54 protein-coding genes and 1 tRNA gene are annotated in these 55702 nt (G+C 69.5%); 27 read left to right on the plus strand and 28 right to left on the minus strand.

Annotated features, from left to right (window positions below; all coding sequences use genetic code 11):
• Window positions 1-183, plus strand: a 183-nt coding sequence (locus tag AB0I18_RS26985) for a hypothetical protein (protein ID WP_363108163.1), incomplete at its 5' end; no start/stop codon positions are given.
• A gap of 100 nt (window positions 184-283) precedes the next feature.
• On the opposite strand, the gene AB0I18_RS26990 is transcribed toward AB0I18_RS26985, so the two are convergent.
• The gene (locus AB0I18_RS26990; protein WP_363108164.1) at window positions 284-802 is read right to left on the minus strand and encodes a DUF2617 family protein; all 519 of its coding nucleotides are present in this window, start codon (window positions 800-802) and stop codon (window positions 284-286) included.
• A 744-nt stretch (window positions 803-1546) separates the two neighbouring features.
• On the opposite strand from AB0I18_RS26990, the gene AB0I18_RS26995 reads away from it, so the two are divergent.
• From AB0I18_RS26995 to AB0I18_RS27005, 3 genes are all read left to right on the plus strand, one after another.
• Window positions 1547-2764: a pyridoxal phosphate-dependent aminotransferase gene (locus tag AB0I18_RS26995; RefSeq protein ID WP_363108165.1), complete on the plus strand. Its 1218-nt coding sequence runs from the start codon at window positions 1547-1549 to the stop codon at window positions 2762-2764.
• Between the two features lie 129 nt (window positions 2765-2893).
• Entirely contained in the window at window positions 2894-3151 is a 258-nt protein-coding gene (locus tag AB0I18_RS27000) for a hypothetical protein (RefSeq protein ID WP_363108166.1), read from the plus strand.
• A complete protein-coding gene (locus AB0I18_RS27005) occupies window positions 3148-3528 on the plus strand; it encodes a hypothetical protein (RefSeq protein WP_363108167.1) in 381 nt (126 codons plus the stop codon). The genes AB0I18_RS27000 and AB0I18_RS27005 overlap by 4 nt, the downstream gene beginning before the upstream one ends.
• A 2-nt stretch (window positions 3529-3530) precedes the next feature.
• On the opposite strand, the gene AB0I18_RS27010 is transcribed toward AB0I18_RS27005, so the two are convergent.
• A complete protein-coding gene (locus AB0I18_RS27010) occupies window positions 3531-4187 on the minus strand; it encodes a DUF433 domain-containing protein (protein WP_363108168.1) in 657 nt (218 codons plus the stop codon).
• A gap of 11 nt (window positions 4188-4198) precedes the next feature.
• Window positions 4199-5104, minus strand: a complete 906-nt coding sequence (locus AB0I18_RS27015) for a hypothetical protein (protein WP_363108169.1) — start codon at window positions 5102-5104, stop codon at window positions 4199-4201.
• Between the two features lie 315 nt (window positions 5105-5419).
• Between AB0I18_RS27015 and AB0I18_RS27020 the strand changes: the two genes are divergently transcribed.
• Window positions 5420-5572, plus strand: coding sequence for a hypothetical protein (locus AB0I18_RS27020; protein WP_363108170.1), 153 nt, complete (start codon window positions 5420-5422; stop codon window positions 5570-5572).
• Between the two features lie 192 nt (window positions 5573-5764).
• Here AB0I18_RS27020 and AB0I18_RS27025 read toward each other — a convergent pair whose 3' ends face one another.
• Together AB0I18_RS27025 and clpB are read right to left on the minus strand one after the other, a co-directional pair.
• Window positions 5765-6304, minus strand: a complete 540-nt coding sequence (locus tag AB0I18_RS27025) for a YbjN domain-containing protein (protein ID WP_363108171.1) — start codon at window positions 6302-6304, stop codon at window positions 5765-5767.
• A 137-nt stretch (window positions 6305-6441) separates the two neighbouring features.
• Entirely contained in the window at window positions 6442-9039 is a 2598-nt protein-coding gene (clpB, locus tag AB0I18_RS27030) for an ATP-dependent chaperone ClpB (protein ID WP_363108172.1), read from the minus strand.
• Window positions 9040-9229: 190 nt separating this feature from the next.
• Between clpB and AB0I18_RS27035 the strand changes: the two genes are divergently transcribed.
• Window positions 9230-9643, plus strand: coding sequence for a TIGR03618 family F420-dependent PPOX class oxidoreductase (locus tag AB0I18_RS27035; RefSeq protein ID WP_363108173.1), 414 nt, complete (start codon window positions 9230-9232; stop codon window positions 9641-9643).
• Window positions 9644-9835: 192 nt separating this feature from the next.
• Here the strand turns inward: AB0I18_RS27035 and AB0I18_RS27040 are convergent, their stop codons facing one another.
• Window positions 9836-10171: a hypothetical protein gene (locus tag AB0I18_RS27040; protein ID WP_363108174.1), complete on the minus strand. Its 336-nt coding sequence runs from the start codon at window positions 10169-10171 to the stop codon at window positions 9836-9838.
• A 291-nt stretch (window positions 10172-10462) separates the two neighbouring features.
• Here AB0I18_RS27040 and AB0I18_RS27045 point away from each other — a divergent pair, with 291 nt between their 5' ends.
• Together AB0I18_RS27045 and AB0I18_RS27050 are read left to right on the plus strand one after the other, a co-directional pair.
• Window positions 10463-11473 carry a helix-turn-helix transcriptional regulator gene (locus AB0I18_RS27045; protein ID WP_363108175.1) on the plus strand — a complete coding sequence of 337 codons (1011 nt, stop codon included), beginning with the start codon at window positions 10463-10465 and terminating at the stop codon, window positions 11471-11473.
• Window positions 11474-11496: 23 nt separating this feature from the next.
• The gene (locus AB0I18_RS27050) at window positions 11497-12483 is read left to right on the plus strand and encodes a helix-turn-helix transcriptional regulator (RefSeq protein ID WP_363108176.1); all 987 of its coding nucleotides are present in this window, start codon (window positions 11497-11499) and stop codon (window positions 12481-12483) included.
• On the opposite strand, the gene AB0I18_RS27055 is transcribed toward AB0I18_RS27050, so the two are convergent.
• Window positions 12446-13516 (minus strand): helix-turn-helix transcriptional regulator, encoded by a 1071-nt coding sequence (locus AB0I18_RS27055; protein WP_363108177.1) that lies wholly within the window; start codon window positions 13514-13516, stop codon window positions 12446-12448. The genes AB0I18_RS27050 and AB0I18_RS27055 overlap by 38 nt on opposite strands.
• Window positions 13517-13801: 285 nt before the next feature.
• On the opposite strand from AB0I18_RS27055, the gene AB0I18_RS27060 reads away from it, so the two are divergent.
• Window positions 13802-14206: a hypothetical protein gene (locus AB0I18_RS27060; RefSeq protein WP_363108178.1), complete on the plus strand. Its 405-nt coding sequence runs from the start codon at window positions 13802-13804 to the stop codon at window positions 14204-14206.
• Between the two features lie 50 nt (window positions 14207-14256).
• Here AB0I18_RS27060 and AB0I18_RS27065 read toward each other — a convergent pair whose 3' ends face one another.
• Both AB0I18_RS27065 and AB0I18_RS27070 read right to left on the minus strand, forming a co-directional pair.
• Window positions 14257-14916, minus strand: coding sequence for a Uma2 family endonuclease (locus AB0I18_RS27065; protein WP_363108179.1), 660 nt, complete (start codon window positions 14914-14916; stop codon window positions 14257-14259).
• A 57-nt stretch (window positions 14917-14973) separates the two neighbouring features.
• Complete coding sequence (locus AB0I18_RS27070; RefSeq protein WP_363108180.1) at window positions 14974-15435, minus strand: ATP-binding protein; 462 nt, start codon at window positions 15433-15435, stop codon at window positions 14974-14976.
• A 234-nt stretch (window positions 15436-15669) separates the two neighbouring features.
• Between AB0I18_RS27070 and AB0I18_RS27075 the strand changes: the two genes are divergently transcribed.
• A complete protein-coding gene (locus AB0I18_RS27075) occupies window positions 15670-16551 on the plus strand; it encodes a helix-turn-helix transcriptional regulator (protein WP_363108181.1) in 882 nt (293 codons plus the stop codon).
• A gap of 10 nt (window positions 16552-16561) precedes the next feature.
• On the plus strand, window positions 16562-16762 hold the full coding sequence (locus AB0I18_RS27080) for a DUF397 domain-containing protein (RefSeq protein ID WP_363108182.1): 201 nt from the start codon (window positions 16562-16564) through the stop codon (window positions 16760-16762).
• A gap of 13 nt (window positions 16763-16775) precedes the next feature.
• Here the strand turns inward: AB0I18_RS27080 and AB0I18_RS27085 are convergent, their stop codons facing one another.
• Window positions 16776-18233: an ATP-binding protein gene (locus tag AB0I18_RS27085; RefSeq protein WP_363108183.1), complete on the minus strand. Its 1458-nt coding sequence runs from the start codon at window positions 18231-18233 to the stop codon at window positions 16776-16778.
• Between the two features lie 278 nt (window positions 18234-18511).
• On the opposite strand from AB0I18_RS27085, the gene AB0I18_RS27090 reads away from it, so the two are divergent.
• From AB0I18_RS27090 to AB0I18_RS27100, 3 genes are read left to right on the plus strand one after another with little or no spacing between them, the layout of a single operon-like run.
• A complete protein-coding gene (locus AB0I18_RS27090; RefSeq protein WP_363108184.1) occupies window positions 18512-20056 on the plus strand; it encodes a circularly permuted type 2 ATP-grasp protein in 1545 nt (514 codons plus the stop codon).
• Window positions 20053-21069 carry an alpha-E domain-containing protein gene (locus AB0I18_RS27095; protein WP_363108185.1) on the plus strand — a complete coding sequence of 339 codons (1017 nt, stop codon included), beginning with the start codon at window positions 20053-20055 and terminating at the stop codon, window positions 21067-21069. The genes AB0I18_RS27090 and AB0I18_RS27095 overlap by 4 nt, the downstream gene beginning before the upstream one ends.
• Before the next feature lie 7 nt (window positions 21070-21076).
• On the plus strand, window positions 21077-21919 hold the full coding sequence (locus tag AB0I18_RS27100) for a transglutaminase family protein (protein ID WP_363108186.1): 843 nt from the start codon (window positions 21077-21079) through the stop codon (window positions 21917-21919).
• Window positions 21920-22062: 143 nt separating this feature from the next.
• Here the strand turns inward: AB0I18_RS27100 and AB0I18_RS27105 are convergent, their stop codons facing one another.
• Entirely contained in the window at window positions 22063-23166 is a 1104-nt protein-coding gene (locus AB0I18_RS27105) for a substrate-binding domain-containing protein (RefSeq protein WP_363108225.1), read from the minus strand.
• A gap of 411 nt (window positions 23167-23577) precedes the next feature.
• Between AB0I18_RS27105 and AB0I18_RS27110 the strand changes: the two genes are divergently transcribed.
• The gene (locus AB0I18_RS27110) at window positions 23578-23997 is read left to right on the plus strand and encodes a hypothetical protein (protein ID WP_363108187.1); all 420 of its coding nucleotides are present in this window, start codon (window positions 23578-23580) and stop codon (window positions 23995-23997) included.
• Window positions 23998-24555: 558 nt separating this feature from the next.
• Here AB0I18_RS27110 and AB0I18_RS27115 read toward each other — a convergent pair.
• Complete coding sequence (locus AB0I18_RS27115) at window positions 24556-25005, minus strand: helix-turn-helix transcriptional regulator (RefSeq protein ID WP_363108188.1); 450 nt, start codon at window positions 25003-25005, stop codon at window positions 24556-24558.
• 391 nt (window positions 25006-25396) lie between these two features.
• On the opposite strand from AB0I18_RS27115, the gene AB0I18_RS27120 reads away from it, so the two are divergent.
• Both AB0I18_RS27120 and AB0I18_RS27125 read left to right on the plus strand, forming a co-directional pair.
• Window positions 25397-25651 (plus strand): hypothetical protein, encoded by a 255-nt coding sequence (locus AB0I18_RS27120; protein ID WP_363108189.1) that lies wholly within the window; start codon window positions 25397-25399, stop codon window positions 25649-25651.
• Between the two features lie 183 nt (window positions 25652-25834).
• Window positions 25835-26617: a class I SAM-dependent methyltransferase gene (locus AB0I18_RS27125; protein ID WP_363108226.1), complete on the plus strand. Its 783-nt coding sequence runs from the start codon at window positions 25835-25837 to the stop codon at window positions 26615-26617.
• A 72-nt stretch (window positions 26618-26689) separates the two neighbouring features.
• Here AB0I18_RS27125 and AB0I18_RS27130 read toward each other — a convergent pair whose 3' ends face one another.
• From AB0I18_RS27130 to dnaK, 4 genes are all read right to left on the minus strand, one after another.
• Window positions 26690-27157: a helix-turn-helix domain-containing protein gene (locus AB0I18_RS27130; RefSeq protein WP_363108190.1), complete on the minus strand. Its 468-nt coding sequence runs from the start codon at window positions 27155-27157 to the stop codon at window positions 26690-26692.
• A gap of 7 nt (window positions 27158-27164) precedes the next feature.
• The gene (gene dnaJ / locus AB0I18_RS27135) at window positions 27165-28358 is read right to left on the minus strand and encodes a molecular chaperone DnaJ (protein ID WP_363108191.1); all 1194 of its coding nucleotides are present in this window, start codon (window positions 28356-28358) and stop codon (window positions 27165-27167) included.
• Between the two features lie 81 nt (window positions 28359-28439).
• Entirely contained in the window at window positions 28440-29129 is a 690-nt protein-coding gene (grpE, locus tag AB0I18_RS27140; RefSeq protein ID WP_363108192.1) for a nucleotide exchange factor GrpE, read from the minus strand.
• Window positions 29126-30994 (minus strand): molecular chaperone DnaK, encoded by a 1869-nt coding sequence (gene dnaK, locus AB0I18_RS27145; RefSeq protein WP_363108193.1) that lies wholly within the window; start codon window positions 30992-30994, stop codon window positions 29126-29128. The genes grpE and dnaK overlap by 4 nt, the downstream gene beginning before the upstream one ends.
• 449 nt (window positions 30995-31443) lie before the next feature.
• Here dnaK and AB0I18_RS27150 point away from each other — a divergent pair, with 449 nt between their 5' ends.
• Window positions 31444-33735, plus strand: coding sequence for a (Fe-S)-binding protein (locus AB0I18_RS27150; RefSeq protein ID WP_363108194.1), 2292 nt, complete (start codon window positions 31444-31446; stop codon window positions 33733-33735).
• A gap of 67 nt (window positions 33736-33802) precedes the next feature.
• Here the strand turns inward: AB0I18_RS27150 and AB0I18_RS27155 are convergent, their stop codons facing one another.
• Window positions 33803-34093: a hypothetical protein gene (locus tag AB0I18_RS27155; protein WP_363108195.1), complete on the minus strand. Its 291-nt coding sequence runs from the start codon at window positions 34091-34093 to the stop codon at window positions 33803-33805.
• A 100-nt stretch (window positions 34094-34193) separates the two neighbouring features.
• Window positions 34194-34403, minus strand: a complete 210-nt coding sequence (locus tag AB0I18_RS27160; RefSeq protein ID WP_363108197.1) for a hypothetical protein — start codon at window positions 34401-34403, stop codon at window positions 34194-34196.
• 161 nt (window positions 34404-34564) lie between these two features.
• On the opposite strand from AB0I18_RS27160, the gene AB0I18_RS27165 reads away from it, so the two are divergent.
• Complete coding sequence (locus tag AB0I18_RS27165) at window positions 34565-34825, plus strand: winged helix-turn-helix domain-containing protein (protein WP_363108198.1); 261 nt, start codon at window positions 34565-34567, stop codon at window positions 34823-34825.
• A 25-nt stretch (window positions 34826-34850) separates the two neighbouring features.
• Here AB0I18_RS27165 and AB0I18_RS27170 read toward each other — a convergent pair whose 3' ends face one another.
• The 4 genes from AB0I18_RS27170 to AB0I18_RS27185 all read right to left on the minus strand — a co-directional run bounded on the left by AB0I18_RS27170 (window position 34851) and on the right by AB0I18_RS27185 (window position 38680).
• Entirely contained in the window at window positions 34851-35270 is a 420-nt protein-coding gene (locus AB0I18_RS27170; RefSeq protein ID WP_363108199.1) for an SgcJ/EcaC family oxidoreductase, read from the minus strand.
• Between the two features lie 125 nt (window positions 35271-35395).
• Window positions 35396-36097: a hypothetical protein gene (locus tag AB0I18_RS27175; RefSeq protein WP_363108200.1), complete on the minus strand. Its 702-nt coding sequence runs from the start codon at window positions 36095-36097 to the stop codon at window positions 35396-35398.
• Between the two features lie 7 nt (window positions 36098-36104).
• Complete coding sequence (locus AB0I18_RS27180) at window positions 36105-36425, minus strand: hypothetical protein (protein WP_363108201.1); 321 nt, start codon at window positions 36423-36425, stop codon at window positions 36105-36107.
• 56 nt (window positions 36426-36481) lie between these two features.
• Complete coding sequence (locus AB0I18_RS27185; protein ID WP_363108202.1) at window positions 36482-38680, minus strand: glycoside hydrolase domain-containing protein; 2199 nt, start codon at window positions 38678-38680, stop codon at window positions 36482-36484.
• A 589-nt stretch (window positions 38681-39269) separates the two neighbouring features.
• Between AB0I18_RS27185 and AB0I18_RS27190 the strand changes: the two genes are divergently transcribed.
• From AB0I18_RS27190 to AB0I18_RS27215, 6 genes are all read left to right on the plus strand, one after another.
• Window positions 39270-40616, plus strand: coding sequence for a VCBS repeat-containing protein (locus AB0I18_RS27190; RefSeq protein ID WP_363108203.1), 1347 nt, complete (start codon window positions 39270-39272; stop codon window positions 40614-40616).
• 226 nt (window positions 40617-40842) lie between these two features.
• Window positions 40843-42321, plus strand: a complete 1479-nt coding sequence (locus tag AB0I18_RS27195) for a VCBS repeat-containing protein (protein WP_363108204.1) — start codon at window positions 40843-40845, stop codon at window positions 42319-42321.
• Window positions 42322-42535: 214 nt separating this feature from the next.
• On the plus strand, window positions 42536-43981 hold the full coding sequence (locus AB0I18_RS27200; protein ID WP_363108205.1) for an FG-GAP-like repeat-containing protein: 1446 nt from the start codon (window positions 42536-42538) through the stop codon (window positions 43979-43981).
• Between the two features lie 13 nt (window positions 43982-43994).
• Entirely contained in the window at window positions 43995-45356 is a 1362-nt protein-coding gene (locus tag AB0I18_RS27205; RefSeq protein ID WP_363108206.1) for an FG-GAP and VCBS repeat-containing protein, read from the plus strand.
• Window positions 45357-45555: 199 nt separating this feature from the next.
• Window positions 45556-47022: an FG-GAP repeat protein gene (locus tag AB0I18_RS27210; RefSeq protein WP_363108207.1), complete on the plus strand. Its 1467-nt coding sequence runs from the start codon at window positions 45556-45558 to the stop codon at window positions 47020-47022.
• A 37-nt stretch (window positions 47023-47059) separates the two neighbouring features.
• Window positions 47060-48094, plus strand: a complete 1035-nt coding sequence (locus AB0I18_RS27215) for a Yip1 family protein (protein ID WP_363108208.1) — start codon at window positions 47060-47062, stop codon at window positions 48092-48094.
• 14 nt (window positions 48095-48108) lie between these two features.
• On the opposite strand, the gene AB0I18_RS27220 is transcribed toward AB0I18_RS27215, so the two are convergent.
• Window positions 48109-49488, minus strand: coding sequence for an FAD-binding oxidoreductase (locus AB0I18_RS27220; RefSeq protein WP_363108209.1), 1380 nt, complete (start codon window positions 49486-49488; stop codon window positions 48109-48111).
• A gap of 170 nt (window positions 49489-49658) precedes the next feature.
• Between AB0I18_RS27220 and AB0I18_RS27225 the strand changes: the two genes are divergently transcribed.
• Entirely contained in the window at window positions 49659-50843 is a 1185-nt protein-coding gene (locus tag AB0I18_RS27225) for a sulfite oxidase (RefSeq protein ID WP_363108210.1), read from the plus strand.
• Here the strand turns inward: AB0I18_RS27225 and AB0I18_RS27230 are convergent.
• From AB0I18_RS27230 to dcd, 5 genes are all read right to left on the minus strand, one after another.
• Window positions 50837-51583, minus strand: a complete 747-nt coding sequence (locus AB0I18_RS27230; RefSeq protein WP_363108211.1) for a hypothetical protein — start codon at window positions 51581-51583, stop codon at window positions 50837-50839. The genes AB0I18_RS27225 and AB0I18_RS27230 overlap by 7 nt on opposite strands.
• 21 nt (window positions 51584-51604) lie before the next feature.
• A complete protein-coding gene (locus tag AB0I18_RS27235) occupies window positions 51605-52654 on the minus strand; it encodes a hypothetical protein (protein WP_363108212.1) in 1050 nt (349 codons plus the stop codon).
• A 216-nt stretch (window positions 52655-52870) separates the two neighbouring features.
• Complete coding sequence (locus AB0I18_RS27240; protein WP_363108213.1) at window positions 52871-53656, minus strand: calcium-binding protein; 786 nt, start codon at window positions 53654-53656, stop codon at window positions 52871-52873.
• A 141-nt stretch (window positions 53657-53797) separates the two neighbouring features.
• Complete coding sequence (locus tag AB0I18_RS27245) at window positions 53798-54319, minus strand: phosphoribosyltransferase (protein WP_363108214.1); 522 nt, start codon at window positions 54317-54319, stop codon at window positions 53798-53800.
• Window positions 54320-54323: 4 nt separating this feature from the next.
• Window positions 54324-54899: a dCTP deaminase gene (gene dcd / locus AB0I18_RS27250; RefSeq protein WP_363108215.1), complete on the minus strand. Its 576-nt coding sequence runs from the start codon at window positions 54897-54899 to the stop codon at window positions 54324-54326.
• Between the two features lie 521 nt (window positions 54900-55420).
• On the opposite strand from dcd, the gene AB0I18_RS27255 reads away from it, so the two are divergent.
• A tRNA-Gly gene (locus tag AB0I18_RS27255) sits at window positions 55421-55494 on the plus strand.
• Window positions 55495-55702 lie beyond the last annotated feature (208 nt).

Below are 55702 nucleotides of genomic sequence, written 5' to 3' on the forward strand. Positions count from 1 at the left end.
ACCTTTTTGCCCAAGGCCAACGACAACTGGTCGCGCGAGGCCGCACCGTCGGCGGGCGCCCGTCAGGGGCGCGAGGAACTGCGCGCTCAGCCCACGACAACCCGCACGTCACAACCCAACCCGAGCCCCACCTTCCAGGGGCGCGGGGAACTGCGCGACCAGCCCACGACGACCGGCACGTGACAACCCAACGCGAGCCCCCCAGTCTTTTAGGGGCGCGAGGAACTGCGCGACCAGCCCCCACCCACCCGCACATCACACGCACCGGGACCACGAGAGCCGCTCAAGCCGGCGCAGCCACCCGCACACCGACCCGCGTACGGGTAGCGACAAGCTGCCCGTCCTGCGGATAGGCATGCCAGGTGCGCCAGTGCACCTGCCCCTCGTACCGCTGCGCGAGCATCGCCGTGAAGGCGTGCGGGCTGCCGGGGAACACCCCGGCCAAACCGTTCGGATGGTCCGCGACCAGCGCGAGCAACTCCTGGGCGCGCCCGGCGAACTGCCCCCGCGACAGGGTCTCGACGCGCGCCGCGAACTCGTACTCCCAGTCACCCACCCGCTTGGCGACGCCGAGCGGCAGTGGCGTACTGCTGCCCGCGATACAGGCGACGGTCTCCGAACAACTGCCCCCCTCCTCCTCCAGAAGCACCTGGTGGGACGCGCCGAGCAGTCTCAACTGAAGCTTCGATCCGGACAGTTCGAGGTCGAGCGTGGCGAGCGCGGGCAGCGGTTCGCGTCCCAGGGCCCAGGCGAGGTCGGCCGCGCGCGTGTCGGTGTAGGCGGTGTTGAGGGTCGTGAGCATGGGTCGGCTCCGCTGCACGCAAAGGGTGGGATCGGTCCGTCGCACCCCGGCCGGCGCCGGGCGGTGTCGGCCCGGTCGGCCAGGTCAGATGAAGGTTCCGGGGTCTGCGTCGGCGATTACGAGGGAATCATGAACGGCGCGTCCGCCACAGCGTTTTTACCCAACTTCGTAGGGTTTCCATCCCCCCGAGGGCTCCACAGCTCAACTGTTCAAGTAGGAAGTGCGCCCTTAGTTCACACGTGCGCCTTCACGCCCCCCTGCCCTCAACGGCGAAGCGCCCGCCGGAAGATGACTCCCGGCGGGCGCCCGTGGTGCCGGACGGTCCGGACACGGTTCCCCGTCCGGAGCTCAGCTGCCCCGTGTCAGCTGCCTCCGCCGCATCCGCCCCCACCGCCGCCGCCCCCGCAGGACGAGCCGCCGCCGCACGAAGAACCCCCCACCGAACAGGAAGCGCCGCCGGACGAGGACCCGTTCCCGGAACCCCCGCCGCCGCCTGCCCACCAACTGTTACCGAGCCCGGAACGGCCGCGCGAGCGCCTCCTGCTGTTGCTGACGGCGAAAATGAGCCCCACAACCACCAACGCAACGATGATGCCTATGGCCATGACGCCACGCTCCTTCCGTTCCCCCGAAGCGGCCCCCCGTGGGCTCTGCTTCTTGCTTGTGCTTCTTGTGTGAAAGGGGGATGCCCCCGCGCCTCGCAAGCCAAAGCAGAGTTGAGGAAGTCCAGAGGTTGAGCGGAGGATGGCCGCCATGACCTCCAGCGCACGCCGTCCCGTCCTCAACCGCCGTCTCGCCGAGTTCGGGACGACGATCTTCGCCGAGATGTCCGCCCTCGCCCTGAGCACCGGCTCGATCAACCTCGGCCAGGGCTTCCCGGACACCGACGGCCCGGAGGAGGTCCGCGAGGCGGCGGTCCGGGCGCTGCGCGACGGCCTCGGCAACCAGTACCCACCGGGCCCCGGCGTGCCCGAGCTGCGCGCGGCGATCGCGGCGCACCAGGAACGCCGGTACGGCCTCACGTACGACCCCGACCGCGAGGTCCTGGTCACGGCGGGCGCGACCGAGGCCATCGCCGCCGCCATGCTCGCCCTCCTCGAACCCGGCGACGAGGTGATCGCCCTGGAGCCGTACTACGACTCGTACGCGGCCTGCATCGCCATGGCGGGCGGTACGCGCGTCCCCGTCACCCTGCGCCCGCACGAGGACACCCGCGACGGGGTCGCCCACCGGAGCTTCCGCCTGGACCTGGACGAGCTGCGCGACGCGGTGACGGACAACACCCGGCTCCTCCTCATCAACACCCCGCACAACCCCACCGGCACGGTCCTGACCCGCGAGGAGCTCACCGCGATCGCCGCGCTGGCCGTCGAGCGGGACCTGATCGTGGTCACCGACGAGGTGTACGAGCACCTGGTCTTCGACGAGGCCGAGCACATCCCCCTCGCCACCCTGCCCGGCATGCGCCAGCGCACGGTCACCATCGGGAGTGCGGGAAAGAGCTTCTCGTTCACCGGCTGGAAGGTCGGCTGGGTGACCTCGGCGCCCGAGCTGGTGGCGGCGGTGCGCTCGGCGAAGCAGTTCCTGACGTACGTGGCCTCGGGGCCGTTCCAGTACGCGGTCGCCGAGGCGCTGGCACTGCCCGACACGTACTTCGAGGCGTTCAGCGCGGACATGCTGACCAAGCGGGACCTGCTGAGCGCGGGGCTCGCACAGGCGGGCTTCAAGGTGTTCCGGCCGGCCGGGACGTACTTCGTCACCACCGACATCCGCCCGCTCGGCGAGAGCGACGGCTTCGCGTTCTGCCGGGCGCTGCCGGAGCGGGCCGGCGTCGTCGCGATCCCGAACGCCGTCTTCTACGACCACCGGGAGGCCGGCGCCCCCTTCGTCCGCTTCGCCTTCTGCAAGCAGACCTCAGTACTGGAGGAGGCCGTAAAACGCCTCACGGCACTCGCCGGCTGAGCGCGGCGCTGTGGGCGACTGAAGCCAAGTAGCGGATGGTCGTATGCGGGACGGGCTAGAGTGACGTCGCAGATACGGGTACGGGTACGTACCCGTACTCTGGCCGGTCGGTGAAAGGGAACCCGCATCATGTCTGACGCCAACGTCCGTATCCCCGCTGATGCCCGCGACCGGCTTGCCGAGATAGCTGCTGGGGAAGGGCTTTCGCTCCGTTCCTACCTGGCCCGGCTCGCCGAGACCCTGCTCACCCCGGCCGAGCGGGCCGAGCGGGCGGAGAAGGCACGGGCAGTGCTACGGGAGTGGAACGGCTACGACCCCAGCGAGCATGAGCAGGCCGAACTGGACGCCGAACTGGACCGCCGTATGGCCGAGGCGGGCGCCACGTGACCCGTGACGTGCACGTTTTCCTCGACGAGAGCGCGATGGTGGCCGCAGGGAGGGGCAACGTCCTGGCCTCCCGGCTGATTCATCGCGCTCACGCCGAGCCGGACTGGTTCCTGTACGCCACTGTGTGTGCCCTGGTCGAGGCTGACCGGGCCCGGCCAGGCACAGCGGAGCACATCGCCGCCCTGCCCGGAATCACGATCGTCGACCTGGACCTGCCATCCGCCCTCTCGGTGGCCCGCGCGACGACATGGGCCGACGCGCACACCCTCTACGCGGCCCAGCCCAGCCCCGACCGGCCGGATGGTGCGGTGATCGCAACTGCCAGGCCGCACACGTGGAAGGAGCATCCGGCGCGCACCCTTGACCTCAGCCCCTGAACTCAGCAGGCAAAGCGCACCGTTGCGCGACACAGCACACCGACCTGCTGGGGCGTCATGTCGTAGTCGTACGCGATGTCCTCGACGGACTCGCCCGCCTCCCACAGGTCGGTGATCGCCTGGACCGTGACGCGGTTGGCGGCCACCACGGGGAGACCGTGGCCGAACCTCGGATCGATCACGACGGGTACGGAGGCCGGGTACTGCCTCAGTCGCAGGCTGGAGGGGAAATCGTCGCCCGGCTTCCAGGTGAGGTAGCGGAGATAGTCGGAGACCACTTCCTGGATGGGGGCCTGGCCGTCGCGGGCTCTGCGGAGATCACCCCAACCGTGCTCGACGAAGATGTCCACGCCGTCCGTGGCAATCCGCTTGGACACGAGTCCGTACGGGGTGTCGAAGGCGTCCCGGACAGCGGCAGCCGCCTCCCTGATCTCGCTCATGCGGAGCCCCAGGGAACGCAGAGAACGAAGGGCGTGCGCCTCGGCCACCGCGATGAACGGCACCGAAGGCTGCCCCTTCCGCACCGGCTCCACCTGGTGGACCAGAGGGGCTCCGGCGGCCTTGCTCTTCAACCAGGAGATGAGAGTCGACTGCGGAATCTCAAGGTAGGAGGCCGTTTCCGTGGGCGTCAGGAGCCCTTCCTGGAACCTGTCGACCATGCGTCACCGGCTCAGCCGGCCGCACGGAGTTGGTCCCGGGATCGGCAGTCCCGGCAGCGGCCGGGTTCCGCCGCGCGAAAGCCCCGGTCGCAGCCGTCGCAGTTCCGCAGGGGTACGACCGCCGGACGCACGGAGGATTCTGCGCTTCCGGCCGGTTCGGGCAGGGGAAGGGGAGTCTCCTTGAGCCGGTAGGCGAGGATGCCGGCCGGGCGGACCAGGAGGCTGTCCGGGAGACGTGCGGTGAGATGGTCCGTGACCTGTGTGGGCAGAAGGCCTGCCGCGAGCCACCGGGTGACGGCCGGGGCGAGGCGGGCGGCTTCCTGCGCGGACAGGACGAGGCGGGGGTCGACCCTGCGCAGGGCGGCGAGTACGGCGATGGCCTGCGGGTCGGCTTCGGCGAGCGCGAGCGGGATCGGTGTCTCCGCCTCGGCCTGTACGGGCGCGGCCACCGTCTCCTCCACCTCCGTGGTCGCGGGCACGACCGGCGCGGTGGGAGGCTCCCTTCGGGGCCGACGCGGCCTGGGCGGCTCGGGAGGCCCGTCCGGATCCGGATCCATGTCCGGGTCGCCGCCGGGAACGTCGTAGAAGTACGTCCGGGTACGGACCTGCCCGGTGGGCGTTCGCTCGCGGCGGCGCTCCAGGTATCCGGCGGCTTCGAGCTCTCTGAGCGCGCGGGAGATCAAGATCTCGCCCTCGTCGAAGTGCTCGCACAGGGCGGCGATGGTCACCGGGGTGCCGTCGGGCTGGGAGAGGATGTAGACCGCGACGCCGGTCGTGACCGCGCTGCCGCGCCGCTGGGCGAGGGCGTTGGAGATCACGGTGAAGTCGGCCGTGAGGCGGGTGCGTACGTGGATCACGCCGGAGGTCAGTGCTCCGGCGTCGGCGCGCAGGCGCGCGTTAGACTGCGAGTCAGCCATCGGGAAGGTGCTTCTTCCTGGTTGGTCAGGCCCTCGTTCGGGATGCCAGTCCCGGCCGGGGGCCGTATCTGTTTGCGGTTGTCGCGGCGAACGTAACCGTCCGCATCCCGCGCCTGCAAGCCGGTCACTCGGACGGGTGACGCGGGCCTCCCGGCCGGGGAGGGTGGGTGGGCGGGTAGTTCTTTCTCCCGGTTCTTTGGGGAGGTCAGTGGCCCGCCGGACCCTCGCGGACAAGGGCCCGGTGAGCCCGGAAGACGGACGGTGGCCGGGGCCCGGCCGCCTCGGGGACGGCGGTGCCCGGCCTTCAACTCGCCTGTGAAGGCGGACTTCGGCTTCCCCGAGAATCTCGGTGCACCGGCGGTCCTGGTCACCGGCAGCTTCGAGCAGCCCGTCGCGAGCTGGTGCGACAGCTGGTACGACAGCTGGTGCGACGAGACGGCCTGCTGGTCACGGACCGCGCCCCGCTGATCGTCTACGCGGGCATCCTGCTCGTCGCGCGCCCTGACTCGCACGGCAAGAGCCCGGCCCCGGCGCGCGACCCTGGTGGTCGGCGCCCTGGCCGGGCTCTCGTCGTGCGCGTACGGGGCGTGTCCGGTCGTGACCGCCCACAAGCCCTGTACAAGCCGTGTGCAGGCCCTGTGCGGACCACACCCGTGAGGACTACTCCTCTTCGGGCTTCTCGTCCTCGGGCTTGTCCGCCTCGTTGATCTCCTGCTCCAGGCCGAGCTGCTCGACGAGCCACTTGTCGAACTCGATGGCGGCCCGCACCCAGCTGACCGTCGACGACACGAAGTGCTCCAGGCTGACGCCGGTGCCGATCAGCATCTGCGCCTCGCCGATGAGGCGGACGGTGCCGTCGTCGTGCGTGTGGCTGTAGACCTTGGGCCACAGCGTGCGCCGGTTCCAGTCGTCGATCGATTCCAGCAGCTCGGGCTTGACGTCGATCTCGTGCGGCCGGTCGTAGAACGTCCGCACCGAGAAGACCTGCTGGTCACCCTCACCACGGAACATGAAGTACGTACGGAACTGCTCCCACGGCGCCGCGAGGTCACCCTCGTCGTCGACGACATACTTCAGCTCCATCTGTTCCAGGAGCTGCTTCACAAGGTCCTGATCCGGGACCACGGGGCCCGCCGGTCCGCCGGGCTGCGGCTCGGGCTGGCCCCCGAAGTTCGGAATCGAGGACGGGTCGATAGACATTGGTGGGTACTCCTGAGGATTGCATGTAGTTGCCTGGCTTCGACCCTAGCCGTGATCGGCGGCCCTTAGTCCTGTGGCCTCAGGACAATCCTCACCTCACCCCGCCTCACGTCACCCCGCCCCGGCCCCAGCCCCGGTCACAGGGTTTTCGCGGTCGTCGGCCCCACGATCAGCCCGTCGCCGAAGGAGTCCACGCGGACCGTGTCGCCGTCCTTGACCTCGCCCGCGAGGATCTCCTTGGCGAGCCGGTCGCCGATGGCGGTCTGGACGAGGCGGCGCAACGGTCGGGCACCGTACGCCGGGTCCATTCCCTCGTCGGCGAGCCAGGCCAGCGCCTCGTCGGTGACCTCCAGGGTGAGCCGGCGCTCGGCGAGCCGCTTGGCGAGGCGGTCGACCTGGAGCCTGGCGATGCGCTCCAGCTCCACCTTGTTCAGCGCGGAGAAGACCACCAGGTCGTCGAGCCGGTTGAGGAACTCCGGCTTGAAGGAGGTTCGCACCACCTCCAGGACCTGCTCCTTCTTCTCCTGCTCACTCACCAGGGGGTCCACCAGGAACTGGCTGCCCAGGTTCGAGGTGAGGACGAGGATGGTGTTGCGGAAGTCGACGGTCCGGCCCTGACCATCCGTCAGGCGCCCGTCGTCCAGCACCTGGAGGAGCACGTCGAAGACCTCGGGGTGCGCCTTCTCCACCTCGTCGAGGAGCACGACGCTGTACGGGCGGCGGCGGACCGCCTCCGTGAGCTGGCCGCCCTCCTCGTAGCCGATGTAGCCGGGCGGCGCGCCGACCAGCCGGGCCACGCTGTGCTTCTCGCCGTACTCGCTCATGTCGATACGGACCATCGCCCGCTCGTCGTCGAAGAGGAAGTCCGCGAGGGCCTTGGCCAGTTCGGTCTTGCCGACGCCGGTCGGGCCGAGGAAGAGGAAGGAGCCGGTCGGGCGGTCCGGGTCGGAGATTCCGGCGCGGGTGCGGCGCACGGCGTCGGAGACCGCCTGTACGGCCTCGTGCTGGCCGATCAGCCGCCGGCCCAACTCGTCCTCCATGCGCAGGAGTTTCTGCGTCTCGCCTTCGAGGAGCCGTCCGGCGGGGATGCCCGTCCAGGCACCGACCACGTCCGCGATGTCGTCGGGCCCGACCTCCTCCTTCACCATCGTGCCCTTGGCGGCCTCCTCCTCTGCCTCGGAGGCTTCCTCCAAGTCCCTTTCCAGGGTGGGGATCTCGCCGTAGAGCAGCTTGGAGGCGGTGTCGAAGTCGCCGTCGCGCTGGGCCCGTTCGGCCTGGCCGCGCAGTTCGTCGAGCTTCTCCTTCAGCGCGCCGACCCGGTTGAGGGACTCCTTCTCCTTCTCCCAGCGGGCGGTGAGGCCGCGCAGCTCCTCCTCCTTGTCGGCGAGGTCGCGGCGCAGCTTCTCCAGGCGCTGCTTCGAGGCCGGGTCGGTCTCCCTGTCCAGGGCCAGCTCCTCCATACGGAACCGGTCGACGACGCGCTGGAGTTCGTCGATCTCCAGCGGGGACGAGTCGATCTCCATACGCAACCGGGAGGCGGCCTCGTCGACGAGGTCGATGGCCTTGTCCGGGAGGAAGCGCGAGGTGATGTACCGGTCGGAGAGGGCGGCGGCGGCGACCAGCGCGCTGTCCGCGATCTGCACCTTGTGATGGGCCTCGTACCGGCCCTTGAGCCCTCGCAGGATCGCGATGGTGTCCTCGACGCTCGGCTCGGCGACCAGCACCTGCTGGAAGCGGCGCTCCAGCGCCGGGTCCTTCTCGATCCGCTCGCGGTACTCGTCCAGGGTCGTCGCGCCGACCATGCGCAGCTCGCCGCGGGCCAGCATCGGCTTCAGCATGTTGCCGGCGTCCATCGAGGAGTCGCCGCCGGCGCCCGCGCCCACGACGGTGTGCAGCTCGTCGATGAAGGTGATGATCTGCCCGTCGGAGCCCTTGATCTCGGCGAGCACGGTCTTGAGCCGCTCCTCGAACTCACCGCGGTACTTGGCGCCCGCGACCATGGCACCGAGGTCGAGCGCGACGAGCCGCTTGTTCTTCAGCGACTCGGGAACGTCGCCCTTCACGATGCGCTGGGCGAGCCCCTCGACGACGGCGGTCTTGCCGACGCCGGGCTCGCCGATCAGGACTGGGTTGTTCTTGGTACGCCGGGACAGCACCTGCACCACCCGGCGGATCTCCTGGTCCCGCCCGATGACGGGATCGAGCTTGCCCTCCCGCGCGGCGGCCGTGAAGTCCGTACCGAACTTTTCGAGTGCCTTGTACTGGCCCTCGGGATCCGCGGTCGTCACCCGGCGCCCTCCCCTGCTCTTCTGGAACGCCTCCAGCAGTTTCTTCGCACTGGCGCCCTGCTGGGAGAGTACGTCTCCGGTCTGGCCGCCCTTCGCCGCGATCCCGATGAGCAGGTGCTCGGTCGAGAGGTACTCGTCCCCCAGCTCCTTGGCCCGCTCGGAGGCGTCGGCGATGACTGCGAGCAGCTCGCGGTTGGGCTGCGGCGGCGCGACGGTGGAGCCCGTCACGCTGGGCAGCGCGCTCAGTACGCGCTCGGTGCCGGCCCGTACGGCGGCCTGGTCGGCGTCGACGGCGGCCAGCAGGTCGGTGATGTTCTCGTTCTCCTGCCCCGCGAGCAGCGCGAGCAGCAGGTGTCCGGGAGTCAGGTCCGGGTGTCCCTCGGACACGGCCCTGTTGCCGGCCGCGTTGATCGCGTCCCGGCTCCTGTTGGTCAGCTCGGCGTCCACGTTCGCGTTCTCCTCCTCCTGAACCGGCTACGGCTCGGCTCGTGCGGTGCTCGTACGGTCCTCGTGCGTCCCCATGCGTTGGCTGACCCAACCAACGTACACAAAGTTGAGTCTATTCCACTCAAGTAGGCCGGCGGGAGGGGCGGGGGCAGGTACGGGTGCGGACGGGTCGGGGGCTAAGTTCCGGACCATGGCCGCGTACCCCGTAGACCCGCGCTCTCCCGACGCCACGTATCTCGGCTTCTGGCGGGAACGCCACCTGTGCACCCTCACCACCCTCCGCCCCGACGGCACGCCCCATGTGGTGCCGGTCGGGGTTACATACGATCCGGCGGCCGGTCTCGCTCGGGTGATCGCCAGCAAGTCGAGCGCGAAGGTACGGAACGTACTGGCCGCGGGGCCCGACGGAGGCCTGGCCGCCGTCTGCCAGGTGGACGGGCGGCGGTGGGCGACCCTGGAGGGGCGCGCGACGGTGTCCACCGGCCCCGCACGGGTCGCGGAGGCGGAGCGGCGGTACGCCGAGCGCTACGGCCGGACCCCGTCCTCCAACCCGTCCCGGGTGGTCATCGAGATCAAGCTGGCTTCGGCGATGGGGCGCGGCTGACGGCGGGGCCCGACCTCGGGGCCCACTCCGGACGACCTCCAGGCAGAACCAGGCTGATTTCAGCCCTTGTGAAAACCAGTGGATAGCCTGAAATTTCCCCGGAAACTGCAGCGGCGTCACCGTGTTCAGGTCACGGTGACGCCGCTGCGGGGGGGAAGCGCCTGAGCGATTTACTACGACGGGGGAATCGCGTCAGGCACTGCGGGGGGTGGCTGAGATGGTTCGTACGTCCGGGACCTCCGGCTCGTCGAGCCGGTGGTCGCGCCGGTCGAGGTTCACAAAGATCATTCCGTACCGAATGGCGCACCGTACTGGCTGCGGCGCCCCCCGAGGCCGCCGCAGACACCGGTATGCCCGCACATCCTCGTCGTCGTCCCGGGTCACCACTACCGGCTCCCCGAAGACCGTCACCATCAACGAGTCACCGCTGTGGGGGATAGCGGTGGCCAGGTCGATGAAGTGCCAGCCGGAGCGGTATGCGGTGGCCATTTCTCTCCTGAAGGAGCGGTCGTCGGGTGGAGTAGTCATGTCAGCTCCACACACTGTCGGCCGGAGTGGCAGGAGTGTCACCATCACCGACTTCGGCGGCGGTGGCCGTCGACGACCAGACACTGTCCCTGTCTCCCTCCGCGCCGGAGAGGCCACTCAGCGATCCGAAGGCCACAATGGCGGAGAAGGCAGCGACAAGCACCGAGCGAAGCATTTTCTTACGCATAGTCGGCTTCGTCCTCACTTGAAGGTCCCCTCTTCCCCCGTCGGATAAGACGATGGCTCATTCAGGCACGTCATGGCCACACAATCGATGCATCATGTTCCTGCATGTTCAGGACCCTGGGGGGTGGAAATTTGGCAACGAATCAGACTAAAACGACACATCCCCACGCGGTGACCGAGCTGTGTGCGGAGGGCGGCCGACTTTACGCGAACGCCCTGCGCACGGGGCGTATCGCCCGTGCGGACGTGGAGTCGGCTCCTTGTTTGATGGAGCTCGCCCTGCTTCATCCTGACCTTGACGACGCGAACTGGCTACGCCCCGTGCCCCCGTCCGTCGCCCTGGCGCAGCGACTCAACGCCATAGAGCGCGAGATCACCGAGCGCAGGAAGATATCCATCGAACTGGCCGATGCTTTCGAGCCGTTCATGGCCCTCACCACGCAGGTGACAGCACCCACTCATTCGATCACGGTGCTGGAGGGGCTCGACCGCATCAACACGGCGCTGGACCTGGCCATAGCTGAATGCCAGCACGAGATGCTCACGGTCCAGCCGAGCGCCCGCCACCCCGAGCGCCGGCTCATTGAGGGACTGGAGCGCGACAAGCCGCTGATCGAACGTGGAGTGCGGATCCGGACCCTGTACCAGCACACGGCCCGGTACAGCCCCGAGAGGCTCGCCTACGTGGACCAGTTCGCCGACGGGAAGGCGGAGTACCGCACCATCGACGAACTCGTAGAACGCCTCATCATCTGCGACGAAGCCGTTGCCTTCATCCCCATCCGTGACGACCGTCAGGCCGCCCTGGAACTTCGCCACCCAGGGCTGGTCCGTTATCTGATCAAGGTCTTCGAGTTCATGTGGGGCCGTGCGGTCCCACTGAATGCCGGCGCCCCCTACGAAACCGCCCCCGACGGCATCACCGGCATCCAGCACTCCATCGCGAAGCTCCTCGTGGAGGGTCACGTCGACGAGGCCATAGCCCGTCGGCTCGGCATGAATGTCCGCACCTGCCGCGCCCACATAGCCAAGCTGGCCACCGCCCTCGGGAGCGGCAGTCGGGCCCAACTCGGCTTCCTCATCGCGCAGTCGGGGATCCTGGAACAGGACCACTGAACCTCCACGAAAGAGAGTCGCAGGTGACGAGCGAGGTACACGGACACGGGCCGGAGGAGCTCTGCGAGACGGGCACACAGCTGTACGCACGAGCCCTGCGTGAAGGTCACGTGCCCAGTCCCGATGCCGGCGAAGCCCCCTGTCTCGTCGCCTTCGGTCTGCTGCAACCGTCCGTCGAGGATCTCGGTCGACTGGAGCCGATCGCCCCTGCCGTCGCCCTCCACCGGCTGCTGCGGAACGTCGAGGACCGCGTTGCGGACGAACGGCGGCGCGAGGCCCGTCTGGCCGAGATGTTCGAGCCGCTGATGCGGATCGACGGCCCTCGTACGGCAGGCACCGACACCCCGGCGATCAGAGTCCTCAGCGGTACGGAGCGGATCAACCAAGCCCTCACCGAGGCCGTAGCCGACGCGACGCGGGAACTGCTCTGCATCCAGCCTCACGCCCCCCACAGCAACGAGCGCCACGAGGTGGCTCAGGTCCTCGCCCTGGATCGCGACCAGGCCCTGCTCGACCGCGGCGGCCGTATCCGCACCCTCTATCAACACACGACGCGCCATCTGCCCCGCGTACTCGCCCGCTACGAGCAGCTGAGTGGAGATGCGGAGGCCCGCTCCCTCGACGAGGTCACCGACCGCCTCATCATCGTGGACCGTGCGGTCGCCTTCATCCCCGCCAACAAGGACGGCACTCTCGCCCTGGAAGTCAGCCACCCGGCCCTGATCGCTTACTTCGCGACCACCTTCGACCGCCTCTGGCGCCTGGCCACTCCCATGTATCCACAGGCCGTCCAACGCCCGACCCTGAACGGCGTCACTCCCCGCCAGCACGCCATCGCTAGCCTCCTCGTCGAAGGCCACACCGACGCCGTAATCGCCGAACGCCTCGGCCTCAACATCCGCACCGCCCGCGTCCACATAGCCAAACTCGCCGCCACCCTCGGCAGCGAGAGCCGGGCCCAGCTCGGCTATCTCATCGGCCGGTCGGGGATCCTGGAGCAGGAATCGTGAGCGGTTGATCCCCTGCCTGAGTCTGATTCCCTGCCTGGTTCCCCGTCTCCAGGGACCGGGGCGGGCCGTCCAGCCCCGCCTGCGCGATCCGTACCCCCAGCTGCGTACGACTGGCCGCCCCCAGCGTCTCCGAGAGCCGGGCGATATGAGCCCGGCAGGTACGCACGCTGATGCCCAGCCGCTCCGCGACCACCGCGTCCTGGTGGCCCTCCGCGAGCAGCGCCGCGATCGACCGCTCCCGATGGGTGATGCCCTCGATGCCCGTGTCCGGGAGGGGCGCGGTGAGAGGGATGGCGAGGCGCCAGAGCCGTTCGAAGACCGTGACCAGGTAGTCCACCAGCGCCGGGTGGCGCAGTTCGAGGGCGATCGTGCGATCGACGCTGGCCGGGATGAAGGCGACCGTACGGTCGAAGACGATGAGCCGCTCGGTGACCTCGTCGAGGGTGCGGGCCTCGGCCGCGTCGCCCATCAGCTCCATGTAGTTGAGCAGGCCCTGACCGTGGCGGGCCACGTGTGTGTACAGGTCGCGCATCCGCACGCCCCGCCGGCGGAGCGCCATCGCCCGATGCAGGCCCTCGGAGAGCTCGTCCTCGCGGCGGATACCGCCCGGCTGCACGGCCAGCACCTCGGACCTGCACGCCTCGGTCGCCTCGTCCATCGCGGCCCGGATCCGGGGCAGCCCGTCGAGCACCCGGATCGCCACGCCCTCGGTGGGGGCCCGGGCGTCACTCCGGAGGGCGGCGTACCACTCGAAGGCGGTCACCGCCGCGCCCATCCGCGACTGCGTGGCGGTGACGTGCTCGTGCATCTCGCGCAGCAGCCGGGTCATGACCTCCTGCGGCGAGGTCGGCACCAGCCACCGCATGTCGTCCGGATCGGGGTGCAGCAGCGCGAGTTCGAGCAGGCAGGGCACCGTCTCGGCGTCGGCACGGGCCACCCGGCCGCGTCGTACCGCCCGGGAGTACACCCGGTCCCCGGCATCGCACAGCCGGTCCGCTCCATGCGGATGCGCTTGCGTCCCGTGCCCGGCCATCTCCCCAACCCCCGGTTCCAGCCTCTTCGGAGCGCCACTATGCGCGGCCGCTCCCGGCTCCGCAACACGGGTGCACCGCAACGGCGCCCTCTATCGACACACTTGATACGTGTTTGTCCACACCTCCGCATGGCTCGTTGCAACAAGCTGATGGCGGGAGCGAGACGGACCCCCAGCGGATGACGAAAACGCTTCTCCCCGGCTACGGCGTCTCCCCGTACGCTGAGGCATTCCGGCGTGCGGCGAGCAAGCGGCTGAGTGAGATCGGCTACAAGGGATCATGAGGTGACCCTGGAGACCAAGCACCGCACCCGACTGATCACGGCCGGGGGCGTGACCCTGCTCGTCATCGCCGTGCTGCTTGCCGCAGCTGCGATCCTGGTGTCCCTCGCCGTGCAGGGTTTTTTCGACCGCTCCGAGGAACCGCCCGGCGAGGTCCTCGTCTCGCAGTCAGTGCTGACCGAGCACCGGCTTGGCACCGCCATACAAGATGGCTCCCTCACCGCAGAGGAAACTGACTACGCGGCTGGCGATGCCCATTGGAGCAGTGAGCGAGACAACGACGCCGTCCGGATCACGGTCGACTACCCGGCCGACGACGCATCGGGCGCCGGCTGCTACCGGTTTACCTTGCCCCACCCCTTGAACGACCGAACACCCATCGAACGCGAGCGGCTGTCTCACTGTTAGAGACGTCCAGCGGGCAATCTTGAAGCGATCTTGGCGACGGCCTGCCCGGCTCACCCTCGCCTTGGCCCGGTAATCGCCGCGCCGATCACAAATCCCTTCGCGGGACCCTCGGGAATCGTGACGTCGATGCCGTAGGGAACGCGGTGGACTCCGACCCAGTCGGCCTTCTCGGGTTGGGGTTCGGTGAGAACGGTGACCGTGCCGTTCTTGTCGTAGTCGTCGATGATCACGTAGATGGGGATGGCCGCTCGCGCGTACTCCCGGCGCTTCCTCTCAGGGTCGCGGCCTTGACTTCGCTTGCCGGGGGAGACGACCTCAACGATCAAACGAGCCGCGGCAGCCGTCAGACCGAGGCCGTCGTCCGTCACATAGCGTTCCGGGTCCCTGGCCGCGACGAATAGGTCCGGCACCCAGGCACACCCCTCGTGAATGACGTTCGTATCGTTCCGAACGGCGAAATCGCCGCCTCTCAGAAACTCCCCCAGCGCCTCCTTGAACAGGAACACGATCTGGCTGTGCGAATAGCGGCCGGTGCGCGACACCTCGATGGCTCCCTCGATGATCTCAGCGCGGTAACCCTCAGGGAGTTCCATGGCCTTCCATGCCTGCCGGAGGACCTCGTCGAGGTCGGGGTCGTTCTCGGCGGGGGACGCGGACTCGGTCCTGATCTCAAGCATGGTCTCGGGCCTCTCGTGCGCAAGAGCGGTCATGGCGGCGCGATCACGGTACGTACGGCGATGGGGCCGACCAGGGGAACGGCCCCCGCGTCACCCGATGCAGTGAGCAGCCTGAAGCGGGCTGTCGGGCGCCGTCTCCCCCAGCTCGAACCAGACCCCCTTCGCGTACCGCCCCGCCCGGTCGGCCGCCACGCCCCACGTGTCCGCGAACTCGGCGACGAGGGTCAGACCGCGGCCCCAGCAAGCGGTCATCCCGGCGGTGGTCGTGACCGGGCGGTCATGGCTCTCGTCGTACACGCTCACCCGGAGGCGGGTCGGGGTGAGCTGGACTCTGAGCATGGCCGTGCCCTTCGTATGCAGGTGGACGTTCGTGACCAGCTCCGACGTGCACAGGGTGGCGGGCATGACGAGGGGTTCGCGGTCGAGTGTGCGGAGTACGCCGCGCACGAAGTCCCGGCACACCTTGGGCGCGGTGGCGTCGCCGGGGGCGAAGAGGCTGTAGTCGTAGGCGAGTTGGACAGACCTGTGCGGGGCCCTGCGGGCGGCTTCCATGGGCAACGGCTCCCGTTGGAGAAGGTGGAGCGGGGTGGGGGGTGGGGGGTGGGGGGTGGGCCCGCTTTCGCTTACGGGCAGGGGGAGTTGGACGACTCCGGTACGGTTCCGGAGCGTTATCGACACCACACTCAAGGTAATTGCTCAGGGATCTAATTCTCAACCTTTTGCCACTATTGATGGACCAACTCGGTGACGCAGGGCAGACTTTGGCTGGGTCGACGAGGAGAGAACGTGGGATTGCGCACCACCATCAGCGAACGCCAGCGGCGACTGGGTGTCGAGCTCAAACACCTGCGCGAAGAGGCAGGATTGAACGCAGGTGAGGCGGCCGGGCGGATCGGCATGAGCCGCGGCCAGCTCAGCCACATCGAGCTCGGCCGTACGTCCATCCTGACGGAACGGCTGCTCGATCTCTGTCGCGCGTACGGGTGCGCAGACGAGCCCTACATCAAGGCACTGGTCGCCCTGTCCGAGGCAACGGGCAAGGGCTGGTGGAGCGCATACAGGAAGCACATGGGTTCGGGCGCGCTCAATCTGGCCGAGCTGGAGGCGGACGCGGTCGCGCTACGGATGCACGAGCCGATGTTCATCCCGGGGCTCTTCCAGACCGCCGACTACGCCCAGGCCATTTTCAACAGCCCCAAGCTGGGTTTCGACAACATCGAGGAGGCCCTGAGCTTCCGCATGGAGAGACAACGGGTCCTCACACACGAGAACCCGCCCACCGTCCATGCCGTGATTCACGAAGCCGCTCTGCACATGAGGTTCGGCGGCACCCAGGTGGTCCGCGAGCAACTGCTCCGGCTCATCGAACTGGGGCGCCTGCCCCATGTGACCATCCAGGTCTATCCGTTCAGCGCGCAGGCGTACGCGGCCCTCATCGGGAACTTCACGCACATCATTCCCGTCAACCCGAAGCTGAGCACGGTCATCCTCGAACAGCCCCTGGGCTTCCACTACTTGACCGAGGAAGCCCAGTTGCAGCAATACACCTCACTCTTCGGCCGCCTGGCCGAGAACGCCCTCGACCCCGTCGACGTACCGTTGGCCCCTGAAGCACACTCCGTGAAGGACTCGCTGGCCCTGATCCAGCATCTCCTCTACGAACTCTAGGGAGGCCGAGATGCCCGACCTGAACTGGCAGAAGTCGTCGTTCAGCGGAGGTCCCGAAGGGAACTGCGTGTTCGTCGCCACCGCCCCCGACGGAACCATCCGCCTCCGCGAAAGCGACAAGCCCCGCACAGTGATCGCCGCCATCCCGGAGGGCCTCGCCGCGCTCCTCCACCACCTCAAGGCCGAACCGCCCACCCAAACCCCTGTGTGACCGTGGCCCCGACTCACTCCCCTCGGTACAACCGCTTGAGGTCAACCAGTTGGACGGACGGATCCGTACCGACAGTGGCGCGGAGGTTGTCGGTGAACCCCGCGCCGCTGAAGCACAGCAGCCGGGTACCGGAGGCGTCCGTACCCGAACGCTTGCGCAGCAGCTCGCGGATGTGGCGAAGTCGGTCGAGGTGGCCTACGCCCATGGTCTCGTTCCACTTGGCCTCGCCGATGGCCAACAGGACCTCACGGCCGTCGTCCGCACGTCCGAAGACCGCCAGGTCGACCTCGTGGCCGGTCCTGGCCGCGGGGTCCGCGACCGTGCCGGACTCGACGCGGGTTCGCTGCCCGCCCAGGGTGTCGGCGGAGGCGTACCAACGGGCCCACGTGCGGCAGATCCGCTCGAAGTGCGGGCCGACGACCTTGCTGCGGAAGGTGGACTGCGACCGCTCCCAGACGGCCGGTGCCTGTCCCGGCCGTTCCAGGTCGCTCCACTCCGGGCGCATGACGGCGTAGTAGAAGGTGAGGATGGGCTCGGCGATCCGGTAGGCGGAACGCTTGCCGTGGAAGGCGTCCGGATCGCGCGTGATCATGCCGGTGTCCTCAAGGACGGTCAGCGCGTGGCCGAGGTCTGTGGACTTGCGTTCCAGGAAACTCGCGATACCGCCCCGGGTGTGGTTGCCCTGGGCGATGGCGGCGAGGACGCCGTGGTAGAGCGCGGTGTCACGCAGATCCGGCTCCTCGGCGAGGAGGAATCGCGCCTCGCGGAAGAGAGGGCGGCCAGGGTTGAGGACGTTGCGCAGTATCCAGGGGCCGAAGTCGTCGAGGCCGGCGGGGGTGTCGCCGAGCACGAACTCACGACCGTAGGCGGGGGTGCCGCCCACCACGGAGTTGAGCACGAGAGCCAGGCGGAGGTCCTCGACGCCCCAGAACCGGGCGGCGGACCGGTAGTCGAGCGTCGGCACGACCAGCTCCAGGCTCGCCCGGCCTCGCAGCGGCGCCGTGCCGGAGAGCAGGTTGCCCATGAAGGACAGCGCCGATCCGCACAGCAGCAGCCGGACGGGCCCGCCCTCCCGGCGCCCCTGCGGCCCGAGGGCGCGCTGGAGCAGTGACGGCAGCTCGGGCGAGGCCTTGACCAGGAACGGGAACTCGTCGAGTACGACGGTCAGCGGTCCGGTGTCCGGCGTCGCGAGGCGCATCATCGCCTCGACGGCCTCGTCCCAGTGCGCGAACCGGTACGGCGTCCGCCGCCCCTCGAACCGGGCCATCGCCGCGCCGAACTGACGCAGCGATTCAGCCTCGGTGGCTTCACTGGCCGCGAAGAAGAACCCACCGTTCGCCCGGCACACCCCGTCCAGCAGAAAGGTCTTGCCCTGCCGCCGCCGCCCGGACACCACGCCCAATGTCGCCTCGGGCCCCTGGTAACCGGCGTAGCGCACGAGCTCGGCCCACTCGAAGTCACGGTCGAACATGGTATCGGGCTTGGGAATCACGGGGCCTCCGGGTGTGCCGCTTCCTGCAGTCGGCATTCAATGAGCAGCGAATCTATTATAGGCGTGCTTATCATTCACGCCTGCATGGTGGCACCAGCACGGTTGGCCCTCGCTTGTCCTGAGGTACCGAGGGCACCGTCGGCCCCGGCCGGGCACACCCAGCCGTCACGCCCTCACCTCGCCACTCGATCACTCCCGTGAGCTGCCGGAAATCACCGAGTGATCGGCATGTTACGTACCGCGCTTAACGTCAGGCCATGGCGGACATATTTGACGCGTACGCGTTGGCCGACGCGTGGGACGAGATGTTTGAGCGGCCGGGTGAGGTCAGGACCGCCTATGAGCCGGTGCTGGCAGCACTTCAACCGATGGAACCGGCCGAACTCCGGTTCAGGGCCGACCAGATGGCACGGGCGTTCACGGACCGGGGCGTGACCTACGCCTTCGCGGGCGAGGAGCGGCCCTGGCCGCTGGACCTCGTGCCGCGGGTCCTGGACGCACTGGAATGGGATCTCATACAACGTGGGGTGTCCCAGCGGGTGCGGGCGCTGGAGGCCTATCTGGCCGACGCGTACGGGCCGTGCCGGGCCTTCGAGGACGGGGTGGTCCCCTGGAGACTGCTCCTCAACTCGCCCCACTTCCACAGAGCCGCGCACGGCGTGGAACCCCCGGGCGGCGTACGCATCCATGTCGCCGGCATCGATCTCGTACGCGACGAAGCGGGCGACTTCCGGGTCCTGGAGGACAACGTCCGGGTGCCGTCGGGAGTCTCGTACGTCATCGAGAACCGGCGTGCGATGACCCGGATCTTCCCCTCCCTCTTCGCCGAACAACACGTCCTGCCGGTCGACGGCTACGGGCAGCGGCTCCTCGCCGCGCTGCGCGCCGCCGCGCCCGACGGGATCGGCGACCCGCGCGTCGTCGTCCTGACCCCCGGTCCCAGCAACGCCGCCTACTTCGAACACGCCCTGCTGGCACGGCTGATGGGCGTGCAGTTGGTGGAGGGGCACGATCTGGTCTGCCGTGGCAACCGCGTGTGGATGCGGACCACGCGCGGCGAGATGCCGGTCCATGTCGTATACCGGCGGCTCGACGACGACTTCCTCGATCCGCTGCACTTCCGGCCCGACTCGGTGATCGGCTGCCCCGGCATCATGAACGCCGCCCAGGCGGGGAACATCACACTCGCGAACGCCGTGGGGAACGGGATCGCGGACGACAAGCTGCTGTACACGTACGTTCCCGATCTCATCCGGTACTACCTCGGCGAGGAGCCGGTACTCCCCAATGTCGAATCGTTTCGCCCCGATGAGCCGGGGCAGTTGGAGGCGGTCCTCGACCAGCTCCATGAGTTGGTCGTGAAGCCCGTCGACGGGGCCGGCGGCCAGGGCATCGTCATCGGGCCGCACGCGGACAAGGACACCCTGGATCGCGTACGCAAAGAGGTCATCGCCGATCCGCGGGGCTGGATCGCGCAGCGTCCCGTCGCCCTGTCCACGTCCCCCACCCTCGCGGGCGACCGGATGGCTCCGCGCCACATCGACCTCCGGCCGTTCGCCGTCAACGACGGAACCGATGTCTGGGTCCTGCCCGGCGGGCTCACCCGGGTCGCGCTCCAGGAGGGCAACCTCATCGTCAACTCCAGCCAGGGCGGCGGCTCCAAGGACACCTGGGTCCTCGCGGAGGGGCCGAAGGACGGGCCGCTCCCGGCGGAGTCCACGGCCGTCCCGCAGGTCGCCCCGCGCCAGCTCGGCCCCGACGGCGAGCGCGCCCTCGCGCAGGAGGAGGCGCAGCAGCAATGACCAGCACCCAAGGCAGGGCCGGCACCCCTGGCAACACCACCCACGCGGGCACCACTCAGGCGAGCACCACTCAAGGGAGCGCGAACGACGTGATCCTCTCCCGCATAGCCGAAGCACTGACCTGGACCGGCCGTTATGTCGAGCGCGCCGACGCCACCGGCCGCATCCTCGACGCGTATCTGCACCGGCTCCTCGAAGACCCCTGGCGGGACGAGGACGTGGCGTGCCGGTCGCTGTACGCGATCCTCGGCGTCGACGCGGGCACGGACCCCGTCGACATGCAGCAGGTCCTCGACCATCTGGCCTTCGACGCCCGTTCGACCTGCGCCATCGAGGGCGCCCTTGGCGCCGCCCGGCTGAACGCCCGCAGCGCCCGCGAGGCCGTCTCGTCCGAGATGTGGGAGTGCCTCAACTCCACCTGGCACGCCCTCGCCGACCAGCGCCTCGCCGCCCGCCGCACCGGCCCGTACGCCTATCTCGAACTCGTACGCCGCCGGGCCGCCCTCTTCTTCGGCCTCGCCGACTCGACGATGAGCCGCGACGACAGCTGGCGCTTCGTCGTCCTGGGCCGGAGCCTGGAGCGGGTGGACATGACCGTACGACTGCTGTCCGTACGGGTGTTGGACGCGCCGCACGCCCCCGACTGGCCGACGCTGCTCAGCGCGAGCGGCGCCGACGAGGCCTACGCGCGGGTGTACGGCGGCTTCGGGGACACCGCCCGGGTCGCCGAATTCCTCATCATGGACCGGGAGTTCCCGCGCTCGGTGCTGCACGCGCTGACCACGGCTGAGGAGTGCCTGGCCGCGCTCGGCCGCCCCCGCCAGGACCCGGCGCGCCGCCCGATCGGCCGGATGCGCACCCGCCTCGAATACCTGGACTCGACGGCTCTGGAGGACGTACTCCCGTCCCTCCTCGGCGAGTTGCAGGCGTCCTGCATGGCCTCCGCCGAGGCGGTCGCGGAGAGGTTCTTCCCGTACCAGGGGCCCGTCGAATGGGCCCAGGAAGGAGCGTGAGTACGCGATGACACACCGACTCCGCATCCGCCACATCACGAAGGTCTCGTACGCGCAGGCCGCGGTCTCCTCCCACAACGAGGTCCGCATGACCCCGCTGACGCTGCCCGGCCAGACGACCCTGGACGCCCGCGTGCTGGTGAACCCGTCCACGGCGACCTGGTCGTACTGGGACTACTGGGGCACCCAGGTCACCGGTTTCGACCTGATGGAACCCCACGCGGACCTGACGATCACCGCGGTGAGCCTGGTGGAGACCGCCCCGCCGCCCGGCCTGCTCCCCGCCCCCACCTGGGCCGAGGTGGCCGACCAGGTCACCAACTCCCGGCTGCTGGAACACTCGGTCCAGACGTCCCGTACGGCCGTGCCCGACAAGCTGATCGAGCGGGCCCGGCTCGCGGCGACGGGCCTCGACCCGCACGAGACGGCGGTGGCGGTGTCGAACCTGGTCGCCGACCACGTCTCGTACATCCCGGGCTCCACCGGCGTGAACACCAGCGCCGCGGAGGCCTGGGAGCAGGGCGCGGGCGTCTGCCAGGACATCGCCCACCTCACGGCCGGCCTGCTGCGCTCCCTCGGCCTGCCCACCCGGTACGTCTCCGGCTACCTCCACCCCGAACGCGACGCCGAACTCCACCGCCCCGTCGAGGGCCAGAGCCACGCCTGGGTCGAGTACTGGGCCGGCGACTGGACCGGCTACGACCCCACCAACCGCACCCGCGCGAACGAGTCCCACGTCGTGGTCGGGCGCGGCCGCGACTACGACGACGTGACGCCCCACAAGGGCGTGTACCGGGGGGTGGCCGGAGGGCCGCCGGAGGTGACGGTGGAGTTCACGCGCGTGGCGTGAACAGGGTGAACAGGCTTGCTCGGACGCCTACTTGGACGGTTCGGGACGCCTTACGGCACATCGGGCAGATCAGATGTGTGAAGGCTCCCGAACCGTCCCGGTTACGCGCGTGGACTGCGGAGAAGAAAAAGGGGACCAGGGGACTATTTGATGCCGAGTTCGTCGCACGCCGCCTCGTACTTGGACGTGCAGATCTCGTCGGCCGTGTAGATGCCGTCCCGGACGACCGTGTCCTCGACGGTCTCCTTGGTGAGCGCGGTGACCTGGAGGAGGTTGGCCGGGACGGCCTTGGTGGTCGGGCTGTCGACCTTGTCGGGGGTGAGGGCGTCGAACTCGATGCCGTAGCCGCGCACCCGGGCCACGGCCATCTCGGCGGCGGTCTCGGCCTCCTGCGGGTACGGCTTGTAGACGCTCATGAACTGGTCGCCGTCGACGACGCGCTGCACCGCGTCCAGCTCCGCGTCCTGGCCGGTGACCGGCGGCAGGTCGGTGACGCCCGCGGCCTTCAGCGCGGAGATGACGCCGCCCGCCATGCCGTCGTTGGCCGAGTACACCCCGGCGATGTTGTTCGCGCCGATGGCGGAGATGGCCGCCATCATGTTGGCCCGGGCGTTCGACGGCTTCCAGTCCTTGGTGTCGTACTGCTTGGCGATGGTCACCTTGCCGCTGAGCTCGTCGAGGGCGCCCTTCTTGAACTGGGCGGCGTTCGGGTCGGTCACCGCGCCGTTCATCATGACGATCTTCTGGGACCGGCTGCCGTTCAGCTCGTCGATGAGGGCCCGGCCCTGCACCTGGCCGACCAGCTCGTTGTCGAACGAGACGTACGCGTCGATCGGGCCCTCGGCCAGCCGGTCGTACGCGATGACGGGGATTCCCGCGTCCTTGGCCTTCTTCACCCCGGAGGCGATGGCCTTGGAGTCCACCGCGTCCACGAGCAGTACGTCGACCTTGTCGTCCACCATCCGCGCGAGCTGCTTGTTCTGCTCGGCGGCGTCCTGCTCGGCGTTCGCGTAGACGACCTTCCCCTTGCCGTTGGTCAGCGCGCCGACCTTCTTCTTGATGATGGGGTAGTCGAACTTCTCGTAGCGGGAGTTCGTCTTCTCCGGCAGCAGCAGGCCCACCGTGATGTCGTCGCCCCTGGCCGGGCTCGACTCCCCGGCCTCGTCGCCGCTCCCGTCGAGCACCCCGCATGCGGCGAGCGCGAGGGTCATGGTGGAAGCGGTGATGGTTATGGCGGTACGGCGCATACGGCTGTTCACTTCTGGTGCCTTCCGGACAAGGGCGCAGCAGTTCGGGCCCAGGTGACAAAAAGCCAACGTGGAGGTTCCCGGGCCGTCAAGGAGTAACTGCTAACGAGATCGCAACGGAAACCTGTGGAGAGACCGGGGTGATGTCGGGGGAATCCGTCGGACGGGAGTCCACAGCTCCGCCGCAGGAGGCGGACGAGGCGGGACGAAGGCGGGCCAGAGGCAAGGGGTGGAGGCAGGACAGAGGCAGGGCGGAGGCTGGTCGAAGGTTGGGCGGATCTGGACGGAAAGCGTCAGAAAACCACGTCCGGGTCAGTGCGGGCACCTGATCGGCCCCGTACGAATTGCGGCGGCGCGGCTCTCGGAAGTTGCTGGAACCAGACGACCCCGACCTCTCACGCTGGAGTCCCCATGCGCACGCTCTCCCGATACGTCATACCCCTCCTGGCGGCCGGCTGCCTGGCCGTGACGGCCGCCACGCCCGCGTCGGCCACCGATGCCGGACGAGGGGCCGCCGCCGCCCCGACCCCCGTCCCCGCCCCCGCCCCGGGTCCGTGCAATGTCGACTGGCCCAAGCTCGCCGGCCTCACCGGCCCCGCCAGCCTCCACGAGGCGATCGTCGCCTGCGCCGAGAGCTATACGGAGGCCGACCTCGACAGCTGGCTCAAGCCCCCGCCGAAGCTCTCCCAGGCCCAGGTGACGGATACGGGCACGGGTACGACTCCGGGTACGGGGACAGCGGCGGAGGAGGCGGAGGACTGGACAGGGGCCGACGCGGACTGGGACGCGGACCTGCTGGACCGCGTAACGCACAACCTGTTGGACAAGTAGACGAGTACCGGCCGGTTCACGCTGCCGCTCAGTCCTGGTCGTCCGGTGCGCGTTCGGGAAAGCGGAGGAGGCGGGCGGCCGGGGGCGAGGGCGGGAACTCTTCGCTGTCGGTGTCGGGATGCTGGCCGGGGCCGCCATCGGAACCCGGCCGGACCGACGCCCGACCGGAACCGGCTGACGGGCGGCCGGACCGTGTCGGCGGCCGACCGGAACCGCTCGTCGGCCGGTCTGAGCCTGTCGGCGGCCGGTCTGAGCCTGTCGCCAGTCGATCTGAACCTGCCGACAGTCGGTCTGAGCCTTTCGGTGGTGTCGGCGGTCGGTCGGGGTGCTCCGGGCCGGTCGTCGCCCGGGCGTGTTCGGCCCAGCCCGCTCGGAACCAGTTCAACTGCTGCCGTTGCAGTTCCTCCTCGGTGAGGATGCGCACGGCCTCCGGTCCCGCCTCCCGGACCATCTCGCCGAGTCTGACGAGCAGTTCGCCCACCAGCCTGGAGACGTGCTCCGCCTCGTCGCCCCGGCCGCCTCCTGGATTCCCCATGCGGCGCTCCAACCCCTTCCCCGTCAACCGCCCTCCGGGAGGAACTGCCGCGCCACCTTGGCGAACAGGTCCCGCAGTTCGGGCGGGACGCCCATCCGGTGGGCGGCCTCCTCGGCGCTCAGCCGCTGATGGTCCTCGCCGGTCACTGGGCGCTCGCCGCCGGCGAGCGGCAGGTCGTCCTCGGTGAGCCGGCCCGAGCGGATGAGCATCTCCCGCAGGGGCACGCCGAGTACGGCCGCGATGCGCCGCATCGTCTCCAGGTCGGGCATGGACTGCCGTTGCAGCAGCCGGCTCACGGCGGCGCGGTGCACCCCGGCGTCGTCGGCGAGCTTGGAACGGCCGCCGCCGCGCGGACTGTCGATCTCGTAGCCACGGGTGCGCAACAGGTCCTCGATCCAGCCCGCGAACCCCTCAAGCCCCTCGGCCCGCTGACTCTGGTCCGTACGGGCCCCGGCCCGTGAGCTGGAACCCATGTGTCCGCTCTCCCCTCGTCGCGGGGAGAGCGTATCGACCGTGCTCGCACCGACGTGTGTGCGCGCTCGCACGTAACTGTGAAGATTTGACAACTGGTGTTCCATAAAAGGCCGTTCATGCACTGTCCGTGGCGCATTCATCACGCCGACCTCCCCGGCTGGTAATAGCTTGCGCACGCGCTCGCACCATGCGAACCTGTTCGCTCGTTCGCAACGATCGAACACATGTTCCCATACGTGGGAAGGAGTCGCAGCCGAACACGAACGGCTCGGACCGCGGCCGGTGCCCCGAAGACCGAAGACCCCGAACGAAGGCCACCGAATCCATGAACGCCCCGCTGAACCCCCCGCTCAAGCCCTCACCGAAGCCCTCACCCCCGGGAGGCCACCGATGACGGCCACCGAGGCCGAGGAGATCGCGCTGGAACTGGAGCGCCTGCGCCGCTCGGTCGACGTCGGCTTCGCCACCACCCGCGGCGACCTCGCCCTCCTCCTCCAGCGCGCCGACCAGACCGACAAGACCCTCGACGAACACGAGTCCCGCATCGAGGCCCTGGAACGCACCCGCTGGCCCCTCCCGTCCCTGGCGGCAGCCACGTCGTGCACGGCCCTGGCCCTGACGATCTGGCAGTCGACGGGCCGATAACCCTCGCTCGGCCCCCGCCCCGGGAAGGAGTCGGACTCCCCCCGGCTCCTTCGCCTGGTCGGGCCACCAGGGCAACGGCAACAACCGCGGGCTACTTCCCGGCCCCCATCGGCATATAGCTGATCGGCATATCGCTGGCCCCCGCCGTCGGGCTCAGGCACCCTCGGCCACATGGCTGACGAGATGGCTGACGAGTGCTTCGGGCATCCACGACTCGCTGAGATCTACGACCCGCTCGACCCGGACCGCGGCGATCTCGACGCGTACGTCCGCATGGCGGAGGAGTTCGGGGCCCGCCAGGTCCTGGACATCGGCTGCGGAACAGGGGTGTTCGCACTCCTGCTGGCCGACCGCGGAATCGACGTCGTCGGTGTCGACCCGGCCCAGGCGTCCATCGACGTGGCCCGGGGCAAGCCCGGCAGCGAGCGGGTGCGCTGGATCTGCGCTGACGCGACGGCACTCCCGCCGCTCCGGGTCGACCTCGCGACCATGACGGCGAACGTCGCCCAAGAGATCGTCGACCCGCAGGCGTGGCGGAGGACCCTGCGGGGTGCCTACGAAACCCTGCGCCCAGGCGGGCGTCTGGTCTTCGAGACCCGGGACCCGGCAAAGCGCGCCTGGGAAGCGTGGAACCGCGAGACCTCGTACGGGGTGACGGAGATCCCGGGTGTCGGCGCGGTCGAGAGCTGGGTCCGGTTGATCGAGGCCGATGGACCGCTGGTGACGTTCCACTGGACGTATGTGTTCGCCGCGGACGGGCAGGAGCTGACATCGGAATCGACGCTGCGCTTCCGCGAGCGGGATGAGATCGAGGCGGAACTGGTGGCGCAGGGTTACGTCATGGAAGACATCCGCGACGCACCCGACCGACCAGGCCTGGAGTTCGTCTTCGTCGCCTTGCGACCGGCGGAGGGCGGCGAACCGAAAGACGCCGGACAGCGCGAAGGGGCCCGGCGGTTCAGGTGACAGAACCTGAACCGTCGGGCCCCTTACGCGTGTTCATGTACGTACGCACCTACCTGCGCGTGTCAGTCCGTGTCAGTCCGACTGCTGTCGCTTCGGTCGCCACACCACCAGCGCGCTGGTCTGCTGGACCTCCTGGTACGGGACCAGGTCGCGGCGGTACGAGGCGTGGACCGCGGCCTCGCGCTGCTGCATCGCCGCCGCCGCGCCGTCCAGGGCCGCTTCCATCTCCGCGACGCGGGACTGGAGCGCGGCGACCTGGTTCTCCAGCTCGATGATGCGCTTGATGCCGGCGAGGTTGATGCCCTCGTTCTGCGACAACTGCTGGACGGTACGCAGCAGTTCGATGTCGCGGGCCGAGTAGCGGCGACCGCGCCCGGCCGTGCGGTCCGGGGAGACCAGGCCGAGGCGGTCGTACTGGCGCAGGGTCTGCGGATGCAGGCCGGAGAGCTGGGCGGCCACCGAGATGACGTACACCGGTGTCTCTTCCGTCAGCTCATATGCGGAATAAGAACTCTGTCGACGGCGTCCGGTTGCGTCCATGGTGTCCTCATGCTCCCTTCGCGGCCTGGAACAGCTCCGCCCGCGGATCCTCACCCGCGGTCGCCTCGCGATACGCCTCCAGCGCGTCACGAGCCTTCCCCGTAACGTCCGTGGGGACACTCACCTCGACGGTGACCAGCAGGTCCCCGCGGGTGCCGTCCTTGCGGACCGCGCCCTTGCCGCGGGCGCGCATCGTGCGGCCGTTGGGCGTGCCCGGCGGCAGCTTCAGCGTCACCGGCGGGCCGCCGAGCGTGGGCACGCGGACCTCGCCGCCGAGCGCCGCCTCCGCGAAGGTGACGGGCACGGTGACGGTGAGGTTGTCGCCCTTGCGGCCGAAGACCGGGTGCGCGTCCACGTGCACGACGACGTACAGGTCGCCCGACGGGCCGCCCCGCTCGCCCGGCGCGCCCTTGCCGCGCAGCCGGATGCGCTGGCCGTCGCTGACCCCCGCGGGGATACGGACCTGCATGGTCCGGGACGACTTGGCGCGCCCCGAGCCGCTGCAGACCAGGCACGCGTGCTCCGCGATCAGGCCGCGGCCCTTGCAGTCCGGGCAGGGGTCGGTGAGGGAGAACCCGCCGCCGGAGCCCCGCGCCACCTGGCCGGTGCCGACGCAGGTCGGGCACACGCGCGGTGTGCCGTTCTTGTCGCCGGTGCCCGAACAGGCCTTGCAGGGCGACTGCGAGGTCATGCGCAGTGGCACGGTCGCCCCGTCCACGGCCTCCGTGAAGCTCAGCGTGACCTCGGTGTCGATGTCCTGGCCGCGCCTGGGCTGCGTACGCGTGCCGGTGCCCGTGCCGCCCGCGCCGCCGCGGTTGAACAGGCCTCCGAAGACGTCACCGATCCCGCCGCCGAAGCCGCCGCCCGCCTGTCCCTGCCCCTGGGGGCCGCCTCCGAAGAGGTCCCCCAGGTCGAAGTTGAAGGAGCCGCCGCCGGCGCCGGGTCCGGGCCGGAACCCGCCGTTGCCGAAGAGCGTGCGGGCCTCGTCGTACTCCTTGCGCTTCTTGGGATCGCCGAGGATGTCGTTCGCCTCGGAGATCTCCTTGAAGCGGTCCTCGGCCTTCGCGTTGCCCTTGTTGGCGTCCGGGTGGAACTCGCGGGCGAGCTTCCGGTACGCCTTCTTGATCTCGGCCTCGGTGGCGTCCTTGGGGACGCCGAGGACCTTGTAGTAGTCCTTCTCGATGAAGTCCTTGGTGCTCATCCTCGACGCCCCTCCTTCCGTACGTCCCTACGTACGCGCCGTACTGCCTCGCGTACAGGTTCTCGTACGTCTTTTTTCACGTCAGCCCTCGTCCGGGCCACCGCTCTCCTTGTCGTCGGCCGCCGTGGTCGCGTCCGCCTCGTCGCCCTTGACGGTCTGCGCGCCCGGCTGCGGCTCGGCCACCGCCACCCGCGCGGGGCGGATGGTGCGCTCGCCGAACCGATACCCCGGCTGCAGAATCGCCACGCACGTCGTCTCCGTGACGTCCGGCGCGTACGAGTGCATCAGGGCCTCGTGGATCGTCGGGTCGAAGGGCTCGCCCTCCTTGCCGAACTGCTGCAGGCCCATCTTCGCCGCGACGGTCTCCAGCGACTCGGCGACGGACTTGAAGCCGCCGACCAGTTCGCTGTGGTCCCGCGCGCGGCCGATGTCGTCGAGCACGGGCAGGAGCTCGGTCAGGAGGTTCGCGATGGCGATCTCCTTGACCGCGATCCGGTCGCGCTCGACCCGGCGGCGGTAGTTCTGGTACTCGGCCTGGAGCCGCTGGACGTCCGCCGTGCGCTCGTTGAGCGCCGTGCGCACCTGGTCCAGCTGAGCGGTGAGGCCTGCGACCTGGGCCGCTGCTGCCGCGTCCCCTGCCGGGGCCGCCCCCTCCTCCGTGGAGGGGGCGACCGTCGGCTCGGCGTCTTCAGGGGTGGCGCCGGAGGGGACGTCGGGCGACTGCGGCTGCTGTGACTGCTGCTCGTCGAAGCCCGGGGTCTCCTCTGTCACGCGGCACCGTCCTTACGGTCACGGTCCTCGTCCACGATCTCGGCGTCGACGACGTCGTCGTCAGCGGCCTTGGCATCCGCGCCCGCGTCGGCACCCGGGGCCTCGGCGCCGGACGCGGCACCCTGGCCGGCCTGCGCGTCGGCGTACATCGCCTGGCCGAGCTTCTGCGAGACGGCGGCGACCTTCTCGGTGGCCGTACGGATCTCGGAGGTGTCCTCGCCCTTGAGCGCGGCCTTCAGTTCCTCGATGCTCGACTCGACCTCGGTCTTGACGTCGCCGGGGACCTTGTCCTCGTTGTCCTTGAGGAACTTCTCCGTCTGGTAGACGAGCTGCTCGCCCTGGTTGCGGGTCTCGGCGGCCTCGCGGCGACGGTGGTCCTCGTCCGCGTACTGCTCGGCCTCCTGGCGCATCCGGTCGACCTCGTCCTTCGGCAGCGAGGAGCCGCCGGTGACGGTCATCTTCTGCTCCTTGCCCGTGCCGAGGTCCTTCGCGGTCACGTGCATGATGCCGTTGGCGTCGATGTCGAAGGCGACCTCGATCTGCGGGACACCGCGCGGGGCCGGGGGCAGACCGGTCAGCTCGAACATCCCGAGCTTCTTGTTGTACGCCGCGATCTCGCGCTCGCCCTGGTAGACCTGGATCTGCACGGACGGCTGGTTGTCCTCGGCCGTCGTGAAGATCTCGGACCGCTTGGTCGGGATCGTGGTGTTGCGCTCGATGAGCTTGGTCATGATCCCTCCCTTGGTCTCGATACCGAGGGACAGCGGGGTCACGTCGAGGAGCAGGACGTCCTTGACCTCGCCCTTGAGGACACCGGCCTGGAGCGCGGCGCCGATGGCGACGACCTCGTCCGGGTTCACACCCTTGTTGGCGTCCTGGCCGCCGGTGAGCTCCTTGACGAGCTCGGCGACGGCGGGCATACGGGTGGAGCCACCGACGAGAACGACATGGTCGATCTCGCTGAGCTGGATGCCGGCGTCCTTGATGACGTTGTGGAACGGCGTCTTGCAGCGCTCCAGGAGGTCGGCCGTGAGCTGCTGGAACTGGGCGCGCGTGAGCTTCTCGTCCAGGTGCAGCGGGCCTTCGGCGGAGGCCGTGATGTAGGGCAGGTTGATCGAGGTCTCCGTGGAGGAGGACAGCTCGATCTTGGCCTTCTCGGCGGCCTCGCGGAGGCGCTGGAGGGCCATCTTGTCCTTGCCCAGGTCCACGCCGTGGCCGGCCGAGAACTGCTTGACCAGGTAGTCCATGACTCGCTGGTCCCAGTCGTCACCACCGAGGTGGTTGTCGCCGTTCGTGGCCTTCACCTCGACGACGCCGTCACCGATCTCCAGGAGGGACACGTCGAAGGTGCCGCCACCGAGGTCGAAGACGAGGATCGTCTGGTCGTCCTTGTCGAGGCCGTACGCGAGGGCGGCCGCGGTGGGCTCGTTCACGATGCGCAGGACGTTCAGGCCCGCGATCTCGCCGGCCTCCTTCGTCGCCTGACGCTCGGAGTCGTTGAAGTACGCCGGGACGGTGATGACCGCGTCCGCGACCTTCTCGCCCAGGTACGCCTCGGCGTCGCGCTTCAGCTTCTGCAGGATGAAGGCGCTCATCTGCTGCGGGTTGAAGTTCTTCCCGTCGAGCTCGATGGACCAGTCCGTGCCCATGTGACGCTTCACCGAGCGGATGGTCCGGTCCACGTTCGTGACCGCCTGGCGCTTCGCGACCTCTCCGACGAGCACCTCACCGTTCTTGGCGAAGGCGACGACGGACGGCGTGGTCCTGGCGCCCTCGGCGTTGGTGATGACGGTGGGCTCACCGCCCTCCAGAACGCTGACGACGGAGTTAGTCGTGCCCAGGTCGATGCCGACCGCACGTGCCATTTCAATTCCTCCAGCAATGACTTGAGTGGAACGGACTCAAGTGTGCACGACGCTTGCCGCTGGGTCAACAGACCTGAGTCGGAGGGGCTCAACTCTTATCTCTTCCTTACGCGCAATTAGGCTTTGACCTGCGGGGCGGCGGTGGGCTGCGGGCCGGTGGGGGCTTGTCGCGCCCACGCGGCGGAGCCGCATATCGACACAGCCCCGCGCCCCTTAAGGGGCACGACCGAGCGGGCGCGACTGAAGGGGCACGGCCGAAGGGGTGCGACTGGAGGGGCGCAACCCCACTCAGGCAAGCCTCAGCGACGCAGATCACCGCACCCCTGGCTACAGTGCGGCTGGGAGAGTAGGTAGTCTCAGAGGACTGCGTAAGTTACCGCTTAGTAATCAGCTGAAGTCCAGGCTTAGTCCAAGCTTTAGTCCCACCTCGCAGGCCCGAGGAGCCCCCAATGCAACTCGCCGCGATCATCGTGTCGCTGGTCCTGACCGTGGTCGGCGTTGCGCTCATCGCCCGAGCCGTCGCGCAGATCTACCGGTTCGTGAAGCTCGGTCAGTCGGTGCCCGCGGGCAGCCGCACCGACGACCCCAAGGCCCGCACGATCACCCTGGTCAAGGAGTTCCTCGGCCACACCCGGATGAACCGGTGGGGGATCGTCGGCTTCGCGCACTGGTTCGTCGCGATCGGCTTCCTGACGCTCCCGCCGACTCTCGCGCAGGCGTACGGCCAGCTCTTCGAGGCCGACTGGACGCTGCCGGTCATCGGCGGCTTCCTGCCGTTCGAGATGTACATCGAGTTCATCGGCGTCATGACGATTCTCGGCATCCTCGTACTGATGGCGATCCGGCTGCTCAACCTGCCCTCACGGGCGGGCCGCAAGTCGCGCTTCGCGGGCTCCGTCGCCTGGCAGGCGTACTTCGTCGAGTACGTCATCCTCACCATCGGTCTGGCGATCTACACGCTGCGCGGCCTGGAGGGTGCGATCCACCACGTGGACCACTACGAGGCCGCGTACTTCGCCTCGTACCCGCTGGTGCTCGCCTTCAAGGGGCTCTCCCTCGGCACGCTCCAGAACCTGGTCTACCTGGTCGCGATGATCAAGATCGGCACCTCGCTGATCTGGATGATCACCGTCGCGCTGAACACCAACATGGGCGTCGCCTGGCACCGCTTCCTCGCCTTCCCGAACATCTGGTTCAAGCGGAACGCGAAGGGTGAGACCGCCCTCGGCGGGCTGCTGCCGATGACGAGCGGCGGCGAGCCGATCGACTTCACCGACCCCGGCGAGGACGACGTCTTCGGTGTCAGCCAGGTCGAGCAGTTCTCCTGGAAGGGCATCCTCGACTTCTCCACTTGCACCGAGTGCGGGCGGTGCCAGTCGCAGTGCCCGGCCTGGAACACCGGTAAGCCCCTCTCCCCCAAGCTCCTCATCATGTCCCTGCGCGACCACGCGCACGCCAAGGCCCCGTACCTGCTCGCGGGTGGCGGCAAGGACATGGAGGGCAATGAGAAGGCGACCAAGGAGCAGCTGGCCGACGTACCCGCCGCCGCCCTCGCCGAGGCCGAGCGGCCGCTGATCGGCACCCTCGAAGAGAACGGCGTCATCGACCCCGACGTCCTCTGGTCGTGCACCACCTGCGGTGCCTGCGTCGAGCAGTGCCCCGTCGACATCGAGCACGTCGACCACATCGTCGACATGCGCCGCTACCAGGTGATGATCGAGTCCGCCTTCCCGAGCGAGGCCGGCACGATGCTCAAGAACCTGGAGAAGAAGGGCAACCCCTGGGGTCTTGCCAAGAAGCAGCGCCTGGAGTGGACCAAGGAGGTCGACTTCGAGATCCCGGTCGTCGGACGGGACATCGAGGACCTCACCGAGGTCGAGTACCTGTACTGGGTCGGCTGCGCGGGCGCGCTGGAAGACCGCGCCAAGAAGACGACGAAGGCCTTCGCGGAACTCCTCCACATGGCGGGCGTCAAGTTCGCGATCATGGGCGGCGACGAGAAGTGCACGGGTGACTCCGCGCGGCGCCTCGGCAACGAGCCCCTCTTCCAGGAGCTCGGCATGGAGAACGTCTCCGCGCTGAACATGGCCTTCGGCGAGGAGATGGACGACGAGGGCAACTTCACCGCCGAGTCGAAGAAGCCGAAGTCGGCCAAGAAGATCGTCGCGACCTGCCCGCACTGCCTCAACACCCTCGGCAACGAGTACCCGCAGATCGGCGGCGACTACGAGGTCATCCACCACACCCAGCTGCTCCAGCACCTCATCGACGAGGGCAAGCTGATCCCGGTGACCCCGGTCGAGGGCCTCATCACCTACCACGACCCGTGCTACCTGGGCCGCCACAACAAGATCTACACGCCGCCGCGCGAGATCATGACGGCCGTCCCGGGCCTGCGCCAGCAGGAGATGCACCGCCACAAGGAGCGCGGCTTCTGCTGCGGCGCCGGTGGTGCGCGGATGTGGATGGAGGAGCGGATCGGCAAGCGCATCAACAACGAGCGCGTCGACGAGGCCCTCTCCCTCAACCCGGACATCGTCTCCACCGCCTGCCCGTTCTGCCTCGTCATGCTGACCGACTCGGTCAACGGCAAGAAGAACGACGGCAAGGCCAAGGAGTCCATCCAGGTCGTCGACGTCGCCCAGCTGCTCCTCGACTCCGTCAGGACGCCGGTCGACGACGAGCCCCCGGCGGGCGAGGCGGACGCGGAGAACGAGCCGGAGCCCCAGCCGGTGAAGTAACCCGCCACTTCGGCACGGCCGACACCCCATGTCCTGCCCGGGCATGGGGTGTCGTCGTTCCTGACGGTCAGTTGAGCCGGTGCAGCCGCAGGCCCCGGCTCTCGGCGACGCGCAGGACGTCATGGAGGGCCTCGGTGAGACGCTCGGCGAGGAAGCGGAGTTCGCCCTGCGGGGTGTCGGGGAGCATGTCGCGGGCGTGGGCGAGGAGTTGTGTCCCCATGCCGAGCTGGATGGACTCGGTGGCGTCGGCGAGGCGTGACACGGGCCCGCCGTGGTCGTCGGTGATCAGGGAGCAGGAGTTGCCCTCGGGACCGGTCCAGGGCAGCAGACGCGGCACCCGCGCCGATTCCGCTTCCATCAGGCGACCTCCGTCCCGTGGATCCAGTACGGGCCGGGCATGTCCAGCCCCAGGGCGGCCAGGGCCAGTTCGCGACGCCGTTCACGTTGCTCATGGGCGATCACGTACGGGCGTACGGGAGTGGCGTCCGTGCCGTCGAGGGGGGGGTGTCCAGGCCGTACGGGCTGCGGTGGGCGGGGAGGGCCGTGGCCCGTGGCGCGAGCCGCTGAACGGACCTCCGCACCGGCCGTACGGGATGCGCTTCGCGCGGGGTGAGCGGGATGAGCAGGAGGCCCGCCCAGGTCATGAGTCGGCGGATAAGGTCGGTCACGTCATCAGCTCCGATCGGGTTTGGCTGGTGGCCACGCCCCGGGACGGCTCCAATCCGTCGCCGGGGTCTTCCAGCCCGTAACCCTACTGCGGTCTACTGCTCCATGCACAGGGTACTGTGAATCGCACAGAATGCCGCCGTCTGCGCATGGTGGTGCGGTGATGGAATTTGTTGCCGACATCCCCCGCTGGCGCCAAGTGGCCGAGGTGATTCGCCGTCGCATCGAGGACGGCACGTACCCGCCGCGCACGCGCATCCCGTCCGTCGTGGAGATCACCGCGGAGTTCGGCATCGCCGCCGTGACCGCGCAGAAGGTGCACAAGGGCCTGCGCGCGGAAGGCCTCATCTACACCGAACCGGGCCTCGGCTCCTTCGTCACAGCGCGGCCCGCGGAGCCCGAGCGCGGTAACGCCACCACATGACCCCCGTCCGACGACCTCGCCGCGCTCAGCGGATCGGTGTCGTCTGTGCGAGGGCGATGCGCCAGTCGTCGCCCTCGCGGATCAGGACGTAGGTCATCGCTCCGGTGGCGGGGAGTTCGGACGGGTCCGGGCCCTCGGCGCCGGCTCGTTCGTCGTGGATCGTCTTGGTCAGGCTCACTATGGCCACGTCGGGCGTGGGGTACCGGATGTCGTCGACCTCCAGTTCGGTCCGGATGCCCTTGAGCGGGGAGGCGAGCGCCGCGGCCATGGCCGCGGCGAAGGTCTCGCGTCCGAAGAGGCGCCGTCCTGCGACATTGATGAGTACGAGGTCGGCGGTGTGCAGTTCCGGCAGCACGTCCGGGTCGGTCTGGGCTTCCTGGCTGCGCGCGACGAGTTCGCGGATGCGAGTTGAGTCAGTGGTGTGCGTGGCGTCCGTGGTGTCCATGCGGGAAACGTAGGACCTGAAGCAAAGTTGAGGTCAATACCTCTCGTCACCGGAGTCCGCGCCACTGGGCCGCCGAGCATGCTCGGCGGCCCAGTGGCTGCACATCCCTCGGCTCGGGGGCCGGGTCAGTCGTCGCGCTGGGTGCGGGCCAGCCGGTCCGCACGGTCGCGGCGGGACGGGGACAGGACGTTGACCGTCACGCCGGCGCCCTCGCCGGGCGTCGCGTCCCAGCGGCGCAGCTTGCCGGCCACCTTCGCCACCCGCTCGTCGTCCGGTCCTGCGTCGACGTAGAACAGCGACTCGTCGACCTCGGTGTCGTCGCCGCCCCAGCGCACGACACCCTCGCAGTCGGCGAGGACGTCCCGCAGCGTCAGCTCCTGGAGGGGGAAGAGCCCGCCCTTCGCACTGGCGCCCGGCCGGATCCGTACCGCCGTACCGGAGGCGAGGTTCGACTCCGGAAGGGCCTTGCGGAGCTTGCCGATCTGCTGCCAGCCCGCCAGGTCGATCCGCTGGAGCTGCTCCACTTCGTAGTGAAAGCGGCGGATCACGTGGACGAGGATCAGCTCCACGTCGCCGATCCGCACGTCGACCTCAAGACCCGTACCGGCCACCGGACGCGTCCACACCGTGGAGACGTGGTTGGCCTCCTTCTCGACCGGCCAGCCGTTCGCGGACGTCGGGAGCTTCTTCGGCGCGCTCAGGGGCGCGCTCTTCGGCGCGGCCGAGGCCGTGCCCTGCGCGACGGACCCCAGGGCGGCCGCGGCACCGATCACCGTGGCGCTCTTCACCACGCCCCGCCTCGTCATGTCGTTCTGCACGTCTGTCATCCCTCTCTCATAGAACGATCATGAGCGCGAACGACGGCACAAGGGTCACCAGGACACTGACCGGCCAGTACACGCGGGCCGCCAGTGCCGACCTGCGCCGCAACGGTCGGTTGGCCAGCCACCAGACCAGACCGAACACCAGCAGCACCGGCCCGCCGACCAGCAGCCAGGGCAGCATGCCGTCGTTCTCGGTCGGCTCACCGACGGTCCAGCCGAGCGCCTTGAGCGGCCAGTTCACCGCGAAGTACGACAGCAGCCACACCGGAACGACCCCGGGGACCCCCAGCAGCAGGTTCACGCCGAGGACGGCCGGCAACGACTTCCGCATGCGCCCAGTATTCACGGTGTCCACACTGCTCACGGTGTTCACGCCCATGATCGAGGTCACTTGCTGCGGGACAGCTGGTTGTAGTTCTCGAGCACGTTGTAGAGACCGATCAGCTCGCGGCCGTACTGCGCGGCGGCGTCGCCGGTCCCGTTGTACCGGGCCAGCAGCGCCTGGGTGTCGGCGAGGCCCGTGGTCAGGCCGGGCCGGGGCTTCCCGAGCTGGTGCGCGTTGTAGAGCGTCAGATAGGCGACCGACCGGATGTTGTAGGTCGGGTCCTCGTTGAGGTCCTTCCACACCCCCGGGATGTCGTCGTCGGTCAGCGGGCTGCCGTTGATGATTCCCTGCTGCATGCAGTAGTTGCGGGCGTCGATGGTCACCCAGGCGAAGATCTGGCCCCAGCCGGTGCTGCAGTCGTCGTCCAGTCCGGCCTTGACGGCCTCGTCGGCGGCGACGTCCAGGGGGTTCATCTTGCGCAGCTCCCACAGGACCGGAGCCTGGATCAGCGCCTTGCGGACCTTGAGCTGCCGCGCCAGCGACGTGAACAGCCAGTCCGCGCTCAGCACGAGCTCGTACGCCTTGCTGGTGGAGATGCCGCCCAGCGTGGCCCAGTCCGAGTCGGTCCAGCCGTCGCCGCCGGTCTCCGGAACACCGATCGACACCAGGTAGTTCTTGACGTCCGTCAGCATCGGGGCCTGGTACGCGTCCTTGTCCAGGTCGACGTCCACGCCGTCGGTGTAGCCGCCGGGGTCGAAGTCGCCCTGGCCGGTGTCACGGCCCGAGGCGACGTTCTTGTCGATCTCGATCGAGCCGGTGCCCGAGCCGACCGTGATGGTGGCGATCTGGTCGAACGCCCAGTTCGTCGGCATCGGGTAGCCGAGGTTCCCCGAGAAGCCGCTCGACATGTCGGACACGAAGCTCGTCGCCGAGTACCCGGCGTCCGCGATGCGCTGGCACACGTTGCGCGGTCCGTAGACACCCACGCCGTAGGCGGAGTTCTCGCCGATGGTGCGCATCACGCCGCGGAAGTGCGGAACGATGTACTGGGTGACCTCACCGTCCATCGCGTCGTAGTCGACCGCGAAGTAGATGATCGAGCCGGGCTTGAAGCCGTGGTACTGCGCCCAGTCGATCGCCTTGAACGCGTCGCTGGTGCCCTGGTTGTAGCTGAAGTAGTCCGCGGACCGGCTCCACGTCTGGAAGATCGGGAAGCAGCGCAGCCCGGCCTCCTTGATCGTGGCGAGTTCGCCGGGCTGGATCTGCTTCTCCGGCAGGCTCGTGGTGGACGGGTTGAAGAGGTACCGGCCGATGTACTGGTAGCCGGCGGCCTTCAGGGCCTGCGCCCGCGGCGGCGTGATCATCGTGACGCCGTCGCACGCCGTACCGGGGCGGGACTGGTCGCCGTAGGAGACGAGCAGCGAGGCCCACGTCGGGAAGTCGCCGTTGCCGGTGACCGGGAGCTTGACGAACGACTGGAAGCTCTCCACACCGCTCTGCACCGTGGCGGTGAAGTTCCCGAAGGGCACATTCCGCTTGTTGAGGATCATGGCAGCGGTGAACAGCTGCGCCCATACGCCGGTGGTGCCGGCCGAGACCGTGTGGGACTTCAGGCCGGACTGGGTGCCGGGTCCGAACACACCGTTCGCGGTGCCGTCGGCCATGCCCAGCTCGTACTGGATCGCGAACAGCATCGACTTGGCGACGTCACGGGAGTGGTAGCCGTCGCAGGGGATGACGTAGAAGTCCTTGCGGAGGATGTACCGGCCGTTCAGCCACTGCTGGATGGACCGGATGGTGTCCGAACCGCCGCCGATGGTGACGTAGGCGTCCATGTTGAACAGGCCCTTGACGACCTTCGGCCACAGGGCACTGCCCGGATACGTGGCGCTCACGCCCATGTTCTGGTTGAGCTTCTCGACGGCGGCCTTGACCCGGTCGTTGTACTTGCCGTCGATCTCGCCGCCGTCGTAGCCCTTGCAGTACAGGGCGGACTGGATGATGCGGGCGAAGTTGGCCGAGGGGACCGTCGACTCGTCCAACTTGCCGTACTTCGCGCCGATCGTCGACAGCGTGGTCGGGCCGAAGGAGTCCGAGAGGGCGGTGATGCCCATCTCGTACTGAAGCGCTCTGGTGAGGGCGTACATCACGGGCCAGCCGGTGACGCCGTTCTCCTCCAGTTTGGATATGCCTAGCGTCGCGCCGTCGTTGTACGTCGTGTTCACGAACCTCTGGGCGAGACGAACCATCTCGTCGGCCATGGACTGTCTCCTGACTTCTGGGTGCGGGCGGAAAGAGGCAGGCAGAAGGGGTCTGGCAGAAGGGGCTGGGAAAAAAGAGAGTCGGCGGAAGGGGGCGGCCGCCCGAAAGGCACGGGCGGACCGCCCTGAAAGCCGGATGAGAAAATTCAGAATTCACGGGCGCCGAAAGGAAATTTTCTTCGCCTTTCGGAAGGCGAGGTGGACCTCCACACCTTGCCATGCGGACGCCCGATTCACGGAGCCCCGGACCGGGGTCAACACGCCCACCGGAACGAGCCGTTGCAGTGCGTCATTGCCATACTTTTGCCCAATTCCCTACAACCGTGAGGGGCGCCACACGGCCGGACCGTACCCCGATGTTTCACCCCTCGAAGAACAGCCAGCAATGCCATCAATTCAGACATGTGGATAATTTGCCTCTTCGAGCCTCAGCACACCCAATTCAGGCCGGATCCGCATAGCCATCCGGAAGGGAGCATTCCGGATCTCGAAAGGTAACGAATTCAGCACGAACACTTCAACGTGTTACCGCCATTTACCCTCGGCTCGATCAAGTGCATGATGACCGGCGTTGTTGTTTCCGGGGCGGATGAGGTTCACGGTGCGCGGGCGAAGAACGAGTACGCGGATGGTGGCGGCGCTGGCCGGATGTGTGCTCGGAGCCGGTCTCGTCGTCGCCTGTGGTCCCACCGCCCAGCAGGGCGACGGCGGGGACGCGGCGGAGGGGCGCGAACGCGTCACCGTCGCCAAGGCCCCGGCCCAGCTCCCCGTCCCGTCCGGCAAGGGCAGCCGCACGGCGGACGACTTCAACGGGGACGGGCACCGCGACCTCGTCCTCAACGACCTCGTGAAGCGGGACAGCCACGGGGACGACGCCGGTATCGGTGTCGTCTACGGGTCGGGATCCGGACGCGGACTCGCGCCGGGCGCCCGGCAGTTGCTGAGTCCCGCGAAGCACGCCGCCGCCACCAAGGGGCAGTTGCCCGCCGTGTTCGACGCCGAGGCGAGCTGCGACCTCGACCAGGACGGGTTCACCGACCTCGTCGTCTCGACCGACCCGCCGTTCGACGGGCAGGGGCAGCCGCCGGTGCCGCTGCAGATCCTCTTCGGCTCCTCCCAGGGCCTGGTCGGCAAGGCCGTGAAGCTGGTGATCCCCGGGCAGGCACGGGCCGGCAATGACTGGCCGGACCACCCGGTGTGCGGGGACTTCGACGGGGACAAGGCCGAGGATCTGGTCGTGCACGCGTCCGACGGGCAGCTCAGCCACCTGCGCGGACCCTTCACGCGCAAGGGGTCACCGAAGGCGGCCGGCGCGGCTCTCGCCTCGCCCGGGAACGTGCCCACTCCCCCGGCCGTGGACGTCGACCGGGACGGCTACGACGACCTCCTCGTCCGTACCACCGACGGTCCCGCCGCCTCCACCGCCGCCCTCGTCCTGGGCGGCCCTGCCGGGCCCACCGGCACCCCCGTCGCCCTCCCGAGCGGCCTCGACGTCGCCTTCGGCCGGTTCGGCAAGGGCGCGGACCTCGACGTGGCGGTCGGCTCGATGACCGGCACCGCGCTCCGGTACGACGTGCCCGGCGGCCCGCGCGGTGAACTGGCCGTGCCGGGTACGGTCCTGGACGCCGGGGACTTCGACGGCGACGGGGTGAGCGAACTCGTCTCCAGCGGCTCGGAGTTGAGGGTCTTCCGTGGGCGTACGGCAGGGCTGTCCGCGTCCGGGATGGTGACCGTGCCGCCGCCCGCCCCTGGTGCCACCCGCGTCCTGACGGTGGCCGACTTCGACGGGGACGAGCGAGCGGACCTGGTGGTGCGGACCTACCGCGGGGACACGAAGGACACGATCGCCGTGTACACGGGCAAGAAGCGGGGTCTGATCGCGAGGGAGCCCGCGCTCACCTTCTCCACCTCCGGGTTCCTGGGCATGGCGGACTGACGCGGGGCCCTCGATCGGACTGACGCGGGGCTCGCGACGAGCGGCCGGTCCCAGAAGTTTCAAGAAACTCAGGAGTCACGTACAACCCTCCCGCCCCTCCACAGGTCTCCTGATCGCCAACCGCCCGCAAAGCCCAGGAGAACTCCGGGCGAACGCGGGCGGACTGCGCACCCCATTGACTGCGGGCGCCCGCCAGGCGTCCCCGCATGCAGCAGGAGAATCCCGCATGCACAAGTACCTGCGACTCACCCTCGCGACGGCCACCGCTGCCGCGCTGACGGGTGGTCTGCTCAGTTTCTCGGCAGTGACGGCGACGGCTGCCGACTCGACGAACGTCCCGCACGCCGACTTCAACGGCGACGGAATCGGCGACGTGGCCTTCTCGGCCGCCGGCGCCTACGTGAACGGCCGCAAGACCGCCGGGCAGCTCGTCACGCTCTACGGCACCGCCACCGGAGTGTCCGCCGCCAAGCGGACCACGCTCAGCCAGGACAGCGCCGGCGTCCCCGGCACCGCCGAGGCCGGCGACGCCTTCAGCGCGGAGACCGCGTACGCCGACTTCAACGGTGACGGATACGACGACCTCGCCGTCTCCTCCCCGACGGAGAAGGTCGGCAGCGACACCAACGGCGGCACTCTCGCCGTGCTCTGGGGCTCCGCGAGCGGCCTGACCGGCAAGGGCGTCACCGTCGCGGACCCGGCGGTCGGCTCGCACGACTACTGGGGCAAGAACCTCGCCGCCGGCGACTTCGACGGCGACGGCAAGGCCGACCTGGCCGTCGGCAACTCGTCCAGCACCGTCTACGTCTACAAGGGCGGCATCAGCGCGTCCGGCACCGCGGTGGGCGGCCGGTACACGCTCAAGCCCCCGATCCAGTCGGGCGGCGACGCCCGCGGCCCGATCAACCTCACCGCGGGCGACGTCAACGGCGATGGCAGGACCGACCTGGTCATCGACGGTTTCGAGACCAGCACCGACTACGGCTGGGCCACGAACTACTACGTGCCCGGCGCCGCGAGCGGCCTCAGCGTGTCGTCGGCCCAGAAGCTGAAGCCCGGCGCGATCACCGCCATCGGCGACGTCAACGGCGACGGCTACGGAGACGTCGTCTCCGGCGCGTACTGGAACAACACCACGGGCGACGGCACGACCATCCCGGACTCGGCCTTCGGCGGCAAGGTGAACATCACCTACGGCACCGCCTCCGGCCCCGGTTCGACCACCGGCATCACCCAGAACACCGGCAACGTCCCCGGCTCCTCGGAGAAGGACGACCTCTTCGGCTACGAGCTGGACCTCGGCGACATCAACGGCGACGCCTACCAGGACATCGTCGTCAGCTCCGCGGGCGAGAACCTGAACGGCGTCGCGGACACCGGCGCGGTCACCGTCCTGTACGGCTCGGCGAACGGCATCAACACCGCCTCGGGCAGCCAGTACTTCGCGCAGAGCACGGCGGGCGTCCCCGGCACCGACGAGACGGACGACGCCCTCGGCGCGGACGTGAAGCTCGACGACGTCACCGGTGACGGCAAGGCCGACCTGATGGCCGGCTCGTACGAGAACGCCGGCAACGGCGCGGTGCTGTACCTGCCGTCGAACGGCACGAAGATCGTCACGACCGGCTCGCGGACCGTCTCCCCGAGCGGCTCGGGTGTCTCGACGACCGGCACACCGTCCTTCGGCGTCAACTTCGCCGACTGAGCGCTCCGCTGGAAGTGCGGTGATGAACCCGCAGGCCGGTGGGGGCTGGTCGCGCCCACGCGGCGGAGCCGCACATGTCACAGCCCCGCGCCCCTTACGGGGCGCGGTTCCGCACCGGACTTCACCAAGGCCGCTCAGCCCTCCCTCACCCCTCGGTCGGGCCCGGCATCCCACAGGTGCCGGGCCCGGCCTCGCCCACTCCCGGAGTCCCGCCTTGCGCAAGCGCACCCTCCTCCTGGCCGCGACCCTCACCACCGGCCTCCTCACCGCCCTCCCCGCCACCGCCTCGGCGGCCCCCGCCGGTCTGAAGGGCGACTTCAACGGCGACGGCTACGGTGACGTCGCCTTCGCCGCCCCGTACGCCAAGGTCGGCGACCAGGTCATGGCCGGCTACGTGGCCGTCGTCTACGGCGGCGCCACCGGCCTGGACCCCGCCAACCGCACGGTGATCAACCAGAGTTCGGCCGGCGTGCCCGGCACCCCGGAGGCCGAGGACACCTTCGGCTCGGCCCTCGCGATCGCCGACTTCGACGGCGACGGCTACGCGGACCTCGCGGTAGGCGCGTCCGGCGAGGACGTCGGCACCGACGTGGACGGCGGCACGGTCGCCGTCCTGTGGGGCGGCGCGAACGGCCTCGCGGGCGGTACGACGGTCAAGGACCCGGCGGTCTCCGCGCACGACGAGTTCGGCCGCGTCCTGACGGCGGGCGACTTCGACGGCGACGGCAGGCCCGACCTGGCGGCCGGCACGACCGCCTCGCACGCGTACGTCGTCAAGGGCGGCTTCACCCGCTCCGGCACGACGGGCGCCGCCCAGCGGATCGCGCTGCCCGAGACCTCCCCGTACGGCGCCGACGCGATCAAGGCCGGCGACACGAACGGCGACGGGAAGGCCGACCTCGTGCTGACGTACCGGACCGAACTGATCGAGGACGGTCCCAACACCTGGTCCAAGGGCGTCGCGTATCTCGGCACCTCCACCGGCCTGGAGACCTCCGTGCCGCGCGCCCTGCCCGGCGGCACCTCCATCGCGATCGGCGACATCGACGGCGACGGCTTCGGCGAGATCGCCGTCGGCAACGTGTTCACGGCAGAGGACGACCACGACGGCAGCCTCGGCGGCAAGGTCACGGTCGTACGCGGCTCGGCGGGCGGCCCGGTCAACGGCGACGCGCCCATGGCCGCACTCACCCAGGACTCGCCGGGCGTGCCCGGCGCGGACGAGGCGCGCGACGGCTTCGGCAGCGCGCTCTCCATCGGGGACGTGAACGGCGACGGCTACGGCGAACTGGCCGTCGGCGTCATCTTCGAGGACATCGGCACCACCGAGGACACCGGCTCCACGGTCCTCCTCCAGGGCTCGGCGTCCGGCATCTCCGAGACCGGCGCCCGCACCCTCTCGCAGGCATCCTCCGGCGTCCCCGGCTCCGCCGAGGCGATGGACTACTTCGGCTCCGAGGTCCTGCTGACCGACGTCAACGCCGACGGCAAGGCCGACTACACGGTCTCCGCGGCCTTCGAGGGCGAGGGCGTCGGCGCGGTCACCGCGATGCTCTCCGACGGCACCGGCATCTCCGCCACCGGCGACCGCGGCTTCGGCCCCGGCGCGTTCAACCTGCCGTACACGTACAGCGCGTTCGGCGCCAACCTCATCGGCTGACCGGGAGCTCCACATGCGTATCCGCACCAGCACGGCCCTGGCCGCCCTCCTGGCGGCCGGCCTCACTCCACTGACCCTGACCGCCCCGGCCTCCGCCGCGGCCGCCAAGTACGCGGACGACTACAACGGCGACGGCTACCGCGACTACGCCGTCTACTCCTACGGTCCCGACGGCGCCAGCAGGGGCGGCGGCGTCCAGGTCACCTTCGGCACCGCCAACGGACCCGGCGCGCGCACCCAGTTCATCGACCAGGCGAGCTCAGGCGTCCCCGGTGCCGACGAGTCGGACGACATGTTCGGCGAGGTCCGCTCCCCCGCCGACTTCAACGCCGACGGGTACGCCGACCTCGCCGTCGCCGCCACCGGCGAGGACGTGGACGGCCGCAAGGACCAGGGCGCGGTCACCGTCCTGTGGGGCAGCGCGACCGGCCTGTCCGGCGGCACGACCGTCCCGAACAAGGCGCCCAGGGACTCGTACAGCCGGATGGGCTCGGACCTCGCGACCGGCGACTTCAACGGCGACGGCAAGAAGGACCTGGCCCTCGTCAACGCCGGCAAGACGTACGTCTACCGCGGCGCCGTCAACCGCTCCGGCGTCCACGGCTCGGTCACGACCCTCGACAAGCCCTCGACCAGCTTCTACTCCACCGCCGTCGTCGCGGGCAAGGTGAACGGCGACGGCAAGACCGACCTCGTCGTCATCGGCGACGTCGTCAGCGACTCGTACATCGCCTCGGACGCCTGGTTCGTCAAGGGCGGCGCCACCCTCACCTCCGGCAAGACCCTCCGCCTGGAGTCGGTGAACGGCAACGGCGGCGAGGCCGACCGCGGCGGCGACGGCGTCATCGCCGACTTCGACAAGGACGGCTACGGAGACATCGCCGTCGGCACGCCGCTGCACTCCAAGTACCGGGGCCGCGTCTCCGTCTGGTACGGCGGCTCGGCCGGCCCGTCGGCCTCGGCCCGCTTCACGCAGGCCACCGGCGGCGTCGCGGGCACGCCGGAGACGTACGACTCCTTCGGCGACAGCGTCTCGGCAGGTGACGTCAACGGCGACGGCTACCAGGACCTGGCGGTCGGCGCGTACGGGGAGACCATCGACGGCAAGGAGTACGCGGGCGGCGTCCACGTCCTGTACGGGCGCGCCGCCGGCCTCACGGGCACGGGTTCGCACTGGTTCGCCCGCAACTCCGCCGGCGTCCCGGGTGCCCTCACGGCCGACGACTCCTTCGGCGCGACGGTCCGCCTGCGCGGCGGCGCCCTGTACGTGACGGGCACCGAGGGCGCACTGCGCCTGCCGGGGACGTCGCGGGGCATCACCTCCACAGGCGCCGTCTCCGCGGAGAACGACGTCATCGAGGGGATGCTTCAGTGACGCTCGCCGCGGCGTAGGTGGCGTAGGCGGCGTATGAGCGCGGCGAGTCCGGTACCGGTGGCGGCGACCATCGTGCCGGGCTCGTCGCTTTCGCGTACACACATGCCCCGGTGCAACCCCACACCCCCTCCAGGTGTCACACAGGTGAACCGAAAGCGATCCAAGCTTTCGGATCCCCTCCCCAGCCCCTGGAGCCCCCGTGCGCATACGGAACCACACCCTCGCCGCCGCCGTCGCCGCGGCGGCCACCGCGGGACTGGCCCTCACCGGGACCCTCACCCCGGCCGGAGCCGCCACCGCGCCCCGGCCCGTGCCCAGCGACTTCAACGGCGACGGCTATGCCGACCTGGCCGTCGGCGTGCCCGACGCCGCGGTCGGCGGCAAGGCGAGAGCCGGGTACGTCAACATCGTCTGGGGCGGCCGCAACGGGGTCGGCTCCCACGGCAGCATCCGCATCAGCCAGGCCACCGCCGAAGTGCCCGGCACACCGGAGGCAGGCGACCGCTTCGGCGCCTCCGTGGCCCTGACGGACACCAGCGGCGACGGCATCGCCGACCTGCTCGTCGGCGCCCCCGGCGAGGACGTCACCGGGCGCGGCGCGGACGCGGGCGCAGTCGCCGTCGTGGGCGGCGCGAAGGGCGGTCCTGGTCCGGGGGCCAACGTCCTCATCGGCCCGTCGGCGTCGTCGGCGTACGGCTGGTCGGTCGCGGCGGCCGACCTGACCGGCGACGGCAGCCGGGACATCGTGATCGGCGGCAGGGACAAGGTCGTCCTGCGCACCGCCGACGGCATCCTCACCACCGTCCTGGCCACCCCCATGGGCGGCCGTGCCCCGATCATGACCACCGGCGACTTCACCGCCGACGGCACGGCGGACCTGGCGCTGGCCTACTGGACGGTCGACGCCCCCTACACCCAGTCGCACGTACGGCTGTGGGCGTGGGACGCGGCGGAGCAGCGCATGGCCAACACCTGGAACACGGACAACGCGGCCGCCTCCGCGCTCGCGGCCGGCGACTTCGACGGCGACGGCAACGACGACCTGGCCCTCGGCGAGTGCCGCGAGATCGCCGACGAGAACATCGACGACCCGTGCGGGCCCGAGGAGTTCGCGAAGGGCGGCGGCATCCACGTCCACTACGGCACCGCGGAGCCGTACGGCTTCGGCCGCCGCGCGCAGACCCTCAACCAGGACACCGTCGGCGTGTACGGGCGCGCCGAGACCGGCGACCGCTTCGGCGCCGCCCTCGCCGTCGCCGACATCAACGGCGACGGGCGCGACGACCTGATCGCGGGCGCCCCCGGCGAGGCGATCGGCACCCGCGCGGGGGCGGGCGCCGCGACCCTGCTCCTGGGCGGCGGGACCGGCCTGGTGGACGCGTACGGGGAGGGGCACTCGGTGGCGTACAACCAGAACACCCCGCGTATCCCGGGAGCCGCGGAGGCGGGCGACGCCTTCGGCGCGGCCGTCGCCACCGGCGACTACGATCACGACGGCAGCCAGGACCTGACGGTCGGCTCCCCCGGTGAGAACGCCTCGTCGGGCGGTGTGTGGGTGCTCCCCTCGGCCTCCGTCAACGGCTCCCACGCCTTCACCCCCGCCAAGCTGGGCCTGCCCGCCCCGTCAACCGCACTCACGTACGGCAAAACCCTGAGCAGCCACTGAGAACTCACTGAAAAACGCAGGGCAGACCCCTTAAGGGATGTCACAGCTCGGCAGCAAAGCCGGGTCCGATGCCCCGGGCCCGGCACGCCACTCGGCGGGACCGGGTACGTTCGATTACGTGGCTGGATTCAGGATCGGACGCGGCCGGGACAACCGCACGCAGCAAGCGCCTCCGCGGCAGAACCCGCGGCAGCAGCCGTACGGACAGCAGGCCCCTCAGGGCGGCCCGCCGTACGGCTACCCTCCCGCGCCTCAGCCGTACCCGCAGCAGCAGCCGCCGCAGTACGGCGGCCATGGCGGCGGTCACGGCGGCGGCAGTGGTCATGGCGGCGGCAACGGGCCGCAGCAGTGGCCCCAGGCGAACGGGCACGGTGAGCCGGAGTACTTCGGCGACCACGACCACCACAACCAGGGGCCCGACCCGTACGCGGCCAACCAGCCGGGGCACACCACGGCGTTCTCCGTCGGCGAGGACCCGTACAACCAGGGCGGGACCTACCGCGCGGGCCAGACGGCCGCGCCGCCGGTCGGCCCGCGGCTGCACTGGAAGGAACTGCTGAGCGGCGTCGTCATGCGCCCGAACCAGACGTTCCTGCAGATGCGCGACTACACGATGTGGGGCCCGGCCCTCATCGTGACGTTCCTCTACGGCCTGCTGGCGGTCTTCGGCTTCGACGGCGCCCGCGCGGACGTCATCAACGCGACGTTCTCCTCGGCCGTCCCGATCGTGCTGACCACCGCGGTCGCGATCGTCCTCAGCTCGTTCATCCTGGGCGTGGTCACCCACACCCTCGCCCGCCAGCTGGGCGGCGACGGCGCCTGGCAGCCCACGGTCGGCCTCTCCATGCTGATCATGTCGCTGACGGACGCGCCGCGTCTTGTCGTCGCGATGTTCGCGGGCGGCGACGCCTCGTTCGTGCAGCTCCTCGGCTGGGCGACCTGGGTGGCGGCCGGCGTGCTGTTCACGCTGATGGTCAAGAAGTCGCACGACCTGCCGTGGCCGAAGGCCCTGGGCGCGTCGGCGATCCAGCTGATCGCGCTGCTGTCGATCATCAAGCTGGGGACGTTCTAGCTCGTCGGTACGTTCTAGGACGCCGGCTCGATGTTCTGGTTGGCGTGGAAGAGGTTGCGCGGGTCGTAGATCCGCTTGATCTCCGCGAGCCGGTCATAGTGGTCGCGGTAGGTGGACCTGACCCGCTCGCGGCCCTCGCCCGGGCCGATGAAGTTCACGTACGCGCCGCCCATCGAGTACGGGTGCAGCTCCTCCCGGTAGTCGACGCACCACTGCCTGATCAGCTGGGCGTTGTCCGGGTCGGGGTCGATGCCGGCGAAGACGCCGGACCAGACGGCGTCGCGGTAGCTCCAGGCCGTGTCGTCGTGGCCGACCCGGGCGGCGGCGCCGTCGACCGGGTAGAGGTGCATCGTCGACAGGTCGGTGGGGAGGTTCTCGCCGTACTTGAGGTGGATGTCGATCGCCTCGTCCGTGATCCGGTCGAAGAAGTCGCCGCTCCAGTACCACTGCAGGCCCTTGGGGATCAGCCCGTCGAACATGCTCTGCAGCGCCGGGTACGGCATCGGGGTCGTGAAGTGGAAGGCCGGCCGGCCCGCGTCGCCCACCACCGCGAGCGTCCGCTCCAGCAGCGCCAGGTCACCGGTCCAGCACCACACGACACCGCACATCCGGTGCCCGTGCAGCTCCTCCGGGAACGGCGGCCCGGGCGGCACCGCGAGCACCGCGAAGAAGCCGTTCAGATCGTCGGGCGCCTGCGGCATGAACTCGCGGTACCAGCGCAGCACTTCACCGATGTGGTCGACGGGCCACACCGTGATCCCGACGCCCACGGAGTGCACCGGGTGCAGCCGGTAGGTGAAGGACGTGACGACGCCGAAGTTGCCGCCCCCGCCGCGCAGCGCCCAGAACAGATCCGGGTGTTCGGTCGCGCTCGCGGTGACGAAGCTGCCGTCGGCGAGGACGACGTCCGCGGACAGCAGACTGTCCACCGTGAGCCCGTACTTGCGGGTGAGGTAACCGTGCCCGCCGCCGAGCGTCAGACCGCCGAGGCCCGTCGTCGACATGATCCCGCCCGGCGTGGCCAGTCCGAAGGCGTGTCCGGCGTGATCCAGGTCGCCGAGCGTGCTGCCGCCGCCGACCTGCGCGGTCTTCGCCACCGGGTCGACCCGCACCCAGCGCATCGGCGACAGGTCGAGGGTGACTCCGTCGTCCACCAGGCACAGCCCGGGGCCGCTGTGTCCGCCGCCGAGCATGGCGAGTTCGAGCCCGTGGTCACGGACGAAGTCGACCGCGTTCATCACGTCCCCGGCGTCCGAGCACCGCACGAAGGCGGCCGGCCGCCGGTCGATCATCGCGTTGTAGATGGCGCGGGCCTCGTCGTACCCCGGGTCCTGCGGAGCGATGACCGGGCCGCGGAGTGCGGACCGCATCGCCTCCCGTGTGGTGTCGTCCATGGTGATCGTCTCCTCGCGAGGCCCCCGGTGCGGTCTTGTCTCGTCTTGTCCGGTCATACGCGCACGTCACTGGGCTGACATGTCCAGGGTCTCGCCGCTCGGGAGTGCCTGCAATCGCGGACGGGGCCGAAGAGGGTGCCCGGGCCGGTCGCCGGTAGCACCATGGAGCCATGGACAGTCGCACAGATCAGGCGAGTCAGGTGGTTTCACGTGGAACAGCGGATTCACGTGGATCGCTGGATGCCATCAGCACACCGGGGCGCGTCGCCGACCCCACCGAGGGCATCAGCCACGAGGAACTAGGCCTCGCGGCCCGCAACCACGGCCTCCCCCTGGAGGCGCTGCGCTACGACGTCACACCCCCCGGGCTGCACTACATCCTGACCCACTACGACATGCCGGTCCTGGACGCCGCGTGGACGCTGACCATAGGCGGCCGGGTCCGCACACCCCTGACCCTGGACCTGGCGGCCCTCCGCGCGTTCCCGCCCGTCACCCACCGGGTGACCATGGAGTGCGCGGGCAACGGCCGGGCCCGCCTCACCCCGCGCCCCGTGAGCCAGCCCTGGCTGGTCGAGGCGGTCGGCACCGCCGACTGGACCGGCGTACCGCTGCGGACGCTGCTCACCGAGGCCGGTGTGGAGCCGGACGCCGTGGAGGCGGTCTTCACGGGCGCCGACCACGGCGTGGAGCGCGGTGTGGAACAGGACTACGCGCGCAGCCTGACCCTCGCCGACGCCACGGCCACCGACCCGGAGGTCCTGGTCGCATACGAGATGAACGGCGCCCCGCTCCCTCCGCAGCACGGCCACCCGGTCCGCCTGGTGGTCCCCGGCTGGTACGGCATGGCCCATGTGAAGTGGCTGCGCGACATCACCCTCACCGACACACCGTTCACCGGCTTCCAGCAGGCAGTGGCGTACCGCTACCGCCAGTCCCCGGACGACCCCGGCACCCCGGTCACCCGTATCGCGCCCCGGGCGCTGATGGTCCCGCCCGGTTTCCCGGACTTCATGTCCCGCACCAGGGTCGTACGCCCCGGTCCGCTGCGGCTGGAGGGCCGTGCCTGGTCGGGCCGCGCTCCCGTCACGAAGGTCGAGGTCAGCACTGACGACGGCGACACCTGGTACGAGGCGGAACTCGCCCCGCAGGACCGCCACTCCCGGTCCCATTCCCACTCCTGGGCATGGCGCCACTGGCACGCGCCCTGGACGGCCACCCCCGGCACCCATGTCCTGACGGCCCGCGCCACGGACGCCGAGGGCGACACCCAGCCGGTCACCCAGCCCTGGAACCGCGGCGGCTTCGGCAACAACGCGGTCCAGCGCGTCACGGTGCTCTGCGAACCTCAGTGAGTGTGGGCGGTCTCCATGGCCCCACGGACCGTCAGCCACACGCTCGCGCCCGGCACCGGGCGGACCTCGCGCGGCCGACGGAATCCGAGCGGCCGCAGCTGGTCCGCGTGACGGGCGGACATCGTGATCGCGACGGCGGCGGCCGCCCGGTCGTCGATGGCGCGCAGCCCCGGAGTCAGCAGGTCGGCGGCCACGGCGTGGTCCCAGGCGCTGGTGTCGTCCAGCTCGCCGACGATGACCACCTTCCAGTGCGGCCCGCCCGGCCCCGCCTCCCTCAGCCCCGCCGGCAGGACCGGGCGGCCCTGCGGGCCGGCGGCGAGCTCACGTGAGAGCAGGCTGCTGAAGCGCGTGTCGGGCGGCTCGGCCTCGGTGTCCGGCGGCAGCCAGATACCGGCCGCGAGAAGCCGCCCGTCCGCACGCTCGGCCACCCACACCTGGCCGTCCTCGAGCGCGTAGTGGGCCAGCATCAACCGCATCGCGCGCTGCGCCTGCTCCCAGTCCACGGCGGAGTCGCCCGAGGACGAGGGTGAGGACGCAGACGAGGACGGGCACGAGGTCAAGGTCGAGGACTGGGGCGGCACGAACAGGCGCACCACGGCGGGCACATCCACCAGTCCCGCGGCGCGCACGGTCGTCCCGAGGGAGTTCTGGAAAGGGCTCTGGAGGCTGGTCTGCCGGGTGGTCCGAAGGGTGTTCTGAAGAATGGCCGGGGTCGCGGTGGTCAAAGTCGCAGTGGTCACAGTCGCGTTCTCCGTCTTGTCTCAGAGTGCCCGGCTCATGCCGGTGATGCTGACGATGTCGGTGAAGTCAGTGAGGTCGGTGATATCGGCGAGGTCGGTGGCGACCGCACCCCTCCGTGCGGGGGACGGCAGCGCGGTACGGAACAGGCGGGCAGGTCGCAGGCCCGGCGAGGCGGCCCGGCCTGTCCGGCGTGGCGCGGGCAGCCCGTCGACGCCGCCGTCGAGGTGAGCGGGGTGGGCGGGCGGAACGTCCTGGCCGGGCTGCGGGCGGCTCAGCAGGATCACGCCACGGCCCGCCGCCACGGCACCGGCGAGGGCGAGGACGATGCCGGTCCCGCCGTACTGGAAGCCCTCGCCGAGCAGCGTGATGCCGACGGCGGACGCGGTGAGGGGGTTGACGAGGGTGAGCAGCGCGAGCGGACCGCCCAGGCCGCTGCGGTACGCCTTCTGCGCGAGCAGCACTCCGGCCACGGCGAACCCGGCGGTCAGGACCGCCACCAGCGCCACGCTCCAGGACGGCGCCGCCCCGACCGCGAGCTTCTGCGCCAGCGTGGAACCGGCCCCGGAGGCGATGCCGGAGGCCGCCGCGAAGGCGAGGCCGGCCCGGGCGGTGCCGCCAGAGGCGAAGGAGACGAGCACCGCGATGACGCCGAGGGCGGCCATCGCGACCATGAGGACCTCGCCGGTCCGCAGGGAGTCGTCCGGCGCGCCACCGGAGGCGGTGACGGTCAGCAGCGTGACCAGTCCGGCGAGGGTGAGTGCCATGCCGCGCCACTGCGTGCCCGAGGTCCGGCGGCGGGCGACCAGCGATCCCAGCGGCACCGCCACCACGAGGCTCAGCGCGCCGAGCGGCTGCACCAGGGTCAGCGGCCCGTACCGCAGGGCGACCACGTGCAGCAGCGCGCCGCCGCCGTTGAGGACGACGGACCACCACCAGGAGCCGCGGGCGAGCGTGCCGCGCAGATCCGCCGTATCGGCGGCCGTCCGCTCCTGGACCACGGCGGCCGCGGCGTAGGCGATCGCGGAGACCAGGGAGAGGGCGACGGCCAGGAACACCGGGGAGACCGTCATCACGCGGCCTGCGCGCTGCTGTGACTGCACATGATCCGGACCACCCGTCGATACGAAACCGTTTCGTACAGCTAAGCTACGACGGTCCCGATAGAAACGCAAGCGTTTCTTTATTCCGACCGGGCGCACCTCCTGCGCGCGCACGAGAACGGCCCCCGACCGATCTGCCTGGTCGGGGGCCGTTCGTCTACCGTCCGAAACACCTTCAGTACATGGCTACTGGACGTCCACGAAGTCGCTGGTGGAGGTCACGGCCGGGGTGGTCGACGTGCCGGCGAACTTGTAGCGGAAGTAGCCGTCCGCGGACGCGGTGACCGTCGTCTTCAGGGCACCCGTCGAGGACGACGTGACCGTCTTGACGTCGGTGTACGTGCTGGCGGTCTTCTTGCGGTACTGCAGGGTCACCTTCTGCTGGGTGTAGCCCATGTACTTGCCGGTGTCCCAGTTGGCCCGGGACAGCAGGCCGGTGACCGTGATGATCTTGCCCTTCTTGACCGGCTCGGGCGCGGCGTTCGTGGTGAGCCGCGAGAGGCGCTGCACCTTGAACTTGGTGGCCGCGTCCCGGTGGATGTAGTTGGCGTCGTTGGCGGAGACCAGCGTGCCGAGGTTCCAGGTGGCCGCCGCGCTGTTGCCGACGAAGCCGGTCGCCGCCTGCGGGTCGAACGTCAGCGTGCCCGTGCAGGTCGACGTGGTGGCGCTCGCCTCGACGCAGGTGATGTCGCCGTCGTCGTACCAGATCTGCGCGTAGTTCGGATTCGGACCGAAGGCGCTGATGTACGTGGTCCTGGCGATGCCCGAGTCGTCCGACGCGGTCACGGAGACCTTGGCGGACACCACCTTGGTGGTACCGACCACGACCGGCTTGCCGCCGTTGACGACGACCTTGTCGATCGTGATGTTGCCACTCCCGCCGTCCGCCGCCTGGGCGGCGGTGGCACCGATCGCGGTGGCGACCAGCGCGACGCTGGTGCCGAGCATGGCAAGGCGCGCGGATGTGCGCATGAATGTCCCCCCACGGGATTCTTCGATCGGTCAATTGATCAATCGACCAGAGGGATCATAAACCGTTGGCCAACGGTTCACCACGAATTTGTTTCAGCGCCAGCGGACCGCTCAGGTCAGGTCAGCTCAGCTCAGGTCAGGTCAGAGCGCTTCCATATTCGGTTTGGCCGCTTCCCCCGACTTATGCACCGGAGGCAGGACACTCCACGGGAAGTTGATCCATTCATCGGTCCGCTTCCACACGTACTCGCACTTCACCAACGACTGCGACTTCTCGTAGATCACAGCGCTGCGCACCTCGGCGACGGCGTCGACGCAGAAGTCGTACACGAGCCTCAACGTCTTGCCGGTGTCGGCGACGTCGTCCGTGATCAGCACCTTCTTGTCGGAGAAGTCGATCGCGTTCGGGACGGGAGCGAGCATGACGGGCATTTCGAGAGTGGTCCCGACTCCCGTGTAGAACTCGACATTCACAAGATGGATGTTCTTGCAGTCGAGCGCGTAGGCGAGCCCGCCGGCGACGAACACACCGCCGCGCGCGATGGAGAGCACGATGTCGGGCTCGTACCCGTCGTCGGCGATGGTCTGGGCGAGCTCGCGGACGGCGGTGCCGAACCGCTCGTAGGTGAGGTTCTCGCGCACCTGGGACACGGACACGCTCATCCCCTCAGACCTGGGTCCGGTGGAAGTTGAGGAAGGACCGCGAGGCGGTCGGCCCGCGCTGCCCCTGGTACCGGGACCCGTATCGGTCGCTGCCGTACGGGAACTCGGCCGGCGAGCTGAGCCGGAACATGCACAACTGCCCGATCTTCATGCCCGGCCAGAGCTTGATGGGAAGCGTGGCGAGGTTGGAGAGCTCCAGGGTCACGTGCCCGGAGAACCCGGGGTCGATGAACCCGGCGGTGGAGTGGGTGACGAGCCCGAGCCGCCCGAGCGAACTCTTCCCCTCCAGCCGCGAGGCCAGATCGTCGGGAAGCGTGATGACCTCGTACGTACTGGCGAGGACGAACTCTCCGGGATGCAGGATGAACGGCTCGTCCCCCTCGGGCTCGACGAGCCGCGTGAGGTCCGCCTGCTCGACGGACGGGTCGATGTGGGGGTAGCGGTGGTTCTCGAACACCCGGAAGTAGCGGTCGAGCCGCACGTCGATGCTCGAGGGCTGCACCATGGATTCGTCGAACGGACCGATGCGGACCCGCCCGGCGTCGATCTCGGCCCGGATGTCCTTGTCAGAGAGAAGCACGCCCCGAGGATACGCAGAGCGTGCGGGCCCGCCACAATCCGGCGATCGTGGCGGGCCCGCACGGCTGTGCCTGCTTGTTACCGCTTCTCGAACTCCACCGGCACGACATTGCGGAGCCGGGCACAACGGGGGCAACGGATCAGCCGACCGGGACCAAGCCGGTCGGCCTGCTGCATCGGAAGCGAAGCGGTGCTGAACACGTGCCCTTCGGCACAACGGACGACGGTGCTGCGTTCCATCAAGTCCTCAGAGTCCCTTCCCCAAGAGCCGCGTCTGGCTGACGACGAAAGCCACATTACGGGACGAAGGAGACGGTCCTCCAGGCGGCACTCCGATCCCGCCCGACCCCTCTTCAACCCCTCCACCGTACGCCCCAACTCCCGCGCCCCGCAGCCCCGTCCACCCCCCGAAACAGCATCTGGCCCCACGGCTTCAGCGCCGGGGGCCAGGCATGAGGTATGGTGAATCCGCGTTTCCGACACCGCTCCGAACGGCCCGAAGGGCCCCGGTCGGCGTCTTACGCGGGTGTAGTTTAGTGGTAGAACATCAGCTTCCCAAGCTGAGAGTGCGAGTTCGATTCTCGTCACCCGCTCCAGATTGAAGCCCCAGGTCAGTGGCCTGGGGTTTATGTTTTGCCGGGGATTTTTCGGCAGTTTCCAGCCTTCCAGGGGCACGAAGATCGGGCACGCGAAGGGCACAAGTGTCGAGCGGCGGCCGCACGCGTAACACGCCCAGCTTCGAAAAGCAGCGTTGACCTGCGGATTCGCACTTCGCAACGGAACCTCCCGCGCCAGAAGGACCTC

This window comes from Streptomyces sp. NPDC050704, assembly GCF_040654355.1.
In the GTDB taxonomy this organism is placed as follows: Bacteria; Actinomycetota; Actinomycetes; order Streptomycetales; family Streptomycetaceae; genus Streptomyces.

Bases quoted from the DNA above. Each gene is read 5' to 3' on its own strand.
- AB0I18_RS26990 (WP_363108164.1), bottom strand. From the start codon at position 802: ATGCTCACGACCCTCAACACCGCCTACACCGACACGCGCGCGGCCGAC.
- AB0I18_RS26995 (WP_363108165.1), top strand. From the start codon at position 1,547: ATGGCCGCCATGACCTCCAGCGCACGCCGTCCCGTCCTCAACCGCCGT.
- AB0I18_RS27000 (WP_363108166.1), top strand. From the start codon at position 2,894: ATGTCTGACGCCAACGTCCGTATCCCCGCTGATGCCCGCGACCGGCTT.
- AB0I18_RS27010 (WP_363108168.1), bottom strand. From the start codon at position 4,187: ATGGTCGACAGGTTCCAGGAAGGGCTCCTGACGCCCACGGAAACGGCC.
- AB0I18_RS27015 (WP_363108169.1), bottom strand. From the start codon at position 5,104: ATGGCTGACTCGCAGTCTAACGCGCGCCTGCGCGCCGACGCCGGAGCA.
- AB0I18_RS27025 (WP_363108171.1), bottom strand. From the start codon at position 6,304: ATGTCTATCGACCCGTCCTCGATTCCGAACTTCGGGGGCCAGCCCGAG.
- AB0I18_RS27035 (WP_363108173.1), top strand. From the start codon at position 9,230: ATGGCCGCGTACCCCGTAGACCCGCGCTCTCCCGACGCCACGTATCTC.
- AB0I18_RS27040 (WP_363108174.1), bottom strand. From the start codon at position 10,171: ATGACTACTCCACCCGACGACCGCTCCTTCAGGAGAGAAATGGCCACC.
- AB0I18_RS27045 (WP_363108175.1), top strand. From the start codon at position 10,463: ATGTTCAGGACCCTGGGGGGTGGAAATTTGGCAACGAATCAGACTAAA.
- AB0I18_RS27055 (WP_363108177.1), bottom strand. From the start codon at position 13,516: ATGGCCGGGCACGGGACGCAAGCGCATCCGCATGGAGCGGACCGGCTG.
- AB0I18_RS27065 (WP_363108179.1), bottom strand. From the start codon at position 14,916: ATGACCGCTCTTGCGCACGAGAGGCCCGAGACCATGCTTGAGATCAGG.
- AB0I18_RS27070 (WP_363108180.1), bottom strand. From the start codon at position 15,435: ATGGAAGCCGCCCGCAGGGCCCCGCACAGGTCTGTCCAACTCGCCTAC.
- AB0I18_RS27080 (WP_363108182.1), top strand. From the start codon at position 16,562: ATGCCCGACCTGAACTGGCAGAAGTCGTCGTTCAGCGGAGGTCCCGAA.
- AB0I18_RS27085 (WP_363108183.1), bottom strand. From the start codon at position 18,233: ATGTTCGACCGTGACTTCGAGTGGGCCGAGCTCGTGCGCTACGCCGGT.
- AB0I18_RS27090 (WP_363108184.1), top strand. From the start codon at position 18,512: ATGGCGGACATATTTGACGCGTACGCGTTGGCCGACGCGTGGGACGAG.
- AB0I18_RS27095 (WP_363108185.1), top strand. From the start codon at position 20,053: ATGACCAGCACCCAAGGCAGGGCCGGCACCCCTGGCAACACCACCCAC.
- AB0I18_RS27100 (WP_363108186.1), top strand. From the start codon at position 21,077: ATGACACACCGACTCCGCATCCGCCACATCACGAAGGTCTCGTACGCG.
- AB0I18_RS27105 (WP_363108225.1), bottom strand. From the start codon at position 23,166: ATGCGCCGTACCGCCATAACCATCACCGCTTCCACCATGACCCTCGCG.
- AB0I18_RS27110 (WP_363108187.1), top strand. From the start codon at position 23,578: ATGCGCACGCTCTCCCGATACGTCATACCCCTCCTGGCGGCCGGCTGC.
- AB0I18_RS27115 (WP_363108188.1), bottom strand. From the start codon at position 25,005: ATGGGTTCCAGCTCACGGGCCGGGGCCCGTACGGACCAGAGTCAGCGG.
- AB0I18_RS27120 (WP_363108189.1), top strand. From the start codon at position 25,397: ATGACGGCCACCGAGGCCGAGGAGATCGCGCTGGAACTGGAGCGCCTG.
- AB0I18_RS27125 (WP_363108226.1), top strand. From the start codon at position 25,835: ATGGCTGACGAGTGCTTCGGGCATCCACGACTCGCTGAGATCTACGAC.
- AB0I18_RS27130 (WP_363108190.1), bottom strand. From the start codon at position 27,157: ATGGACGCAACCGGACGCCGTCGACAGAGTTCTTATTCCGCATATGAG.
- dnaJ (WP_363108191.1), bottom strand. From the start codon at position 28,358: ATGAGCACCAAGGACTTCATCGAGAAGGACTACTACAAGGTCCTCGGC.
- dnaK (WP_363108193.1), bottom strand. From the start codon at position 30,994: ATGGCACGTGCGGTCGGCATCGACCTGGGCACGACTAACTCCGTCGTC.
- AB0I18_RS27150 (WP_363108194.1), top strand. From the start codon at position 31,444: ATGCAACTCGCCGCGATCATCGTGTCGCTGGTCCTGACCGTGGTCGGC.
- AB0I18_RS27155 (WP_363108195.1), bottom strand. From the start codon at position 34,093: ATGGAAGCGGAATCGGCGCGGGTGCCGCGTCTGCTGCCCTGGACCGGT.
- AB0I18_RS27165 (WP_363108198.1), top strand. From the start codon at position 34,565: ATGGAATTTGTTGCCGACATCCCCCGCTGGCGCCAAGTGGCCGAGGTG.
- AB0I18_RS27170 (WP_363108199.1), bottom strand. From the start codon at position 35,270: ATGGACACCACGGACGCCACGCACACCACTGACTCAACTCGCATCCGC.
- AB0I18_RS27175 (WP_363108200.1), bottom strand. From the start codon at position 36,097: ATGACAGACGTGCAGAACGACATGACGAGGCGGGGCGTGGTGAAGAGC.
- AB0I18_RS27180 (WP_363108201.1), bottom strand. From the start codon at position 36,425: ATGCGGAAGTCGTTGCCGGCCGTCCTCGGCGTGAACCTGCTGCTGGGG.
- AB0I18_RS27185 (WP_363108202.1), bottom strand. From the start codon at position 38,680: ATGGCCGACGAGATGGTTCGTCTCGCCCAGAGGTTCGTGAACACGACG.
- AB0I18_RS27190 (WP_363108203.1), top strand. From the start codon at position 39,270: ATGAGGTTCACGGTGCGCGGGCGAAGAACGAGTACGCGGATGGTGGCG.
- AB0I18_RS27195 (WP_363108204.1), top strand. From the start codon at position 40,843: ATGCACAAGTACCTGCGACTCACCCTCGCGACGGCCACCGCTGCCGCG.
- AB0I18_RS27205 (WP_363108206.1), top strand. From the start codon at position 43,995: ATGCGTATCCGCACCAGCACGGCCCTGGCCGCCCTCCTGGCGGCCGGC.
- AB0I18_RS27215 (WP_363108208.1), top strand. From the start codon at position 47,060: ATGTCACAGCTCGGCAGCAAAGCCGGGTCCGATGCCCCGGGCCCGGCA.
- AB0I18_RS27220 (WP_363108209.1), bottom strand. From the start codon at position 49,488: ATGGACGACACCACACGGGAGGCGATGCGGTCCGCACTCCGCGGCCCG.
- AB0I18_RS27225 (WP_363108210.1), top strand. From the start codon at position 49,659: ATGGACAGTCGCACAGATCAGGCGAGTCAGGTGGTTTCACGTGGAACA.
- AB0I18_RS27235 (WP_363108212.1), bottom strand. From the start codon at position 52,654: ATGACGGTCTCCCCGGTGTTCCTGGCCGTCGCCCTCTCCCTGGTCTCC.
- AB0I18_RS27240 (WP_363108213.1), bottom strand. From the start codon at position 53,656: ATGCGCACATCCGCGCGCCTTGCCATGCTCGGCACCAGCGTCGCGCTG.
- AB0I18_RS27245 (WP_363108214.1), bottom strand. From the start codon at position 54,319: ATGAGCGTGTCCGTGTCCCAGGTGCGCGAGAACCTCACCTACGAGCGG.